At 61.9% G+C, this 56,801-nt stretch carries 52 protein-coding genes, 1 tRNA gene and 3 pseudogenes (1 of these 56 only partly in view); 33 read left to right on the top strand and 23 right to left on the bottom strand.

The annotated features are described in order from the left end of the window. Nucleotides 1–68: 68 nt before the first annotated feature. The 8 genes from K663_RS16080 to K663_RS16045 form a co-directional block, all read right to left on the bottom strand. Nucleotides 69–1,112 carry a zinc-dependent alcohol dehydrogenase family protein gene (locus K663_RS16080; protein WP_062119798.1) on the bottom strand — a complete coding sequence of 348 codons (1,044 nt, stop codon included), beginning with the start codon at nucleotides 1,110–1,112 and terminating at the stop codon, nucleotides 69–71. A 100-nt stretch (nucleotides 1,113–1,212) separates the two neighbouring features. Further along, entirely contained in the window at nucleotides 1,213–2,064 is an 852-nt protein-coding gene (locus K663_RS16075; protein WP_062119795.1) for a fumarylacetoacetate hydrolase family protein, read from the bottom strand. A 92-nt stretch (nucleotides 2,065–2,156) separates the two neighbouring features. After that, a complete protein-coding gene (locus K663_RS16070; RefSeq protein ID WP_062119792.1) occupies nucleotides 2,157–2,984 on the bottom strand; it encodes an SDR family NAD(P)-dependent oxidoreductase in 828 nt (275 codons plus the stop codon). Nucleotides 2,985–3,033: 49 nt separating this feature from the next. Further along, entirely contained in the window at nucleotides 3,034–5,004 is a 1,971-nt protein-coding gene (locus K663_RS16065; RefSeq protein ID WP_235589464.1) for an acetoacetate--CoA ligase, read from the bottom strand. Nucleotides 5,005–5,067: 63 nt separating this feature from the next. After that, the gene (locus K663_RS16060; protein WP_062119786.1) at nucleotides 5,068–5,511 is read right to left on the bottom strand and encodes a nuclear transport factor 2 family protein; all 444 of its coding nucleotides are present in this window, start codon (nucleotides 5,509–5,511) and stop codon (nucleotides 5,068–5,070) included. After that, a complete protein-coding gene (locus tag K663_RS16055) occupies nucleotides 5,508–7,238 on the bottom strand; it encodes an FAD-dependent monooxygenase (RefSeq protein ID WP_145902298.1) in 1,731 nt (576 codons plus the stop codon). Before K663_RS16055 ends, K663_RS16060 begins: the two co-directional genes overlap by 4 nt. 160 nt (nucleotides 7,239–7,398) lie before the next feature. After that, complete coding sequence (locus K663_RS16050; RefSeq protein WP_158511199.1) at nucleotides 7,399–8,376, bottom strand: flavin reductase family protein; 978 nt, start codon at nucleotides 8,374–8,376, stop codon at nucleotides 7,399–7,401. Nucleotides 8,377–8,504: 128 nt separating this feature from the next. Then, entirely contained in the window at nucleotides 8,505–9,755 is a 1,251-nt protein-coding gene (locus K663_RS16045) for a phytanoyl-CoA dioxygenase family protein (RefSeq protein ID WP_062119780.1), read from the bottom strand. Nucleotides 9,756–9,929: 174 nt separating this feature from the next. Here K663_RS16045 and K663_RS16040 point away from each other — a divergent pair, with 174 nt between their 5' ends. Further along, nucleotides 9,930–10,919 carry a fumarylacetoacetate hydrolase family protein gene (locus K663_RS16040; protein ID WP_062119777.1) on the top strand — a complete coding sequence of 330 codons (990 nt, stop codon included), beginning with the start codon at nucleotides 9,930–9,932 and terminating at the stop codon, nucleotides 10,917–10,919. A 13-nt stretch (nucleotides 10,920–10,932) separates the two neighbouring features. Beyond that, a complete protein-coding gene (locus K663_RS16035) occupies nucleotides 10,933–11,709 on the top strand; it encodes an SDR family oxidoreductase (protein WP_062119774.1) in 777 nt (258 codons plus the stop codon). A gap of 118 nt (nucleotides 11,710–11,827) precedes the next feature. Here K663_RS16035 and K663_RS16030 read toward each other — a convergent pair whose 3' ends face one another. Continuing rightward, nucleotides 11,828–12,277, bottom strand: coding sequence for an EthD domain-containing protein (locus K663_RS16030; RefSeq protein ID WP_083535931.1), 450 nt, complete (start codon nucleotides 12,275–12,277; stop codon nucleotides 11,828–11,830). Nucleotides 12,278–12,469: 192 nt separating this feature from the next. On the opposite strand from K663_RS16030, the gene K663_RS16025 reads away from it, so the two are divergent. From K663_RS16025 to K663_RS16005, 5 genes are all read left to right on the top strand, one after another. Beyond that, complete coding sequence (locus K663_RS16025) at nucleotides 12,470–13,639, top strand: amidohydrolase family protein (protein WP_062119767.1); 1,170 nt, start codon at nucleotides 12,470–12,472, stop codon at nucleotides 13,637–13,639. Between the two features lie 35 nt (nucleotides 13,640–13,674). After that, nucleotides 13,675–14,445: an SDR family NAD(P)-dependent oxidoreductase gene (locus K663_RS16020; RefSeq protein ID WP_062119763.1), complete on the top strand. Its 771-nt coding sequence runs from the start codon at nucleotides 13,675–13,677 to the stop codon at nucleotides 14,443–14,445. A 69-nt stretch (nucleotides 14,446–14,514) separates the two neighbouring features. Then, complete coding sequence (locus K663_RS16015; protein WP_158511198.1) at nucleotides 14,515–14,904, top strand: EthD domain-containing protein; 390 nt, start codon at nucleotides 14,515–14,517, stop codon at nucleotides 14,902–14,904. 34 nt (nucleotides 14,905–14,938) lie between these two features. Further along, nucleotides 14,939–15,709, top strand: a complete 771-nt coding sequence (locus tag K663_RS16010) for an SDR family NAD(P)-dependent oxidoreductase (RefSeq protein ID WP_062119757.1) — start codon at nucleotides 14,939–14,941, stop codon at nucleotides 15,707–15,709. 312 nt (nucleotides 15,710–16,021) lie between these two features. Then, nucleotides 16,022–18,277: a TonB-dependent receptor gene (locus tag K663_RS16005; RefSeq protein WP_062119754.1), complete on the top strand. Its 2,256-nt coding sequence runs from the start codon at nucleotides 16,022–16,024 to the stop codon at nucleotides 18,275–18,277. Between the two features lie 158 nt (nucleotides 18,278–18,435). Here K663_RS16005 and K663_RS16000 read toward each other — a convergent pair. Continuing rightward, nucleotides 18,436–19,454, bottom strand: a pseudogene (locus K663_RS16000) (IS3 family transposase); the annotation flags it as partial. Between the two features lie 107 nt (nucleotides 19,455–19,561). Between K663_RS16000 and tnpA the strand changes: the two are divergent. From tnpA to K663_RS15975, 4 genes are all read left to right on the top strand, one after another. Then, nucleotides 19,562–19,924, top strand: a complete 363-nt coding sequence (gene tnpA / locus K663_RS15990; protein ID WP_024018734.1) for an IS66-like element accessory protein TnpA — start codon at nucleotides 19,562–19,564, stop codon at nucleotides 19,922–19,924. Continuing rightward, nucleotides 19,921–20,277: an IS66 family insertion sequence element accessory protein TnpB gene (gene tnpB / locus K663_RS15985; protein WP_443018934.1), complete on the top strand. Its 357-nt coding sequence runs from the start codon at nucleotides 19,921–19,923 to the stop codon at nucleotides 20,275–20,277. The genes tnpA and tnpB overlap by 4 nt, the downstream gene beginning before the upstream one ends. Nucleotides 20,278–20,344: 67 nt before the next feature. Then, nucleotides 20,345–21,940: an IS66 family transposase gene (gene tnpC, locus K663_RS23025; RefSeq protein WP_083535902.1), complete on the top strand. Its 1,596-nt coding sequence runs from the start codon at nucleotides 20,345–20,347 to the stop codon at nucleotides 21,938–21,940. Further along, a complete protein-coding gene (locus tag K663_RS15975) occupies nucleotides 21,937–22,530 on the top strand; it encodes a plasmid pRiA4b ORF-3 family protein (protein ID WP_235589446.1) in 594 nt (197 codons plus the stop codon). Before tnpC ends, K663_RS15975 begins: the two co-directional genes overlap by 4 nt. Nucleotides 22,531–22,566: 36 nt before the next feature. Here the strand turns inward: K663_RS15975 and K663_RS15970 are convergent. Beyond that, nucleotides 22,567–22,680, bottom strand: a pseudogene (locus K663_RS15970) (transposase); the annotation flags it as partial. A gap of 313 nt (nucleotides 22,681–22,993) precedes the next feature. On the opposite strand from K663_RS15970, the pseudogene K663_RS15965 reads away from it, so the two are divergent. From K663_RS15965 to K663_RS15900, 14 genes and pseudogenes are all read left to right on the top strand, one after another. Continuing rightward, nucleotides 22,994–23,370 (top strand): annotated as a pseudogene (locus tag K663_RS15965) (transposase); the annotation flags it as partial. Between the two features lie 328 nt (nucleotides 23,371–23,698). Next, the gene (locus K663_RS15960; protein WP_062119748.1) at nucleotides 23,699–25,741 is read left to right on the top strand and encodes a conjugal transfer protein TraG; all 2,043 of its coding nucleotides are present in this window, start codon (nucleotides 23,699–23,701) and stop codon (nucleotides 25,739–25,741) included. A gap of 2 nt (nucleotides 25,742–25,743) precedes the next feature. Beyond that, nucleotides 25,744–26,145 (top strand): hypothetical protein, encoded by a 402-nt coding sequence (locus K663_RS15955; RefSeq protein WP_062119745.1) that lies wholly within the window; start codon nucleotides 25,744–25,746, stop codon nucleotides 26,143–26,145. Then, a complete protein-coding gene (gene trbB, locus K663_RS15950) occupies nucleotides 26,142–27,128 on the top strand; it encodes a P-type conjugative transfer ATPase TrbB (RefSeq protein ID WP_083535929.1) in 987 nt (328 codons plus the stop codon). The genes K663_RS15955 and trbB overlap by 4 nt, the downstream gene beginning before the upstream one ends. A 74-nt stretch (nucleotides 27,129–27,202) precedes the next feature. After that, nucleotides 27,203–27,472: a TrbC/VirB2 family protein gene (locus K663_RS15945; RefSeq protein ID WP_235589576.1), complete on the top strand. Its 270-nt coding sequence runs from the start codon at nucleotides 27,203–27,205 to the stop codon at nucleotides 27,470–27,472. Then, complete coding sequence (locus K663_RS15940; RefSeq protein WP_443018973.1) at nucleotides 27,472–27,741, top strand: VirB3 family type IV secretion system protein; 270 nt, start codon at nucleotides 27,472–27,474, stop codon at nucleotides 27,739–27,741. Before K663_RS15945 ends, K663_RS15940 begins: the two co-directional genes overlap by 1 nt. Next, the gene (gene trbE / locus K663_RS15935; protein ID WP_062119735.1) at nucleotides 27,735–30,191 is read left to right on the top strand and encodes a conjugal transfer protein TrbE; all 2,457 of its coding nucleotides are present in this window, start codon (nucleotides 27,735–27,737) and stop codon (nucleotides 30,189–30,191) included. Before K663_RS15940 ends, trbE begins: the two co-directional genes overlap by 7 nt. After that, the gene (gene trbJ, locus K663_RS15930) at nucleotides 30,191–30,946 is read left to right on the top strand and encodes a P-type conjugative transfer protein TrbJ (protein ID WP_062119733.1); all 756 of its coding nucleotides are present in this window, start codon (nucleotides 30,191–30,193) and stop codon (nucleotides 30,944–30,946) included. Before trbE ends, trbJ begins: the two co-directional genes overlap by 1 nt. Nucleotides 30,947–31,111: 165 nt before the next feature. Then, nucleotides 31,112–32,437, top strand: coding sequence for a P-type conjugative transfer protein TrbL (gene trbL / locus K663_RS15925; RefSeq protein ID WP_062119730.1), 1,326 nt, complete (start codon nucleotides 31,112–31,114; stop codon nucleotides 32,435–32,437). A gap of 3 nt (nucleotides 32,438–32,440) precedes the next feature. After that, nucleotides 32,441–33,262 (top strand): conjugal transfer protein TrbF, encoded by an 822-nt coding sequence (gene trbF / locus K663_RS15920; RefSeq protein WP_062119727.1) that lies wholly within the window; start codon nucleotides 32,441–32,443, stop codon nucleotides 33,260–33,262. Beyond that, nucleotides 33,259–34,095: a P-type conjugative transfer protein TrbG gene (gene trbG / locus K663_RS15915; protein WP_062119724.1), complete on the top strand. Its 837-nt coding sequence runs from the start codon at nucleotides 33,259–33,261 to the stop codon at nucleotides 34,093–34,095. Before trbF ends, trbG begins: the two co-directional genes overlap by 4 nt. Further along, on the top strand, nucleotides 34,092–35,279 hold the full coding sequence (locus tag K663_RS15910) for a TrbI/VirB10 family protein (protein ID WP_062119721.1): 1,188 nt from the start codon (nucleotides 34,092–34,094) through the stop codon (nucleotides 35,277–35,279). The genes trbG and K663_RS15910 overlap by 4 nt, the downstream gene beginning before the upstream one ends. Before the next feature lies 1 nt (nucleotide 35,280). Then, on the top strand, nucleotides 35,281–35,511 hold the full coding sequence (locus K663_RS15905) for a DUF2274 domain-containing protein (RefSeq protein ID WP_062119717.1): 231 nt from the start codon (nucleotides 35,281–35,283) through the stop codon (nucleotides 35,509–35,511). Then, a complete protein-coding gene (locus K663_RS15900) occupies nucleotides 35,508–35,741 on the top strand; it encodes a helix-turn-helix domain-containing protein (RefSeq protein WP_062119714.1) in 234 nt (77 codons plus the stop codon). Before K663_RS15905 ends, K663_RS15900 begins: the two co-directional genes overlap by 4 nt. 61 nt (nucleotides 35,742–35,802) lie before the next feature. Here K663_RS15900 and K663_RS15895 read toward each other — a convergent pair whose 3' ends face one another. Further along, nucleotides 35,803–37,032 carry a tyrosine-type recombinase/integrase gene (locus tag K663_RS15895; protein ID WP_062119711.1) on the bottom strand — a complete coding sequence of 410 codons (1,230 nt, stop codon included), beginning with the start codon at nucleotides 37,030–37,032 and terminating at the stop codon, nucleotides 35,803–35,805. 176 nt (nucleotides 37,033–37,208) lie between these two features. Continuing rightward, nucleotides 37,209–37,295 (bottom strand) — tRNA-Leu (locus K663_RS15890). Nucleotides 37,296–37,438: 143 nt separating this feature from the next. Here K663_RS15890 and K663_RS15885 point away from each other — a divergent pair. Both K663_RS15885 and K663_RS15880 read left to right on the top strand, forming a co-directional pair. Beyond that, nucleotides 37,439–38,194 (top strand): alpha/beta fold hydrolase, encoded by a 756-nt coding sequence (locus K663_RS15885; RefSeq protein ID WP_062119708.1) that lies wholly within the window; start codon nucleotides 37,439–37,441, stop codon nucleotides 38,192–38,194. Further along, a complete protein-coding gene (locus K663_RS15880) occupies nucleotides 38,194–39,081 on the top strand; it encodes a tetratricopeptide repeat protein (protein WP_062119705.1) in 888 nt (295 codons plus the stop codon). Before K663_RS15885 ends, K663_RS15880 begins: the two co-directional genes overlap by 1 nt. Nucleotides 39,082–39,088: 7 nt before the next feature. Here K663_RS15880 and K663_RS15875 read toward each other — a convergent pair whose 3' ends face one another. After that, entirely contained in the window at nucleotides 39,089–39,793 is a 705-nt protein-coding gene (locus K663_RS15875; protein ID WP_062119702.1) for an SIMPL domain-containing protein, read from the bottom strand. Nucleotides 39,794–39,896: 103 nt separating this feature from the next. On the opposite strand from K663_RS15875, the gene K663_RS15870 reads away from it, so the two are divergent. The 3 genes from K663_RS15870 to K663_RS15860 are packed head-to-tail and all read left to right on the top strand — an operon-like array spanning nucleotide 39,897 to nucleotide 41,511. Then, nucleotides 39,897–40,331, top strand: a complete 435-nt coding sequence (locus tag K663_RS15870; protein ID WP_062119698.1) for a VOC family protein — start codon at nucleotides 39,897–39,899, stop codon at nucleotides 40,329–40,331. A gap of 5 nt (nucleotides 40,332–40,336) precedes the next feature. Further along, nucleotides 40,337–41,059, top strand: a complete 723-nt coding sequence (gene gloB, locus K663_RS15865; protein WP_062119696.1) for a hydroxyacylglutathione hydrolase — start codon at nucleotides 40,337–40,339, stop codon at nucleotides 41,057–41,059. Between the two features lie 50 nt (nucleotides 41,060–41,109). Continuing rightward, nucleotides 41,110–41,511: a hypothetical protein gene (locus tag K663_RS15860; protein WP_062119688.1), complete on the top strand. Its 402-nt coding sequence runs from the start codon at nucleotides 41,110–41,112 to the stop codon at nucleotides 41,509–41,511. A 4-nt stretch (nucleotides 41,512–41,515) separates the two neighbouring features. On the opposite strand, the gene K663_RS15855 is transcribed toward K663_RS15860, so the two are convergent. The 3 genes from K663_RS15855 to ruvA all read right to left on the bottom strand — a co-directional run bounded on the left by K663_RS15855 (nucleotide 41,516) and on the right by ruvA (nucleotide 45,056). Further along, nucleotides 41,516–43,258 carry an AMP-dependent synthetase/ligase gene (locus tag K663_RS15855; protein WP_062121084.1) on the bottom strand — a complete coding sequence of 581 codons (1,743 nt, stop codon included), beginning with the start codon at nucleotides 43,256–43,258 and terminating at the stop codon, nucleotides 41,516–41,518. A gap of 129 nt (nucleotides 43,259–43,387) precedes the next feature. Next, on the bottom strand, nucleotides 43,388–44,407 hold the full coding sequence (gene ruvB, locus K663_RS15850; protein ID WP_062119685.1) for a Holliday junction branch migration DNA helicase RuvB: 1,020 nt from the start codon (nucleotides 44,405–44,407) through the stop codon (nucleotides 43,388–43,390). Between the two features lie 40 nt (nucleotides 44,408–44,447). Further along, a complete protein-coding gene (ruvA, locus tag K663_RS15845; protein WP_062119682.1) occupies nucleotides 44,448–45,056 on the bottom strand; it encodes a Holliday junction branch migration protein RuvA in 609 nt (202 codons plus the stop codon). Between the two features lie 142 nt (nucleotides 45,057–45,198). Between ruvA and K663_RS15840 the strand changes: the two genes are divergently transcribed. Then, entirely contained in the window at nucleotides 45,199–46,497 is a 1,299-nt protein-coding gene (locus K663_RS15840; protein ID WP_062119679.1) for a methyltransferase family protein, read from the top strand. A 3-nt stretch (nucleotides 46,498–46,500) separates the two neighbouring features. On the opposite strand, the gene K663_RS15835 is transcribed toward K663_RS15840, so the two are convergent. Next, complete coding sequence (locus tag K663_RS15835; RefSeq protein WP_062119676.1) at nucleotides 46,501–47,874, bottom strand: glutamate--cysteine ligase; 1,374 nt, start codon at nucleotides 47,872–47,874, stop codon at nucleotides 46,501–46,503. A 97-nt stretch (nucleotides 47,875–47,971) separates the two neighbouring features. Then, the gene (locus K663_RS15830) at nucleotides 47,972–48,718 is read right to left on the bottom strand and encodes a 16S rRNA (uracil(1498)-N(3))-methyltransferase (RefSeq protein WP_062121081.1); all 747 of its coding nucleotides are present in this window, start codon (nucleotides 48,716–48,718) and stop codon (nucleotides 47,972–47,974) included. Between the two features lie 95 nt (nucleotides 48,719–48,813). On the opposite strand from K663_RS15830, the gene ubiA reads away from it, so the two are divergent. After that, a complete protein-coding gene (ubiA, locus tag K663_RS15825) occupies nucleotides 48,814–49,716 on the top strand; it encodes a 4-hydroxybenzoate octaprenyltransferase (protein WP_062119673.1) in 903 nt (300 codons plus the stop codon). Continuing rightward, nucleotides 49,713–51,161 carry a phospholipase D-like domain-containing protein gene (locus K663_RS15820; RefSeq protein WP_062119670.1) on the top strand — a complete coding sequence of 483 codons (1,449 nt, stop codon included), beginning with the start codon at nucleotides 49,713–49,715 and terminating at the stop codon, nucleotides 51,159–51,161. The genes ubiA and K663_RS15820 overlap by 4 nt, the downstream gene beginning before the upstream one ends. Nucleotides 51,162–51,197: 36 nt before the next feature. Here the strand turns inward: K663_RS15820 and smc are convergent, their stop codons facing one another. The 4 genes from smc to K663_RS15800 all read right to left on the bottom strand — a co-directional run. Then, a complete protein-coding gene (gene smc / locus K663_RS15815) occupies nucleotides 51,198–54,638 on the bottom strand; it encodes a chromosome segregation protein SMC (RefSeq protein ID WP_062119667.1) in 3,441 nt (1,146 codons plus the stop codon). Between the two features lie 95 nt (nucleotides 54,639–54,733). Continuing rightward, entirely contained in the window at nucleotides 54,734–55,468 is a 735-nt protein-coding gene (locus tag K663_RS15810) for a thioredoxin domain-containing protein (RefSeq protein WP_062119665.1), read from the bottom strand. 47 nt (nucleotides 55,469–55,515) lie between these two features. Further along, the gene (locus K663_RS15805) at nucleotides 55,516–56,187 is read right to left on the bottom strand and encodes a thioredoxin domain-containing protein (protein WP_062119664.1); all 672 of its coding nucleotides are present in this window, start codon (nucleotides 56,185–56,187) and stop codon (nucleotides 55,516–55,518) included. 79 nt (nucleotides 56,188–56,266) lie between these two features. Continuing rightward, nucleotides 56,267–56,801, bottom strand: the 3' portion of a protein-coding gene (locus K663_RS15800; protein ID WP_062119663.1) for a DUF721 domain-containing protein. Its footprint extends 8 nt past the window's final position; only the last 535 of its 543 coding nucleotides appear in the window; its start codon lies beyond the right edge, outside the window; the stop codon is at nucleotides 56,267–56,269.

Here is a 56,801-nt window from a genome sequence, read left to right as displayed (position 1 = left end):
TGTGGTTATGGTTATTTTCGCCCGCGCCGTGGATCAGGACGTGCGCAGGAAGTACTTTTGTTCCCGCCTCAACCGTCCGTTACAGCATCGGATTGCGGCGCTATGGTCAGGGCGATCTTTCCAAAGTGACTGCCCGTCGCGAGCGCATCGAGCGCCATATTGGCATCGGCAATGTCATAGCTCCGATCGACCACCGGACGGAGTTCATGATCCGTTACGAACTGCACGAACTGCTGGAGGGTCGCGACGGATTCGACCTCGACGGTATGGAGGTGCAGCGTCCTTCCCCGAAGAGCCATTCCATCAAGCTGTCCGCCAAAGCCGGTCAAGACACCGACAAGCGAAATATTTCCGCCAAGCGCCATAGATTGTAGCGACTGCAGCATCGTCGCCTCGCCGGCGACCTCGATAAGGTGATCGACCCCAAGGCCCCCTGTGATCTCTCGGACCGTCGAGGACCAATCGGGGGTCCTCTTGTAGTTGATCAACGCGTCCGCCCCCATCGCTTTCGCACGGTCCAGTTTTTCATCGCTGGACGAGATGAGGATCGCGTGCAGGCCGAGGATTTTCGCGATCTGCAATGCGAAGATTGAGACTCCTCCGGTGCCCTGCACAAGAATAGTCTGACCGGCCCGAGCCTGCCCGTACAGAACAAGCGCGGCCCAGGCGGTAACGCCGGCGCAGGGCAAGGTGGCCGCTTCGACATCCGAAAGATGCTGCGGTACGGGAACCACGGATTGTGCCGGGATCACAATCGTTTCGGCCAAAACGCCGTCGATTGATCCTCCAAGATTGCGGCCAACCGTCTTCGCCGTGGGTTTACCCTCCAGCCAGTCCGGAAAGAACGACGGCACAACCCGTTGTCCCATCAGCGCAGGATCGACACCTGCTCCCACGGCGTTGACCACACCGACGCCATCAGAGAGCGCTATACGACCTCTGGCATCACCGAAGAACGGGCCAACCGGATGGTTCCGTACGATCAGATCACGGAAATTCAGGCTCGCAGCCCGCATCGACAGGCGAACTTCACCGGGTCCGGGTTCCGGTTGCGGCCTGTCGACAAGGCAGTATCGGTTCTCATTGTCTGGATCGATTATGATCGCACGCATGGTAAACCTCGCTTGGCGACAATGGGCGTGCCGCTAAAATTATGGAGAGTGGTCAGTCGGAGGCTTGTGAATGCCCGGCGTGTTTACGGCCAATGCCTGCTCACACTTCGGGCTGAATCGAATTTTCGATGTGTCCTAGATGATCGATCTCGACCCTCACCCGGTCTCCGGCCTTCAAAAAACAGGGCGGGGTCATCGCGCCGCCGACACCGCCCGGCGTGCCGGTATAGATTATGTCGCCCGGCTCGAGTGTCATCACCTGGCTGAGTTCCGCCACTTGTGCCGCGCAGTCGAAAATGAGGTGCTTCGTGTTCGAGTTTTGTCGCAGCTCGCCATTTACGAAGCTGCGTATGCCGAGGTTCGCCGGATCGACCTCGTCCGCGGTGACGATCCACGGTCCGAACGGCGCATGCGTGTCGAACGACTTGCCGAGAATGAACTGCGAGGTCCGCAATTGCCAGTCGCGCACGCTGACGTCGTTGCCGACCGCATAGCCGAAAATTACCGTTGCTGCCTGTTCCTGCGATACATGGCGACAACGCCTGCCGATCACGAAAACCAGTTCCGCCTCGTAATCCAGGGCGCTTGAGACTTTCGGCAGTTCTACGTCGTCAAATGGGCCGTTTACCGCAGTCGAGGCCTTGGAAAACCAGGTCTGGTGCGTCGGCAATTCCATGCCAGCTTCGGCGATATGGTCAGCATAGTTGAGGCCGATGCCAAAGATCTTTCCGGGGCGCGCGATCGGGGCGGTCAGCCGAACGTCCGAAAGATGGTAGTCGGCCACGCCACGAAGCGGATCGCAGGCCACGCGATATTCGTCCCAGCGCTCGATCAGCTGTTCCATCCGGTCGTCCAGGCCAGCAATACGCGATGAAAGGTCGGTGATGGCGTCTCCTTCATACAGGCCGAGCCTCGGCGCCGTGCCATCTATTGAAAAACGGAGGAGCTTCATCAGTTCATCTCCGCCGAAATTGCCCGTTCGAGCCAGTTATCAATTCCGCTTTCAACCTTGTCCGACATCCTACCCACTCCTCGATTCAGATCTTACAGGGTCCACCCACCGCCAGCGACGATCACCTCTCCAGTGATGTAGCTGGCCTCCGGAAGGCAGAGTAGATACACAGCGCCAGCCGCTTCCTCCGGCGAACCTGCACGTCCCAGCGGAATGCCGCGTTCCATCGCTTCCAGTATTTCCGGACTGACCCCGGCCTTGATATCTCTGCCCTTGATGGAGATCGTCGAACCTTGCGCCTCACCCGCCGTCATGCGCGTCGTGATCGCGCCAAAGGCGACGGCATTCACGGTTATGTTGTAGCGCCCCCATTCCTTCATGAGCGTTTTGGTAAGGCCGACGATGCCTGCCTTGCCCGCGGCGTAGCCGATCTGACCCGGATTGCCGCCCAGGCCAGCCACCGAGGAAATGTTGATGACCCGTCTGGACGTGGCACGCCCCGACTCCGCAATCTCGCTCTTGGCTAGGTTTGCCAGTATCGGCTGAGCGGCTCTGAGTATGCGAAACGGCGCCGTAAGGTGCACATCGAGCATTGCAGCCCATTGGTCATCGCCGGTTTTTTGGATGACGCTATCCCAGGCATAGCCCGCGTTATTGACGATGATGTCGATCGTGCCGAATGCATCCATCGCGGCGCCTATGAAACCGTCGCCGAAATCGGGATCGGTGACATCGCCGACATGGATCGCCATTTTCGAGCCTAGCGCGGTGATCTCGTCGGCTGTCTGCTGCGCAACGTCCGGGTCCAAATCGTTGACGACGACGTGCGCGCCTGCGCCCGCAAGCTTGAGCGCAATGGCCTTTCCGATACCACGCCCGGATCCCGATATCAGCGCAACCTTGTTTTGAAGAGGCTTCAACTGTTTGATCTTTCTTCGCTGGTGCGGCTGCGTAGAGCGGGTGCGATGGTCACGCCGCCGATTCCGTCTGGCTTTGCAGAAAGCGCGCCCGTATCTCCGGCCGGTCGGCAAATGCCGCGTACCAGTCCAGCGCGCGCGGATCGGCCATCGCGTCTGCGGTGGCGACTTTGCCGATGGGGGCGCCCATCAGCAGCTTGCGCAGCGGCACTTCCATTTTCTTGCCGGTCAAGGTGTAGGGCACCTTGGGAACCTGCAGGACCACGTCCGGCACATGTCGCGGGCTCGCCTGCTCCTTCAGCCGACGCTTGATGTCGTCGATGAGAGGTTCATCGAGCGTGTCCCCATCGTGTAGCTCGACAAACAACGGCATGAAAAAGCCGCCGTCCGCCGTTTCGCAACAGATGATCACACTGTCGACGATGCAGTCGATTCCGACCAACGCGCCATAGATTTCCGATGTCCCGATCCTGACGCCGAACCTATTCAGCGTTGCATCGGCGCGACCATAAACGTAGCAACCACCATCCGACGTGATTTTCACGAAATCGCCATGACGCCATATGTTCGGATAGGTACTGAAATAAGTGTCGTAATATCGGGCATTTCCTTCATCGCCCCAGAAGAAGAGGGGCTGCGAAGGAAATGGCTTGGTGACGACCAGTTCACCGACCTGACCGACCAGCGGCTTTCCGGCGTCGTCCCAGGCTTCCACCGCGATGCCCAGCAGTCTGCCCTGCATCTCAGCGGCGCGAACGGCCCTGCTTGGCACCGACCCGAGCAGGCCGCCGCACAGATCGGTGCCGCCGGACGTGTTGATGATCCACATGTCGGGCTTCACATTGGCGTAGAGCCATTCGAACGTGGCCGGTGTCGATGGCGCTCCGCCCAGGACGATCTTGTCGAGACGCGAAAGATCGTGATCTTCAGCCGGGCGCATCTTCGCGTCGTCCATCATCTTCACAAGAGTCGGGCTGGCGCCGAACGTCGTTGCGCCGGACTGTTCCGCAATTTCCCACAGCTTGTTCAGATTTGGCCAGGTCGGGCTTCCATCATACAGGATGGCGGCAGCGCCCGCGAGCAGCGCGCTCATCACTGCGTTCCACATCATCCAGCCGGTCGTCGTGTAGAAAAACATCGACTGGCCCGGCTTCAGATCGAAATGAAGGCGCATCTGTTTGGATTGGTCGAGCACCATTCCGACGTGACTGTGCACGATCGCCTTGGGCAAACCCGTAGTGCCGGATGAAAAGAGAACCCAGAGCGGATGATCGCAGGCAACACGCTCAAACCTGAAATCGCCGCGCGCCGGTCCTTGCTTTGCGATCATCTCTTCCCAGAGGAGAGTTTCGATCCCGATGTCGTCGGGAACATCCTGTCCGAGATAGGGTAACCAGACGATCCGTTCGAGGCTGGGAAGCTGCCCGGCAATTTCGGCGATCTCGGTGCGGCGATCGAATTTCCTGCCTGCGAAGCTGTAGCCATCTGCGGCAAAAAGAAGCTTGGGCTCGATCTGCGCGAAGCGATCGACGACCGTCTTGACCCCGAACTCGGGCGCGGCCGACGACCAGATCGCCCCGATCGCGGTGACCGCAAGCATTGCGATCGCGGTTTCCGGCACATTGGGCATGTAAGACCCCACCCGGTCGCCAGGCTCGATGCCGTAAGCCCTCAGCTGCGTTGCAAGTGCCCGCACCGCATCGCCAAGTTCGGTCCAGGACGTGACACTGTAAGGGCGAATCTCGCTGCTGTGGTGCAGTGCGACCTCATCCGGCTTCGCTTCGACCTCGTACCGCAAAACATGCTCGGCATAATTGATCTTCGCGCCAGCGAACCAGCGGGTGGAAATCATATCCGGGCCGCTCATCACCGCATCATAGGGTTCATCGCTCAGGATCTCGAAATAGTCCCACAGCGCGGCCCAGAACGCGGCAGGATCATCGACCGACCAGCGCCAGAGTGCTTCATAGCCGTCGAACTTCAGCCCTTTTTGCCGTTCCAGATATCGCATTAAGTGCTGCATGCGGCTCGCCTCGATCATGGCGGGCGACGGTGTCCAGCAAATATCCCCTTCCGCGATCATCCGTCACTGCCTCACGATCATGGTGGGCTTCGCGACCCGGTGGGCGATCCGCCAGCCATTCGGCGTAAGACGAAACACATCGTGAAATTCGGCGAGACCGGCCACACCCGGAACCTCATTGGGACCTTCGTCACTCCCCTCGCCATGAAAGATCGTGACATAGGTAATCGCCGTGGCTTCATCAGCACCAACCCGTTCAAAGAACGGGTGACTGCACAGATGGCGGGTCGCGATGGTGGCGGGGCGACTGTCGAGAAAAGCGCGCAATGCTTCGCTTCCCTTTGCCTCCACGCCCGGACGCTCGAACAGACAATCTTCGGTAAACAGCGCGACCATTTCATCATATCGACGGCGATCGACCAGCACCGCATAGGCGACGACCAACCGGTTGCATTCCGCTTCAATGGCTTGCCGTTCGGCGGGCGACAGAAGAGAGACGGCGCTCATTGTGCCACCGCCCGTCGTCCGGCGTCCTGCACGTCCGAAGCGAGCCGACCAGTCGCAGTTTCGAGCACCGCTCGTGCCGGCACCGCCGAATTTCCACGCCAGGCGACATGCTGATCCGGCCGGATCAGGAGCAGCTTGCGTTCCAGCACTGCAAGTGCTGGCTCATCCGCCAGACGGACCACCAGAAGCGGTATGTCGAGCGCCTGCGCCGTGGACGCGAAATCCCCTTCGTCCGCCTCGCCGATCACGAGCAGCGTGAGTTCCGGCCCCAACCGATCGATCAGGAAGCTACCATCACCGAGCACGACGTGCGGCAGTCGAGCACCTGGGAAGGTCGTCGGCACGCATGTCAGCCTTTTGAAAGGTGGAGGCTGACCTTCCTCACCGATAACGACAGGTGAGCCTACATATCGATAGCCGTGCTCAATCCCCCAGCTTTCATTTTCCGCGTTGCCTAGCGCAGCAATCTGTCGGGCCAGTTCGGCGCGAACGGCTTCACCCTCCGGACCGGTTTCGTCGAAATGGCCGGATTGCATGGCGGCCATGTAGGCATCCGCAATCTGCATGCGGACGGCAAAATGCCCCTCGGAACCGAGCCGATTTTGTTCGGCGATCAGCTTGCGCTCCCATTCGTAGCTATCAAGCAGCGCAAAGCCAGCCCAGCCATTGACGATCGCCGCCAGTTTCCAGCCAAGGTCGATCGCGTCGCCAACCCCGGTGTTCATTCCATAGCCGCCGGAAGGGATCACCTGGTGCGCTGCGTCGCCCGCCAGCACCACACGGCCTTCGATATAGCGCTCGGCGATGACGAGATTGGGTGTCCAGGGGTTGGCGACCAGTATCTCGAAATCGAAATCCCGGCCCACGAATTGACGCAGCATCGCCGCGGCATCGATGCTGTCATCGTTCGTGCCCGGAGGCAGCGGGATGTGGACGGTCCATGTGCCGATATCGTCTTGCGCCACCATGCTCCCGATGCCGGTCTGAAGATGCCACGCCACACCCCAGGGATTCAGAATATCCCGATCGGGCGACCGGAAGTGGATCATCATCATTCGCGCGATATTTTCGAGACCCGAGACATCGATGCCCGCTTTTACAAACTGCGCGGTCATCAAGTCCGTCACCCTGTCCACACCGTCCAGCCCAATGCCCAGCTTGCGCCGCACACGGCTCCCGCCGCCATCGCAGCCTGCCAGGAACAGGCTGCGAAGTTGCCGGGTCTCACCCGTCTCCTCGTTGACGATCGTCGAGGTCACGCCGTCGCCATCCTGGCATAGACTATCGAATCGCCAACCGAAAAGAGCCTCCACCATCGGATTGACGTCGATCTCCTCACGAAGCACGGGTTCGAGAACGATCTGGGAGATGCGGACGCCCGACTCCGCCGTGCCGGCGCCATCATTGGCACGATGCATCGCCGCGCTTTTTGCCGCTGCCGACGGGTATTGAAAATTGTGCAGCAGATGGCCGCTGGGCGACGTTGCCCACATGATGTCAAATGCGTTGTCCTGCGGTATGGCGGCCGCGCGCAACTTGTCGCTGATCCCTAACCGGCGGTAGAGTTCCATGCTCCGCCCATTGGTCAGGTCCATCTTGGGATGCCGCGTGGTGCTTGGATTTCGCTCGACGAGGATCGAACGGACCTGGTGTCGCGCCAGTTCGAGGGCAAGCGTCATGCCCACCGGCCCGCCCCCCGCGATCAATACAGGTACGTCCAGATTCATCGATCCATCTCCCGTTGCTCGACCCCGATTCGATTTACGGCTGGTCGGTTTCCAAGGCACGCTATGCTTTACTTGTCATTTGGTCAACAAAGCTCGCGTGGAAATCTCAGTTCCAGCGGACAGGCCGTGGCGCCTTGCAGGCGCAAGCGCGCTTGATCCGCTAGCGCAATTTCCGCACTATGGCGCGCGCGTGAAGAACCCCCATGATCGCATTGCCGGCGGTCAATCCCCGGTGCATCACCTTGGCCAGCTTCTGTTTGTCCAAAACGTGATGAAGCTGCGACAACAGCGCGATTTCATGCCGGGCGACTTGTTCCGTCAGTTCGGCGTACAGGCGCAGGGTAAGTATGCCATCCTCGCCTAGCGCGTCCAATGCACTGGATGCCCGGAAGTCTCCAATCAGCGACAAGACCTCAGCATCCAGCAAATCGACACAGTGTGCGCCGTTCACTTCGCGAAGCTCCACAATTTCAAGGTTTTGAGCGATCCGCAGATCCTCATCGAATGAATCGCTTCGCTCACGCAATTCCGACAGAGTGACGATCGGCAGCTTGTCGGGTGTCCAGTCGGCTTCGGAAAGGGCATCGCGAAACGCCATCTCCGAGATGCCTGCGGACGCGAAGCCGCCATAGCCGCCATGGGCATATAGCAACGGCTTGCAGGCGGCACCCGCCGCGTGGACCGATTGGACATCTCCGAATACGATGTCGTGAGTCGCCACCGAAACGATGTTTGAGACTTTGCAGTCGAAGCTCGCAAGGGCGGTGGCCAGAATTGGTGCGCCGGTCGAACCGGCCTCCCATCGGCCAGCCTTGAACTTATCCTCGGCGAGCACGGCGCCCGCGAAGGCGTTGGCCACGTCATGGTCGCGGTAGCTCAACACGTTTATGGCGAAGGCACCCGATGATTTTATGGCGTTGAGCGACGTGTTGTTGCGATTGATGCAACATAGTACCGTGGGCGGAGTAGGGGATACCGAGCACACGGCGGTTGCCGTCATGCCGAAGCGCGCCCCTTCTGCATTGGCAGTTGTGATCACATTGACGCCTGCGGCCAGGCAACGCATCCCCAGCTTGAACGCCTCGGCTTGCTCGATCGTCAATGCGTCCACTTCGGTCGCAGGGGCTTCGGCTGTCACTTGCGTGTCTCCTATGTTTTCCGGCCGGCAGCCTGACATTCGAAAGCGTGCTCGGCGCAGGCATTGGCGATGGATGCGTAAACACCTATCCATCGCCATGCGGAGAGGTTCGAATTACTTCCGACGATCTAGCCGCCGCGAGGCTTCATCTCGGTAACGAGCGTCGAGGGATCGTAGCCGTTCAATTCGCCCTCGATCTGGTCTTCCCGTCCGCCGTGCGTGCTTGTGCAGCGGTATCCGAACATCACCTTGAGTTGGTCGTCAAAGGACGCTGCTACGTCAGGGTGTATCGAAGTCCAGGGATTGACCTGCGGGCGCATCCACGCCCGGTAGAACAGCGTGATCGCGACGTGCCGCAATTTGTCCGTGCGGTTGGCGCCGGTTCCGTGCCACAGACGCGTGTCGAAGATCATCGCGCTTCCGGCTGGGCCTTCCGCTGCGACGGTTCCGTCGCTAACGAAAATATTGTCCGGTCCGACATGCACTTCATGGCTTCCAGGAAAGACGCGGGTGCCGCCATTGGCTTCGGTCACGTCGTCAAGGAACCAGAGGATATTCATTCCGACCGGAAACTGGCCGACGGCCGGCTGCACGCCTGTCTGGTCGTAATGAAGTTGCTGTGGTTCGTTGCCGGGGCCGGCGATGACGGATAGATAGTTGGACACGGTGTAATAATCGCCGAGTGCGGGCCGCATGAAATAATCGACGATGGGAAGCTTGAGCATATCGAGGAATGGCTGGCCCTTGTTGGCCAAGTTCCAGACACGTTGCGTCGGCCCGCGCGCATGGCCGGCCTTGCCTTCCCACCAGGCCACGCCGGCTTCCTCTTCAGCTGCCGCCTGATCGACAAGACGCTGACGGACGGTCGCCAACTGATCGGGGGACAATACATCCTTGATCAGGCAGTATCCGAATTTTTTCAGGTCTTCCCGTCCTTTCGCCCAATCGCCAGTAAGCTTCGGAAACTCAGGAGAGCCATCCATGTAGGTCTGGCTGCGAACGCCTGCCAACCGGTCGCAGAACTGCGTGACGGTCGGAACGTCGCCTCCGACCTTGAGGATACTGAACAGCATCGCGCTGCGCGGATCCAGCTGGCTTTCCATCACGCGCACCAAATCATCGGGATGCGCGACCAAGCGACCGGCAGACGGACGCGCTTCCACCAAGGACCCTGAACGACAATCCACATAGATCGACTTGTCACTACCGAAATCGAGATGAATGACGCCGTCCAGTTCCTTCAATCGATCGAGGCGGGGGCGAAGAATCGCCACTGCCCGAGCTACGTCTTCCGAGCTGGCCTCGCGTATTTCGGAGACCGTAGGGAGGTCGACCGCCCGCAGATCATTCGCCTGGTCGGCAATAAGTTCGGAATCCATAGCCGCCTCTCCATTATTCTACCGTTTTATGAGCGTGGCGCGACGTAAACGTCGCGCTCGACAAACCACGCCGCTCACTGGCTAGCCATAATACTTTGCAATTGACAAGGAAAAGTCAAGGGCCAATACAACGATGAACCGAGGGGAACCCGCCCCGAACGAGAGGATCCGCCGATGAAGCTTGTGCAATTCCAGCACGGCGAGACCGAAAGCGGCGGCGCGCTCCTGCCTTCAGGCGACATTCTCAATCTTTCGGATGCCGCCGGGCGGATCGGAATCGCGGCGCCATGCTCATCCCTGTCTGATATCATCAGCGGAGGCGAGAAAGCGCTCGATGCTGTGCGGCAACTGATTGAGATAGTGCCGGAGGAATCGGTCGTTCCTGTCAGGTCGGTCAGATTGCTTGCGCCAATCAAACCACCGCGGCTTCGCGATACACTGATGTTCATCGAGCATATGGAGAACGGGCTCGACAAGTGGGCACGGAATGCGGCGGCATCGGATGCTGACCCCGAAGCGGCCTATTCTGCACTCAAAGCATCGGGAAAATACAGCCTCCATCCCGTTTTTCGTGAGAAGATCATCTATTACAATGCCGATCATCTGGCCATTTCCGGACCGGACGATAATATTTTTTGGCCCTATGCCTCCGACTATGCGGACTTCGAGTTGGAATGGGCGATCGTAATCGGTCAGGCAGAACGATGCATGACGAGAGACAACGCGAAATCGGCGATTTTCGGATACACGATCTACAACGACTGGTCCGCCCGCGATCTGCAACTGAGCTTCATGCAGGCTAATCTCGGGCCAGCAGAGGGCAAGGATTTCGCCGGCAGTAACGGTCTGGGGCCGTGCATCGTCACGCCCGATGAGTTTGAAAACCCTTACGACCTGAAGATGACCGCGCGGGTAAATGGCGAGGTCTGGTCGGAGGGCTCGACGGGGTCCATGCACCACAGGTTCGAGGATGCGATCGTCCAGTTCAGCAGATTCGAGGATCTCGTGCCTGGCGAGGTGATCGGCTCGGGCACGGTGCTTCGCGGTTGCGGCTATGAACTCAACCGGCGGCTTGCGGACGGGGATGTGGTCGAGCTCGAAATCGAGGGCATCGGCATACTGCGCAACACGGTGCGGATAAAAAGCGCTCCAATTGGACGATAAGAGGGAGCAGGAAATGCAGGAACTATTTGATCTTTCGGGCAAACAGGCGCTTGTCACGGGCGGCGCACAAGGCCTTGGCCGGATGATTGCCGAGGGGCTTCTTTCAGCAGGCGCTGCAGTCGCGATAACCTCACGCAAAGCCGAGGTGGCGCAAGCGAGCGCCGCGGAAATGGCCGCGCTGGGACAATGCACAGCCTATGCTGCAGACCTCTCCACGCCGGCCGCAGCGGTGGACCTCGTTCGCAGATTTGCCGACGACACGGGCCAATGCGATATTCTGGTCAACAATGCGGGAAAGACCTGGGGCGGGCCGATCGAAACATTTCCCGACAAGGCCTGGCCTGACGTCATGGCCGTCAATGTCCAGACGCCCTTCACGATGGTCCGTGAACTCCTTCCCCTGTTGCGCGCCGGCGCAAAGCCGGACGATCCTGCGCGCATCATCAATATCGGATCGGTAGCAGGCGCTAAGGTCGAACGGATCGGCGCCTACAGCTATTCGTCCAGCAAAGCTGCGATCCATATGCTGACACGGGATCTCGCCGCCGAACTGGCAGCTAGCCATATCACGGTAAACGCTGTGATACCCGGCTATTTCCCTACCAAGATGACGTCACATCTTCGAGATGGCGATGATGTAGACCCCGCCATGCTGGCCCGGATCCCGCTTGGGCGCCTGGGTCGACCTTCGGATATCGCGGCGCTCATCGTCTTTCTTGCTTCGACCGGGGGCAGCTATGTCACGGGTTCGGAGATTGCAGTCGATGGGGGACTCCTCGGCTGCGGCTAAGCGGCCAGTCGCCAGCCTCACCGGCTTCATTGCCACCTTGCGTCGGCAAGGGCATTCAGGCGCGATGCCGCATGAACTGACCGCGTCGCCCTCATGTAAGAGTGACCTCCGCCATGTCTCAAGGAGCTTCGCCGCCGCCGCGGCGCTCGTCTACGACAACGTAGCGGATATCGGTTAAATCCAGGAATTTCGCCATGTCTTCGCCAACGAGCTGGGCGACCTGTGGATCGGAGAGACCGCGCCGATTTGCTTCAAAGCCCGCTTGATCCTCGAACCATACCTCCGTCACGACATCGAAGTCGATGGCGCCCACATTCATGGCACTGTCGTGGTCGATATAGTTCCGCCTGTAATCGACCATCGGCGGCAGCTTTTCTTGAGCGACGAGATCGTTGGTAAGCGCGATATGCTCCTCCTCGTAAATCGACATCAGTTCTTCACGCGAAAGGCCCGCTTTTCGCCGGGCAAAGATCATGATCTTGAACATGGATTGTTCCGCTAGTTGTTCAGACACTCTGACGAAGTCTTGAATGGTCGAGTTCCAAAATCGCGGCAGGTGCGCCGCCATTCTCGCGCCAGCTCAGGCTGAGTACCGGATACGCCGGAACGCCGTCGCGAGTCAAAATACTTTTCATTTGACAAGGACTAAGGCTCCAAGTTACCACCGTGGAAGAATCGCAGTCTGTCAGTGAAGGCCCCGACGATGGTCATGCAGGGATGCGCGACAGCAGCTGAACACATAAAATGAGAGGAGAAGAAGATGCTGACCGAGGATATCCGCAGGAAGCACTCGCCCGGCGAGGGACTGGGACTGATCCGTGACCGCGTGGCCCAGCGTCCGAACTCGGTTTTGCCGGCTGGCACGGTCGTCGTGTCGTCGGACAATCATTTTCCGCTGAACGAAGACATCTGGTACGATCGGTTCCCGGAGCATCTGAAAGATGCGGCGCCGCGCATTTGGTGGGATGCGGAGGCTGGCATCTATCAGCTGGGCGCGAACTTCAAGCCGATGTTCCCCCCTTCGGCGTATGATCTGATCCGCAGCATGGAGGAACTTCCCGGCTGCAAGAGCCTTGATGCGCGCATGCATGACCTGGATGCCGAAGGTGTGCACAAGGAAATCGTCTATCCTCAGGTTCTTCCCATTTTCTTCCACTATCCCGACTTCGAGATTCGGGCGCTTCTCTTCGATATTTACAATGAATACATAGCGGATCTTCAGAAAAAGCAGCCTGATCGGTTCTTTCCCGTTGCCATTCCGGCATTTTGGGATCCGGAACTGGCTGCGGCATCGGTACGGAAGATTGCATCGCTCGGTCTCAAGACATTTCTGCTTCCGATGAACCCGGGCAAGAAGCCGGACGGAAAGAATGTCGTTTACAATAGCGCTGAATATGATGTGCTATGGGCGGCTATTGAGGAAACCGGCCTCCCCATTTCCTTTCATATCGGAGAGAAGTTCGATTATGAAGGCATAAACGGGGAAGGACCCCGGCTGATGAACGATATCGGCCCGAGCCTTTTCCGAAAGAACTTCGGACAATTTGTGTTCGGCCTCATCTTTGACAAGTTCCCCGGACTGAAAGTAGTCTTCTCAGAGGCCGGCATAAACTGGGTGCCTGGGGCCATTCAAGACGCCGAGATGATCTATAACTCGCATGGCCTCATGTTCGAGTCTCTACCGAAGCATCGCCCCAGCTGGTATTGGCATAACCATTGCTACGCAACGTTCATGTCGGACTATGCCGGCCTGAAGCTGCTGGATATTATTGGCGCTGACCGAGTGATGTGGAGCGTCGACTATCCTCACAACGAGGGAACCTTTGGTTACACGCAGGATGTCGTCCGTGACATCCTTGATGTGGCCTCTCCCGACGAGGCCAAGCTGATCCTCGGCGGAACGGCGAACGAAGTTTATCGACTGGGTTGATCGAGAGACTTACTTCAAAGCAGGTCAGGATTGGCATGGACAAGCTGAGTGGAATGGTCGCCATCGTGACCGGTGGTGCGAGCGGCATCGGCGCGGCAACGGTACAGGAAATGGCGCGTCAGGGCGCGCAAGTGCTCCTCACTGACATCAATGCTCCGACAGACGAATTAGTGCGTTCATGCGGCGATCGCATCGCGTATCAGCATCATGACGTGACGAACGAAACGGATTGGAAATCCGTTATCGATTTCGCGGAACAGCGATTTGGGCCGGTGACGGCCCTCGTCAACAATGCCGGAATCATCGCGCCGGGGAACAACGAAGGCCCGATCGAGGATATCGACATTCTCGACTTCAGACGCGTTCTTGATGTCAATCAGGTCGGCACGTTTCTGGGGATCAAGCATGTCGTTCCATCGATGCGTCGTGCCGGGAAAGGAGCGATCGTCAACATCTCGTCCGCTGGCGGGTTGGTCGGCACGCCGTTCACTACCGCCTATAGCGCAACCAAGTGGGCGGTGGTCGGCCTCACGAAATGCGCGGCGCTGGAACTTGGCCGATATGGAATCCGAGTGAATTCGGTTCATCCCGGCGCGATCTGGACACCGATCCATCACCTTGGGCAACCAGCCGAGATGGCCGAACACACCCGATCGGTACTCGAAAAAGTCGTTCAGGTCCTGCCTCTTCCAAGACTTGCCGATCCCGTGGAAGTGGCGCGCATGATTGCCTTCGTGGCGAGCGATGACGCTAGCTATTCAACGGGCAGCCAGTTCGTCGTCGATGGCGGTCTTGTGTCTATGTGAACGCCCCTTTGCTATTCAAATTCAATGTCGAAACCAAAGGCGCCGCGATCGCGGCGGGGAGAGGCGAACATGTTCCGTATGCTGATATTCGCCAGGATGGCGCCCGGATTGTCGCGGGACGAATTCATAGCGGCTTATGAAGGCGGACATATCACCCTGGTGAATGAACTCGTGAAAGCGGGAGTTCATGCGCCCATGGAAACCTACAGGCGGCAGTATCTTTCCCGCAGCAATGCAATGAGCAGCCCGAACGATGACCTTAATTTCGATGTCGTCGTCGATTGCGCTTTCGCGGCCGAGGATGACTTCCGCCGGACCATGGAGAATATCCAGAGCGACCCGAAACTGGCAGCGCGCCTGCAAGAGGATTTCGAGCGCTTTCTCGACCCGTCCACCCTGCGGTACATGGCTGTCGATGTTCATTCGGGCGGCGGTGAAGCCGCAGGCGTGTCGCGATAGCCCCTTCCAGCATCCTGTATAGAAGGACGGTCTCATGTCCCAATTCGAGGGCAAAGTATTTCTGGTCACTGGCGCGGGTTCGGGCATCGGAGCAGCGACCGCTGCGCGACTGGCGAGCGAAGGCGGACAAGTGGTCGCCGCCGATATCAATGAGGCGAGCCTTAACGATGTCGCAGCGTCGATCCAGCGTGCAGGCGGCTTGTGCAACGCGATCCAATTCGATCTCGCTGACGAAGAAAGCATCGTCGCCCTTATCCGCGGAGCAATCCAGTGGGCAGGACGGCTGGATGCGGTAATCAATGTGGCCAGCGATGTTTCCGGAACCACAATGGCGGCCGATGTAGAGATCGGTGCTTTCGATCCCGGTCTCTGGAGTCGCGTACTGCAGGTCAATCTTATCGGCACCGGCTTGATTATCAGGGAGAGCATTTCGCATCTGGTGGCAGCGGGGGGCGGCAGCATCGTGAACATCTCTTCGGCCGCTGCATGGCTCGGGGAAGACCAGCGCCCCGCCTACGCCGCATCGAAAATAGGGCTTCATTCGACAACGCGTCACGTTGCACGCGCTTGGGGGGCTAAAGGAATACGGTGCAACGTCATCGCGCCAGGCATGGTACTGACCGAAACCGGAAGCAAACTTATGCCGCAAGAGTATCGCGACATGATGCTGGAGCGCATTTGTCTTCCTACCTTGGGTGCTCCAGAGGATATAGCGGCGGCAGCGGCATTCCTTGTTTCCGATGAAGCACGTTGGATCACAGGACAAATATTGTCCGTCGATGGCGGTCTGACTTTCCGCGAGTGACTAGATAGGCGGCGTGTTGAGACGGCCACAGTCTGCGCGCGCGCTTCCCGATCCAGACCCTTTTCTTATCAACAGTTATCAGTTTCACACCAAGACTCCGCTGTCCACGGCATGCTTTATCTAAGTATCTGATATAACAGGACATATGGAAGTTTTCCGCAGTCTATTTGCATGGCGATTTAACGCCTTGCCAAGCGACAAGCGGAAGATTACTGTTCATATGACAAAATACAACCATGGAGGGGTGTTATGACTCAAGTATACCGATTCCGGCGCGTGCAACTCGCTGCCGCTTTGGCAGGATGCAGCTTGATGGTGCTCGAAGCGCCGGCGCTCGCGCAGGAAGCGGAAGGCGGCGGTGACGCCTCGCAGTCCGGACTTCAGGACATTGTCGTCACTGCGCAGCGCAGATCGGAAAACTTGCAGGACGTACCGGTGGCGGTCACCGCTGTCACTGCGGCCGCCTTGGAAAATACCGGGACGGTCTCACTCAAGTCGCTTGCTATCATTGCGCCAAACGTTAATGTCACAGACAGCATCGGTTTCGTGAACAGCTACGTTCGCGGTGTTGGCAGCACGAACGTCTCGCCCGGAAATTATGCGAGCACGGCTGTTTATGTTGATGGGCTTTACACCGCGCGCCTCAACTCGGCGAACTTCGATCTCGATAATATCGAGGCCGTCCAGGTTCTCGCCGGGCCGCAGGGCACACTTTACGGTAGAAACGCTACGGCGGGAGCCATCCTAGTCACAACCACAACGCCTAGGGTGGGGTCGCCGCTTTCGGGGAAGTTTCAACTTGGCTATGGCAAGTATAACGATTTTTCCGCGAGCGGCGTGATCGAAGGCGGGCTTAGCGATACTCTCGCATTTAGTCTCGCTGGCTCCCGACGCAAGCGCGACGGCTTTCTCGACAATCAGAATCCCGCAGGATTCCATCAGGAAGATGGTGACGACCGCGATACATATGCCTTGGGCGGGAAGCTGGTATGGAAGCCGAGCGACCGCTTCAATCTTGTGCTGGCGGCGAACTACACACATGAGATGGATCGCGCTGGATCGCCCTATGTTGCGGCGGACTTGAGCAGCCCCAGTCCGGTTCCGGGTTTGAACAACAACCAAGCGGCACTTTTCGGTACACTGCTTAGTCTCGGCCTTCCGCAGGCCAACGCGTTTGCGGCTGCGTCTTCGGCGACCTTTCCCAGAGGATTCCATCAGTCTGTGGACGGCCTAGCAAACGCTTTTGAAAGGGGGGTGTTGAGCGGGCCATTCAAGCGCGGCCAGTTCGCTTATGTGGAGGATCTCCGCCTTTCCGCTACGGCAGTCTATTCCACTGACATTTTCGATATCACGTCCGTGACCGGATATACCGACACAAAGGTGAACGCGACGTCGAACTTCATTGGCGAAAATCCCGGATCGACCGGCTTGCCGTCATCTCTCGGTGCCAGCATTACCGGCCCGTCGAAAACATACCAACAGCAGTTGCGGATCAGTTCGAACTCCGGGTCGATCAAGTGGATCGTCGGTGGAGAATTTTTCCGGGAGGATGGCGATGTGCAACTGGCTGCGGACCTGCCTGTTGGCGTCTCAGCATTGGTTGTCGACAACCGTTTCCGCGACACCGCATATGCTGCATATGCTCAGGCCACTGTGCCGCTCACGGAGCAGTTGAGCCTGACGGCAGGTGGTCGGTATTCCACCGAGCGGTACACGATCTACGACGAAATCGACACCGCAACCACCGGCATTCCTAACCAGGGAACCAATTCCCTAAAGTCGAGCAAGTTTACATATACGGCTCGCCTTGAGTTCCGGCCAAATGACGATCTTCTATTGTATGCGGGAACCAGCTCCGGCTTCAAAAGCGGCATCCTGAATGCGGTGTCACCGAGTGGCGGCGGCGTTGGTCCGGAGTCATTGAAATCCTATGAACTGGGATGGAAGAGCGAATTGTTCAACCGCAATCTCCGCGTGAATGGCGCAGTATTCTATTACGACTATTCAAATATCCAGACACTTCTCATCGACGCCGGCACCGGTGGAGCGTATCTGGCAGGTGGATTGAACGGTCGGGTCTATGGTGCTGAAGCAACGGTCGAGGCTCGTATCTCCGATAATCTGCGGATCAACTCCTCTGTCAGTATTCTCGATGCGAAATATACGAACAACACCGTTGTCGCGGGGACTGGCGCGTTGCTGATCGCTGATGGGCGTCAGCTCGCAGGTTCTTCCAAATTCTCTCTGAATGGCGGGGCGACGTACACCTTGCCGCTGCCCGACGATTCGAGCGTCGTAGTCAATGTGAACGCCGCATATAATAGCGGCTTTTGGTTCGAAGCCACGAATACCATCGGGACCGGTGGTGGCAGCGCCAAGAGCTTCACCGTAGCAAATGCGAGAGTGACTTATAATCTTCCCGGTGGTCACTTTAGCGTTGCGGCATGGGGTTCCAACATTTTTGGTGAGAAATACTATCGGGCAGGTGTGCTATCGGCTCTGGTCGCTCGGACGCTGAATCCGGGTGCTCCTGCTCAGTTCGGCGGGACGCTGGCATACAAGTTCTGAACTTCTTGGGAGCCGGCTGTTTTGTTGATGCAAAGCAGCTGGCACTCGGAGGCTTTGTGTCGTCGTTCGATAAATGCTTATCATTTCCGTGTACTCATAGTTTTATCCGGCGAAGCGATTGCCGGTGGTTTGTGACGTGCTCCCCTTTTCTCCTCCACTCATAAGTAGAGTCCGGGGTTGATAGGGTGCCCCTCGGGGCGATGTGGCGCAACCCGCCTGGCAGCATCGGCGGGCGTCAGCCCGCCTATCCCGCTGTGCGGCCGCACATGGTTGTAGTCGTCGCGCCAGGCACTCAGCACCGAGCGGGCGTGCGAGAGCGACGCGAACAGCGTCTCGTTGAGGCATTCATCGCGCAAGCGACCGTTGAAGCTCTCGACGTAGCCGTTCTGCTGCGGCTTGCCGGGCGCGATGTAATGCCACTCGATTGGCCGATCCTGTGTCCATTTCAGGATCGCCAAGCTGGTTAGCTCTGTTCCGTTGTCGCTCACGATCATCAGTGGCTTGCCGCGAACGGCGATGATCGCGTCCAGCTCGCGCGCGACCCGAGCGCCCGACAGTGATGTGTCCGCCACCAGCGCCAGGCATTCCCGCGTGAAGTCGTCGACCACCGCGAGGATGCGGATGCGACGGCTGCAGATCAGCGTGTCGCTCACGAAGTCCAGGCTCCACCGCTGGTTCGGTCCCTGCGGCAGCGCCATCGGCGCCCGCGTTCCCATCGCTCGCTTGCGACCGCGTCGGCGCCTGACGCGCAAGTTCTCCTCGCGATACAGCCGCAGCAGCTTCTTGTGGTTCATGACCAGCCCCTCCCGGGCCAGCATGATCCCCAGCCGGCGGTAGCCGAAGCGACGACGCTCGGCCGCGATCTCGCGTAATCGCGACCGAAGGTCGCCATCATCAGATCGCCGATGCGCATAGCGCATCGACGTCCGATCCACCGCCAGGATGGTACAGGCCCGACGCTCGCTGATGCTGAAGAGCCCGCGAACGTGCTCGACCGCCTTGCGCTGAACGGCAGGCCTCACCAGTTTTTTGCCGCAACCTCTTTCAGCACCGCATTGTCGAGCATCGCGTCCGCCAGCAGCCGCTTAAGCCGGGCGTTCTCCTCCTCGAGCACCTTCAGCTTGCGCGCCTGCGACACGTCCATGCCGCCGTACTTCGCCTTCCACGCGTAGAAGGTCGGTAAGCGCCGACGGAACGTGGCCTTGTCGGCATCACCGAAATAGGAAAGCTCGCAGCCTTTAAGGAGGCGGGAGCATGGACAACGAGCAGTCAAACGAGCCTCGTATGAGCAGTCGCGGGGACGGCGGAGTGCTTGTACAGGTGGAGCGGCGTCGGAACTGGAGCGACGAGGAGAAGCTGGCGATCCTAAAGGAGACGACGGTGCCGGGCGTTGTCATATCGGCCGTAGCGCGGCGGCATGGGATAGGCACGGGTCAGCTCTACACCTGGCGCAAGCAACTGCTCCGGGGAGCGATGGCAGGCTTCGTACCTGTCGAACTGGCAGCATCATCGCCGTCGGCCAAAGCCCGAGAAGCTGGACGGATCGAGGTTCGCGGACGGTGCGGCCTGACGGTGTCGGTGGATGGCGAAGTTGATCGGGCCGCCCTGAAACAGGTGCTCGATGTCCTGCGGGAGCTGGATCATTGAGCCTGGCGTTCCCGCCTTCGACGAAGGTCTACCTGTCGCTGGCGCCGTGCGACATGCGCAAGGGCTTTGACGGGCTCTCGGCGCAGGTGCGCAATATCCTTCAGCTGGATCCATTCTCCGGCGCGGTCTTCCTGTTCCGCGGAAAAAGGGGCGACAGGCTGAAGGCCTTGGTCTGGGACGGCTCAGGGCTATGCCTGTATGCGAAGCGTCTTGAGCGCGGAAAGTTTGTTTGGCCACGTGCCCATGAGGGTGCGCTGCGGCTGTCGGCCGCCCAGCTTGCGATGTTGCTCGAAGGCCTGAACTGGAAGCAGGCGATCGTCCACGACGAGGTCATCACGCCGAGCCTCGCATAGTGAAAATGATCAGTAAAACCGACATTTTATGTAGGTTTTACTGTGGGCTTCCGCTATTATCTGCGGCATGCGGTTCGCCCTTGATCGCCTTCCCACTGACCCGGTCCTCCTGCAGAAAATGCTGCTGGAGATGGCCGATGTCATGGCGCAGGAACGGGCCGAACTGACGGCAACGAGAGCAACCGTCAAAGCCCAGACCTTGCGGATCGAAAAGCTCGAGCATCGCGTCGCGCGGCTGCTGCGCGTCCAGTTCGGTCGTAGCTCCGAGAAAATGGATATCGCCCAGCTGCGGCTGATGTTCGAGGAGGTCGAGGTACCAGAACCCGCCAACGATGAGGTGGCGGCACCGCCTGTGGCGAAATCGGCCCGCAAATCCGGCGGCCGTGTTCCGCTTCCCGCACACTTTCCGCGTCAGACGGTTGATCATCAGCCCAGCCCGTGCAGTGCCGGTTGTAACGGGCCGTCAGCACAGATCGACGAGGCTGTCACTGAGGTCCTCGACTATGTCCCGGCGCGCTTCCGGGTCATTCGCCACGTGCGACCAAGACTAGTGTGCCGGTCCTGCGAACAGATCCGCCAGGCCCCCGCTGTCGATCTGCCGCTCCCCAAGGTGATGGCGAGCAGCGCCTTGCTGGCCCATCTCGTCGTCAATCGCTTTGTCGATCATCAACCCTGGCATCGGCAGTCAGTGATCTTCCGCCGCGTGGGACTCCACATCGATCGGGACGTGATGAGCCGCTGGGCCCGAAAACTGGCATGGCTGCTGGCGCCGCTGGGTGAGCGGCTGTTCGCCTATATCCGGGAAGCCGCCAAGATCCACGGTGACGACACGCCGGTCACGCTGCTGGGCAATGGCGATGGCAGCCGGACCGGGCACTTCTGGGTATATCTGCGTGATGATCGCTCAAGCGGTGACATGAGCCCGCCTGCCGTGGTCTTCCGCTTCAGCGCCGATCGCGGCGGAGCGCATCCGGCGGAACATCTCGCCGACTATCGGGGGTATCTACAGGCAGACGGCTTTGCCGGGTACAACGCACTTTACCGTGACCCCAAGACCAAGGCGCCCAGGGATATCGTCGAAGTGGGATGCTGGAGCCACGCGCGCCGGAAATTTACGGACATCTTGGACAAGAGCCCGTCACCGATCGCGGCAGAGGCGGTCGTGCGGATCGCCGAGCTCTTCGCCATCGAGCGCGACATCAAGGGCGCGCCACCCGATGAGCGACGACGCATCCGCCAGATCAAGGCCGTGCCGAAGCTGGAGGCGCTGCGCGTCTGGCTCGAAACCCAGAACCGAGGCCTGTCGTCTGACAGCAATCTGGCGCGTGCGTGTCGCTATCCGCTGAACCGCTGGCAGGCCATGATCCGTTACTGCGATAATGGTCGGCTCGAGATCAGCAACAATCTGGTGGAAAACGCGCTGCGCGGTGTCGCGCTCGGGCGCCGGAACTGGATGTTCGTCGGCTCCATGAAGGGGGGAGAAGCCGCCGCGCTCTTCTACGCCCTGGCGGGCACATGCCGGCTCAACGGCGTCGAGCCCGAGGCATGGTTCACTGACGTCATCGAGCGCATCGGTGATCACCCGATCAATCGGATCGATGACTTCTTGCCGTGGAACTGGCAGGCATCAAGGCTGACCAACGATCTGGAGAAGGCTGCGTGAGCAACGGCACTGTCGTGCGGATGAAGATTACGCTGGACGATGTCACGCCGGCCGTCAGCCGAACGCTGGAGGTGCCGCTCAATATCCGGCTCGACCGTCTGCACACCGTCATCCAGACCGCCTTCTCCTGGACGGACTCTCACCTGTGGGAAATGAGCTTCGGGCAGACCGGCTTTGGCATCCCTGATCCTGAATATGGCTTCGACGGGCCGCTCGACGCCCGTAAGGCCACTCTCGCCCAGGTCCTGGCGGATACGAGGCGCAAGACCTTCCGATATCTCTATGACTTTGGCGATGCCTGGGAGCATAGCGTCAAGATCGAGCGCATCAGCACGGCCAGCCCGCACCTGACATATCCGCTCATCCTCGATGCAGTAGGTATGCGGCCGCCAGAGGACTGTGGCGGCCCATGGGGTTACGCCGAAAAGCTCGAAGCGCTCGGCGACCCACATCATGAATATTACGAAGAGGCGCTAGATACCCTCGGCGACGACCATGATCCCAACGCCCAGCCCGACATCCCCCTGATCGAGGCAAGGCTGGAAGCGCTCGCGAAAAAATGGGCGCCACGGACACGCCGGAAAGCCTGAAAGGCCGCGTCAACGCCGCCTTCCGTCGGCGCTTACGAAGGTCGGGCTACTGATCCCGTGCTTGCGGCACACATCGGCGGTCTTCATCCCCGCCTCCTGCTCCCGCAGGATCGCAATGATCTGCTCCTCGGTGAACCTGCTCTTCTTCACGTCCGTCTCCTCACGAAGGCGGACTCTACCTCAAACTGGAGGAGTTTCAGGGGAGCACGTCATTTGCTCCCGCCAGCCTCAGGCGGTCCGGAATCGGCGCTCGTCATTTTTTCTGGGCTTTGGCCTGACGGCGATCATGGTGCCTTCAATCTCCCGCCTGATAGCGGCTTCGAATTGAGCCACCGGGCAGGGATTGCAATTGTGGCGCTGGGTTCGGGCCTGCTGGCATCGGCCCTTTTCGTTTCGTTCCCATCGTGCAGAGGGATTTCAAGAATAGCCGAGTTAGGTGGCTGTTCCTCAAAATGACGATCACCTGGTTGCCGGGCTGCGCGTGACCGGCATGGTCGCGCCCATGGTGCTCGAAGGCCCTATCAATGGCAACCTGTTCGAGGCTTATGTCAACAAGGTTCTGGCGCCCGACCTCAAGCCCGGCGACGTGGTAATCATCGACAACCTGTCCAGCCACAAGCGCGTCACCGTCCGCACGCTGATCGAAGCGGCTGGTGCCTGCCGCCCTACCACCAGGCCTCAATCCCATAGAAAGGGCCTTCGCCCGCCTAGGCGATGATCCGCAAGGCATACGAGCGCACTGTCTCCGGTCTTTGGTCGATCATCGGCAAGTCGGTCGATCTCTTTCAGCCTCAAGAGTGCGCAAACTACTTCAGCGCCTGTGGTAATGATCCGGATTAAACAGAAAGCGCTCTAAGCGATGGCTGTCGAAGCTGAACAATTCCGCAGCGTTTAACCGCTATGACAAGCTGGGGCCAAATCCCTCGCTACGGTCCAGCGCGCGTCCCCCAAGTTCAACAGTGCGCCCGTTAGGAGCGACGAGAGCGTGGCGTTTTGCGATGATGCTTGACTGGACACTTTCGACGGCTAGCGTCCCGCATCCTGCGTGCCGTCTCGACATGCACTTGATAGGTGTCTTGAGGCACCAGAGAGTGTCTGACGCGCAAGCCCTAAATCTGGGATTCTGATTCCGCCCGACAACATCTTGTTGACGTGGGTGGAGACCCGCATGACCCCGACAAAACTGCTCATCGGCCAAATCTTCGTGGTGCTGGCGATCATCATCGCAAGCGTGTGGATTGGCACGCAGTGGGCCGCAGCGAGCCTCGGCTACCAAGCGGAACTTGGCGCACCGTGGTTCTTTGCCTTCGGCCAGCCGGTTTACCATCCATGGTCACTGTTTCCCTGGTGGTATCACTTCGACGCCTACGCGCCGGTGGTCTTCGGTGAGGCAGGCGTCATCGCTGCTACCGGCGGATTTGTCGGCTGCGGAGCCGCGATCTTCGGTTCGGTGTGGCGCGCACGCCAATCCAACAACCTGACGACCTATGGCTCTGCTCGCTGGGCGACGCACAGGGACATCAAGGGTGCCGGGCTTCTCGAGCAGCGCGGCGTCGTGCTCGGCAAGATCGGTCGCGATGACTTGCGCCACGACGGTCCCGAGCATGTCATGGCGTTCGCGCCGACCCGGTCGGGCAAGGGCGTCGGCCTGGTCATTCCCACCCTGCTGTCCTGGACGGGCTCGACCGTCGTCCACGACATCAAGGGCGAGAACTGGCAGCTGACGGCTGGCTGGCGCGCGCGATTCTCGTACTGCCTGCTGTTCAATCCGACGGACGCCCGCTCGGCCCGATACAACCCGCTGGTCGAAGTGCGGCGCGGCGTCAACGAAGTCCGGGACGTCCAGAATATCGCCGACATCCTCGTCGATCCCGAGGGAGCACTCGAACGTCGCAACCATTGGGAAAAGACCAGCCATTCGCTGCTGGTCGGCGCGATCCTCCATGTCCTCTATGCCGAGGAAGAAAAGACGCTTGCCCGCGTAGCGACCTTCTTGTCCGACCCGCAGCGCAGCTTCGCTGCGACGCTCCGCCGAATGATGACGACCAATCACTTGGGCACCGAGGACGCGCCACTGGTCCATCCCGTCGTGGCCTCGGCTGCACGCGAACTACTGAACAAGAGCGAGAACGAACGCTCCGGCGTGCTGTCGACCGCCATGTCGTTCCTCGGGCTCTACCGCGACCCGACCGTGGCAGCGGTCACCGCCGCATCCGACTGGCGCATCGTCGATCTCGTCGAGGCTGCTCATCCGGTCTCGCTCTACCTCGTCGTGCCGCCATCCGACATCAGCCGCACCAAGCCGCTGGTTCGCCTCATCCTCAACCAGATCGGCCGCCGTCTGACCGAGGAACTGCACGGCGTCGGCACGGACGGCGAGGCAGTAAAGGGCCGCCACCGCCTGCTGATGATGCTCGACGAGTTCCCGGCGCTGGGCCGGCTCGACTTCTTCGAGACCAGCCTTGCCTTCCTCGCGGGCTATGGCGTGCGCGTCTTCCTGATCGCGCAGAGCCTTAACCAGATCGAGAAGGCCTATGGCGAGCACAACGCCATTCTCGACAACTGCCATGTCCGCATCGCGTTCGCGACCAACGACGAGCGAACTGCCAAGCGCATTTCAGATGCGCTCGGGACAGCGACCGAGCAGCGCGCAATGCGCAACTATGCGGGCCACCGGCTCGCACCTTGGCTCGCGCATGTCATGGTCAGTCGGCAGGAGACCGCGCGTGCGCTCCTGACGCCCGGCGAGGTGATGCAACTCGCGCCCACGGACGGGCTGGTCCTGATCTCGGGGCATCCCCCGATCCGCGCGAAGAAGCTGCGCTACTATGAGGATCGCCGGTTCAATGAGCGCCTGCTGCCGGCACCGACATTGGATAACGATGGCTACCGCGATCTCCCGGCCGCGCGCTCGGATGACTGGGCGGGACAGGTGCGCGGCGCAGACATGCGCCTCTCCGCCGGCAACGATGCCGATGAGGGAGCGGATGCGGGCGGTCTTGAGCAGGCACGGCATCCTGCGCACGAGGTCGAACTGGCAGTCGTCGTCGATGCCGAGATCGCTGACCCCCTCGGCCTCGGCGAGGACGATGGAGACCAGGCCGCCGAGCGGCGCGCCATGGGCCGGGTCCAGGCGCTCGGCGCCGCGCGCACGGTCTATGGCCTCGACGCCGCGTCCGGTCGCCCCGACGACCTGCAGCTGGGGTTCTGACCATGGAGAAGGTCCGCCACCAGCTGTTCCTGCCCAAGACATTGTCCGATCGGCTGGAGGCGCTCGCTGCCAAGCCCGGCGCCAGCAAGTCGGCGATCCTCGTCGATGCAGTCACCGCCTGGCTCAATCGCCGGGGTACTTCGGAGCTGGAGGATCGGTTCGCGATCCGCCTCGACCGACTGACGCAAGCAATCGGCCGGGTTGACCGCGACGCCTATGTGATCCTTGAGACGCTGGCGCTGTTCATTCGGTTCGAACTCGCGATCCAGACGCCGCTCGCCGAGAACGACCAAGCGGGCCGAGCGCTCGGCGCCAAGAGGTTCGAAGCCTTCGTGACGCAAGTCGGAAGGCAGGTCTCTACCGGGCGGCGCACGCTAACTGCCTCGTCGGTGGATGGCGAATGAGCGCCGGGCTTTCCGCTGAACGCCGTCGTCGGATGCTGATTACGGCCCTTGGCAGCGACATCGCCGCCGCGATGCGCGACCCGCTGGTCATCGAGATCATGGTCAACCCTGACGGCGCGCTGCGGCTCGATCGTCTTGGCGAAGGCCGCACCGATACCGAGGTTCGCATCGGACCCGAACAGGTCGAGCGGATAATTCGGCTCGTCGCGAGCCATGCCCGGGCCGAAGTCCATGCCGAGCACCCGATCATTTCGGCCGAGCTGCCGCCGCACATCGAGGGCCGCGCTGGCGAGCGCTTCGAAGGCGTATTGCCGCCGGTTTCGTCCGCGCCCTGCTTCTCGATCCGCAAGCCTGCGCAGAAGCTGCACACGCTCGACGACTACATCGCCGATGGGCTCATGTCGGAGGTTCAGGTCGACGCGCTGCGCGCCGCCGTCACCCAGCGCTATAACATCCTTGTCGCCGGCGGCACCAGCTCGGGCAAGACTACCCTCGCCAACGCGCTGCTCGCCGAGATGGCATGGGTCGACAGTCGCGTGATCCTCATCGAGGACACGCGCGAGTTGCAATGCCCGCTGCCAGATACGGTGGCGCTGCGCACCCGCCCACCGCACGTGTCGATGACCGAGCTGGTGCGATCGACCATGCGCCTGCGTCCCGATCGCATCGTCGTCGGCGAGGTCCGCGGCCCGGAAGCGCTCGACATGCTGAAGGCGTGGAACACCGGCCATCCCGGCGGGATCGCGACCGTGCATGCCAACAGCGCGATCGCGTCGCTCTACCGCATCGAACAGTTGGTCCAGGAAGCGGTCGTCACCGTGCCGCGCCAGCTGATCGCCGAGGCTATCGACATCATCGTCTTCATCTCCGGGCGCGGCATCGATCGCCGTGTCTCGACCATCGCGCGCGTCGCCGGCCTCGATCCCGACACCGGCGCCTATTCGCTCGCCGATCTTCCCAAGCCCAACCCGAAGGAGACCTGACCATGACTCGTGCCCTAAATCCGCGCCCCGTAGCCAACCGCCACTTGCTTGTCGGCGGCGCGATTAGCCTCGCGATGACAATCGCCACCCAGGTCCAGGCAGCCGGCTCCGGCATGCCGTGGGAAGAGCCGCTGCAGCAGGTGCTGGAATCGGTGCAGGGTCCGGTCGCCAAGATCGTGGCGGTGATCATCATCATCGTGACTGGTCTGACCCTCGCGTTCGGCGAGAGTGCGGGCGGGTTCCGACGGCTGATCCAGATCGTCTTCGGCCTCTCCATCGCCTTTGCCGCGTCGTCCTTCTTCCTGTCCTTTTTCAGCTTCGGCGGCGGGGCGCTGATCTCGTGATGGCAAGCGGTCAGCATATCGATGGCTACGAAGTGCCGATCCACGGCTCGCTGGGTTCGCCGCTTCTGCTCGGCGGCGCACCGCGGGGCCTAGCGATCGTGAACGGAACGCTGGCCGCAGCGGTCGGCCTCGGCCTCCAGCAATGGCTAGCCGGGGCGCTGCTCTGGGCAGTCGGACATAGCGTCGCCGTGATGGCCGCCCGCCGCGACCCAAGCTTTGCGCCGGTCCTCCTCCGCCACATCCGCCAGAAGGGATATTTCGCATGCTGAACTTGCGCGAGTATCGCGCGTCCGCAGAGCGCCTTGCCGATCACCTGCCGTGGGCGGTGCTGGTCGCCCCCGGCGTCGTGCTCAACAAGGACGGCAGCTTTCTCCGCGTGCTTGCCTTCCGCGGTCCGGACCTCGAATCCGCGACCGAGGCCGAACTGGTCGCCGCCTGCGCGCGGGCGAACAACGCGCTCAAGCGGCTCGGCAGCGGATGGGCGCTGTTCTTCGATGCGGAGCGACGCGAAGCGCAGGCCTATCCCGACAGCGCGTTTCCCGATGCGGCAAGCTGGCTCGTCGATGGCGAGCGGCAGGCGGCGTTCGAGGCCGCAGGCACGCATTTCGAAAGTCGCTATCACCTGACACTGACTTGGCTGCCGCCCGCAGATACCACCGATCGCGCGGGCCGGAGCCTTGTGGAACGGCCCGACGGCGAGCGGGCGCGCGACTGGCGCGGCGCGCTGGAGAGCTTCGTTGCCGAGACCGACCGCTTGGCTGACCTGCTCTCCGGATTCATGCCCGAGGTACGCCCGCTCGACGATAGCGAGACCCTGACATTCCTGCACGGCGCGATCTCCGACCGCCGGCACATGGTCGCCGCGCCAGTGACGCCGATGTATCTCGACGGGGTGCTCGCCGACACGCCGCTGGTAGGCGGGCTCGAACCACGCCTTGGCGACCTGCATGTCCGTACGCTGACGATCCTCGGTTTCCCGAGCCTCAGCCGTCCCGGCATTCTCGATGCGCTCAATCACCAGGACTTTGGCTATCGCTGGGTCACGCGCTTCATCGCGCTCGACAAGACGCTGGCGACCAAGACGCTCACCTCTCTGCGGCGCCAGTGGTTCAACAAGCGCAAGTCGCTCACCGCGATCCTCCGCGAGGTGCTCTATAATTCACCCGCGCAGTTGCTCGACAGCGATGCGGACAACAAGGTGGCCGATGCCGACGAGGCGCTCCAGGTACTCGGCGGCGACCATGTCGCCTTCGGCTACCTGACTGCGACGATCACGGTCACGGACCGGAGCCGGGCGGCGGTCGAGGACAAGGTTCGCGCTGTCGAGAGGATCGTCAACGGGCTCGGCTTCACCTGCGTCCGCGAGACCGTCAACGCGGTTGAAGCCTGGCTCTCGTCGCTGCCGGGCCATGTCTATGCCAATGTCCGGCAGCCTCTGGTGCATACGCTCAACCTTGCACACCTGATGCCGCTGTCGTCAGTGTGGGCCGGGCCGGTGCGCAACAGCCATCTCGACGGCCCGCCGCTGTTGGTCGCGAAGACCGCCGGATCGACGCCGTTCAGGCTCTCTACCCATATCGGAGATGTCGGTCACATGATGGTCGTCGGGCCGACGGGTGCTGGCAAGTCGGTACTGCTGAGCCTCATCGCACTTCAATTCCGTCGTTACCCGCGCGCGCAAGTCTACATCTTCGACAAGGGCAATAGCGCGCGGGCCGCGGTGCTGGCGATGGGCGGCGTACACCACGCGCTAGGATCGGTCGAGGCGGACGGCGAGACGCTGGCATTCCAGCCACTCGCCAGTATCGACGATGCCAGCGAGCGGAGCTGGGCAGCCGATTGGATCGCAGCGCTGCTTGCGAACGAGAGCGTGTCGGTCACGCCGGATGTAAAGGACGCGCTCTGGACCGCGCTCGGTAGCCTTGCTTCCGCGCCGCGCGAGGAGCGGACCCTGACCGGGCTCGCGCTGCTGCTCCAGTCGAACGCGCTGCGCATCGCGCTCCAGCCCTATACACTCGAAGGGCCGCATGGCCGGCTGCTTGATGCCGCCGAACAGAATCTCGCGCTTGCCGACGTCCAGTGCTTCGAGACCGACGCGCTTATGGGCCAGGCCGGCGTGGTCGCGCCGGTGCTGACCTATTTGTTTCATCGGCTGGAGGAGCGGTTCGATGGCCGCCCAACCTTGCTGATCCTCGACGAGGCTTGGATCTTCCTCGACCATCCGCTTTTCGCCGCGCGCATCCGCGAATGGCTTAAAGTGCTGCGCAAGAAGAACGTGGCGGTCGTGTTCGCGACGCAAAGCCTCGCAGACATTGCGGGCTCGCCGATCGCGCCTGCCATCATCGAAAGCTGCCCGCAGCGGATCCTGCTACCCAACGATCGTGCGATCGAGCCGCAGGGCCACGACATCTATGCCCGCTTCGGCCTCAACGACCGTCAGATCGAGTTGATCGCGCGGGCCACGCCCAAGCGCCACTATTACCTCCAGTCCGCACGCGGCAACCGGCTGTTCGAACTGGGCCTTGGCCCGATCGCGCAGGCTTTGTGCGGCTCTTCGGATCCCGCAGCGCAAGCCCGGATCGATGCCTCACTTGCCGAGCATGGGCGCGATCGCTTCGCCGAAGCCTTCCTGCGCGATGCGGGCCTCGACTGGGCGGGCGATCTCGCCGCCGATTTCTCGTCTCCCGACACCCAAGCCCCCCAACAAGGAGAAAAGTAATGCGTATTCCCAATCGAAAGCATCTGGTCGCCGCCGTGCTCGGCCTCGGCGCGTGCGGCTCGCTCGGCATGGGCGCGATGACCATGACGGCGAGCCCGGCGCACGCCCAGTTTGGCGGCATCGTGTTCGATCCCAGCAACTATGCGCAGAACATCCTCACCGCCGCACGCACGCTGCAGACCGTTAACCAGCAGATCCAGCAACTCCAGAACGAAGCGCAGATGCTGGTCAACATGGGCAAGAACCTGACGCGCATCGACTTCCCGCAGCTCGATGCCCTCAAGCGAAAGCTCGCCGAGATCGACCGGCTGATGGGCCGCGCACAGGCTATCGACTTCCGTGTCGACCAGCTCGACGACAAGTTTCAGTCGCTGTTTCCGCAGGACTTCAGTTCGGCGCTGCGCACCGATGTGCGCGTGCGTGATGCTCGGGCGCGCCTCGACGCCAGCATGGGCGCGTTCCGCCAGACGATGACCGTGCAGGCTCAGGTGGTCGAGAACATCCGGTCGGACACCGAGGCCCTCGCTGACATCGTCGCGCGCAGCCAGGGTGCCGAAGGATCGCTCCAGGCGCAGCAGGCGACCAACCAGCTCCTCGCGCTCACCGCCAAGCAGCAGTTCCAGCTCCAGCACATGATGGCCGCGCAGTTCCGCAGCGAGGCCGTCGAGCAGACCCGCCGCGCGACGCAGGCAGCGGAGGCCCGCGCGGCGACGAAGAAGTTCCTCGGTTCCGGATCGGCCTACACGCCCGAATAGCCCCCTCGGGTTCAGGCACGATCCGGTCGCAAGCGACCGGCGGCGCGAAGGCGCGGCGCGTGACACGCCTTCGCCTCCCGCCATCGGTCGCCGTCGCGGGGCGCGGTTCCGCTCCCCCAACCGCGTCCCGCGACATTCCTCCACGCCAGCAGGAAGGCAGTCCTCTTGAACGACCTCAATGTCATCGACCGCTTCCTCCAGGCGTTCATCACCTACATCGACAGCGGGTTCGGGCTGCTTGGACCCGACGTCGGGTTCCTGACCGCAGCGCTGATCGGCATCGACATCACGCTTGCCGGCCTATTCTGGGCGATGGGCGGCGAGGACAATGTCATTGGCCGGTTCCTGCGAAAGATCCTGTATGTGGGCGCTTTCGCCTTCATCCTGAACAGCTTCTCGACGCTGGCCGACATTATCTTCCGGTCCTTCGCGCAAGCTGGCCTGACGGCGGGTGGCGGTACGCTCTCGGCCGATGACCTGCTCAAGCCCGGGCGGCTTGCGGGGACGGGGTTTTCGGCGGCCTGGCCATTGCTCGAACAGGCCAGCGAGATGGTCGGGTTCACGACCTTCTTCGACAACTTCCTGACGATCATGGTCCTGCTGTTCGCCTGGGCGCTGGTGATCGTCGCATTCTTCATCCTCGCGGTGCAGATGTTCGTCTGCATCCTCGAGTTCAAGCTGACCTCGCTGGCGGGCTTCATCCTCGTGCCTTTTGCGCTCTGGAACCGAACCAGTTTCCTCGCTGAGCGCGTGCTGGGGAATGTCGTTTCTTCGGGCATCAAAGTAATGGTGCTCGCCGTCATCGTCGGCATCGGCTCCAACTTCTTCACCGAGTTCACGGACGCGCTGCAAGGCCAAGAGCCGGATATCGGCCAGGCCATGAGCCTCGTGCTCGCGAGCCTTTCCCTGTTCGGCTTGGGCATATTCGGGCCGGCGATCGCCTCGGGTCTGGTGTCTGGCGCGCCCCAACTTGGCGCCGGTGCAGCGCTCGGCACCGCCGTCGGCGCCGCCGGCGTGACGATGCTGGCCGGCGGTGCTGCCGTGGGTGGAGCCCGGGCGGCAGGCGGTGCTGCCTTGGGCGCGGTGCGCTCGGGCACGGCAATGGGATCCGCTGCATCGACTGCCTACCAGCTAGGACGCGAGACGGCCGCGACCCCTTCGGTCGGCGCGGGCCTTGGTGGTGTCGCGCGGGCAGCCGGAAATGCCGCGCGTTTGCGCGTGGGCGGTGCGCTGGGTCTCAGTGGAGCCTCAGCCAGCGGCCGCCAGGCGGCTTGGGATGCCCTCAATCAAAACTCGACCCAAGGTTCTTCGGCGTCACCTGCAAGTGGACCAGGCGGCGGCGGGGAGACCGGTGGGACGCCCGCATGGGCGCGCGCGATGCGTGACCAGCAGACCAGCCGCCATCGCCGCCAACTCGCGATCCACACGCTCCAGCAGGGCGATCGTGGCGGGGCGTCCGCCACCCCCGACATCAAGGAAAGGAATGATTGAGCCATGTTCTTCAAGCGAAGTGCGCAGCGTTACGGGCACACGCCACCTCCCGAGACGCCCTACCAGCGCGCCGGCCAACTATGGGACGAGCGGATTGGCTCGGCACGGGTGCAGGCGCGAAACTGGCGGCTGATGGCATTCGGTTGTCTCGCGCTGACCGCCGGCACCTCGGCGGGTCTCGCCTGGCAGTCGCTGCAAAGCCGGGTGACGCCCTACGTGGTGGAGGTCGATCGGCTTGGCGAGGCTCGCGCCGTTCAGGCGGCCGATGTCGAGTATCGGCCGACTGACGCGCAGGTCGCATGGCACCTTTCGCACTTCGTCACGAACATCCGCTCGGTGTCGCTCGACCCGGTCCTGATGCGCCGCGACTGGCTCGAAGCCTATGATTTCGCGACCAAGCGGGGCGCACAGTTTCTCGGCGAATATGCTCGATCGGCGGCGCCTTTCGCCAATGTCGGAGAGCGCACCGTATCGGTACAGGTGACCAGCGTTGTCCGCGCGTCCGACAAGTCGTTCCAGGTGAAGTGGACGGAGACGGCATTCGAGCGCGGGTCCGAGGCGGGCCGCAGTCGCTGGACAGCGATTCTCACGACAGTTTCGCGCCCACCATCATCGGCCGACGTCCTGCGAAAAAACCCGCTCGGCATCTACGTCGATGCGATCGACTGGAGCCGCGAACTCGACACCGCGCTGCCTTCGTCTTCAGCGGCAAGGCCCGCACCGCAGTCCACCCCGAACTTGCCCATGGGATCGCCGCTCGATCCCGACCTCGGTGCCCCGATGGCGATGCCCGGCTCGCCCAATCCCCAGGAGAAGAATCCATGAAGCTCGTCCTTCTGCCGGCGATCGCCGGAATGATCCTCGGTTGCCCGGCTCTGGCGCAGGAGCGCTCCGCAGCACCACTCAAGGCGGTCCGGTCGGCGACGCGCAACGCCACGATCGAGCCGGTCGCCACCGGCTTCATCAGCGGGGCGCAGGTCTACCCCTTCAGCGAGGGCACGATCTTCCAGGTCTATGCCGCGCCGGGGCTGGTCACCGACATAATGCTCCAGCCCGGCGAAAATCTCGTCGCGGTCGCTAGCGGTGATACCGCCCGTTGGGTGATCGGCGACACGACCAGTGGCTCGGGTGACGGCAAGCAGACGCATGTGCTGGTAAAGCCATTCTCGGCGGAACTGCTCACAAACCTCGTCATCACCACCGACCGCCGCGCCTATCACGTCAGGCTGGTAAGCACCTCGGCGACCGCGCTGTCCTCGATGCGGTGGACCTATCCGCAGGACGAGTTACTGGCGGTTCGCCGCCAGGCGGAAGCCGCCCGGGTCGCGGCTCCAGTGGCCTCGGGCATCTCAATCGAGCAACTGCACTTCACCTATGCGATCAGCGGCGATCGTCCTGCATGGCGTCCGCTCCGCGTATTCGACGATGGAATGAAGACCTATGTCGAATTTCCTGCGTCGCTCGCGACCGGCGAGGCGCCGCCACTGTTCGTCCTGGGCGCGGACGGAAGGGCGGAGTTGGTCAACTATCGGCAGCGCGACCGCTTTTACGTCGTTGATCGGATCTTCGATGCCGCGGAGCTTCGCCTCGGCCTCAAGAAGAGCCAGGTCGTGCGCATCGTGCGCGCGTCGCATCCTGCCAAGCGGAGGGGCGCATGACCGACACGCTCGCCACGGACCCGCCGGCTTCGCCTCCGACGAAGCTCGATCCCGAAACGCTGAGCATTCGCTCGCGACCGGCGCGCGCGATTCGATTTCGTCGTGGCGCGATCATTGGCGCTGCCGCTCTCGGCTCGGCCAGCCTCATGGGGATCGCGTGGATGGCGCTGAAGCCGCAGGTGTTCCGGCAGGTCGCCCAGGACGGCGAGTTGTCGCAGCCTATGGCAAAGCCAGCTTCGGACGCGCTTTCCGGACTACCAACAAGCTACGACGATGCACCCAAGCTTGGCCCGCCATTGCCCGGCGATCTCGGTAGACCGATTCTTCGCGCGCAGGAGCGGACTGGAGCGGCAATCGTATCTACGCCGGTTGATACCGCTGAGGCGGCACGGCAGCAGCGGCTTGCCGACCTGAAGGCAGCGCGGGAATCAGGCCTGATCGCGCAGACCACCAGCGGCCGCAGCGCGGTAGCGCCGGTGACATCCGGCAATGGGGCCGCGACGCTGGACGCCCAGCCCGTAAATCCAGCCGCGCCCGTAACCCGCAAGGAGCAGTTCGCGTCGAGCCGGGACGTTAATGGCGATCTCAATTCGGGAGCGCTGGTGGCCCCGATGTCACCGAACAGCTTGCTTGCCGGCAGCGTGATCGCTGCAAGCCTCATCACCGGGCTCAACTCCGATTTGCCCGGCATGGTCACGGCGCAGGTCACGCAGAACGTGTTCGATACGGTCACGGGCAATATCCTGCTCGTACCGCAGGGAGCCCGTCTAATCGGCAAGTATGACTCCTTTGTCGCCTTTGGACAGCGTCGAGCGTTGGTCATCTGGCAGCGGCTGATCCTGCCCGATGGCAGCTCGGTGCGTCTCGACAACATGCCGGCGACAGACGCAGCGGGTTATGCCGGCCTCGCCGACAAGGTGGATTTCCATACTTGGACGCTGCTCAAAGGCGTCGCCATCGCCACGATGCTCGGCGTTGGAACGGAGTTGTCGATCTCCGGTGAGAGCGATCTCGTGCAAGCGATCCGAGAATCCGCCCAGTCGAACACCGCGAGGGCCGGTGACCAAATCACGCAGCGCAACCTCGGTATTCAGCCGACGATCACGATCCGTCCCGGCGCGCCCGTCCGCGTGCTGGTGACCCGCGACCTCATCCTCGCGCCCTGGCGTGTAACGGAGAGTTGAAATGGCCGATCTCAAACTAGGCAAGCTGCCCGACCGGACACCGGTGAAGCTGACAATTACGATCACTCCAGACCTTCAGTCATCGCTGCAGGCCTATGCCTCCGTCTATGCCGCTACCTATGGTGTTGAAGAGCCCGTCATTGATCTGATCCCTGCGATGTTGACGACATTCCTCGATGGCGACCGCGCGTTCAATCAGACACGAGCCGCAGCAGGGAGGACGGCGAAATGAGCGAGCCGCCAGCCAGCGACCGTCGTTTGGCACCGATAACCGTCCGCGTGGCAACAGTTGCGCGGATCACCAGCCTCAGCCGCTCGCGCATCTATGAGTTGATCCAGTCCGGCGACATCGAGACGGTGAAGGTCGGTCGGGCAATGCTCGTCAAATATCGCAGCGTGTTGGCGCTTCTCGGCGAAGACACGACGCCGGTGGACCCCTATCTGCCGCCGACCCAGCGCTGAAGCGCCACCTACAAAACCTTGCAGGGCGCGATCGTCGATCGCGCCCCGCTGTCGTTCCGCGCTAGCGTGCGCTGCGACCGGCGCCGAAGTCAGGACGCAGAATCTTGCCAGCGTCGCGCAACTCATCGAGATGATCCGACCAATGTTGCATCATCCGGACGCGCTCATCCCAGTATTCGCCTCGGGTGTAGGCACGTCGCACGGCGCTGGCATCGAGATGGGCGAGTTGCTTCTCGATCGCGTCGGGGTTCCAGATCCCCATTTCGTTGAGCAGCGTCGCTGCCATTGCGCGAAAGCCGTGCGCGGTCATCTCCTGCTGGCTGTAACCAAGTCGGCGGAGCGCCTGATTGACGGCGTTCTCGGACATCGGCCGCTTAGGATTTCCCATGCATGGGAAAAGATAGTCGCGGTGGCCGGTGTGATCGCGCAATTCCTCGATCAGCGCGAGAACCTGACGGGAAAGCGGGACACGATGCGGTCGACGCATTTTCATGCGCTCGGCCGAAAGATACCAGACCGCCTTGTCGCAGTCGAACTCGCTCCACTGCGCCTGCCTCAACTCGCCGGGGCGGACAAATAGATGCGGAGATAGCTTGAGCGCCATCAGCGTTACCAACTGGCCTTCATAACCGTCGATCGCCCGCAGCAACGCGCCGACCTGGATCGGATTGGTGATGGCAGCCAGGTGCTTGACCCTTGGCGTGGCGATAGCGCCGCGAAGATCGGCCGCGACATCCTTCTGGCAGCGCACGGTCGCGACACCATAGCGAAAGACCCGGCTGAGAACGCTGCGCATCCGACGGGCGCTTTCGTAACGCCCATCTGATTCGACCTTGCGAAGCACGGACAGCACTTCCTGTGGGGTCACGTCAGCGATCGGCAGATTGCCGATGATCGGATAGGCCATGCCGAGAAGCCACCGGATCTTGCTGAGCGTGATTTCAGCGCGACCCTCACGCTCGCATTTCTGAACCCACTCCTCGGCAACGTCCTTGAAGGTGTTTGCGGCCGCGACCTTGGCTGCAATACGCGCCCGCTTCTTCTCCACCGCAGGATCGAGGCCGGACGCAAGCTGGCGGCGAGCCTCATCCCGCCGGTCCCGAGCATCGGCAAGGCCGACGTCGGGCCACATACCAAGGTGGAGGGTCTTCTGCTTACCGAGATGGCGAAAGCTAAGCTTCCAAAGTTTCGAGCCGTTGGGGTGGACCGTAAGAAACAGCCCCTGGCCGTCGGAGAGGTTGAATGGCTTCGCGGCAGGCTTCGCAGCGCTGATCCTGAGGTGAGACAACATATCGATTTCCCAGCTAAGCCGGGTCGATCCACCACCAACAAAAACACCAACAAATGTTGGTGTTATGGCTGGATTCCGGTGGATATCGCCGGACGGTTAGTCGGCGATTTTCGGTCGAAAAATGCTGTAAAACCAGCCGCTTGCTGGACGCTCCCGGATCATTCCGGAAGCGTTTCTGGTGCCCAGAAGAGGACTCGAACCTCCACGACCTTGCGATCGCCAGCACCTGAAGCTGGTGCGTCTACCAATTCCGCCATCTGGGCACGGGGTAGGACGGCGCGATTAGCTGCTGGTCCTCACCCTGTCAATCGCGCGCCTGCCATTATTTTGCTTCCTTTCTGGTTTTCTGCGCTCCAGCTTCTATTGGCGCGAAGCAGACGCATTCTTCTTTTAGTGGAGACAGCCCATGGACCCATGCCAAGCCGCGCCGATCGCGTTCCTCGCCCGCCCTGACGGGGTCCGGCTCGCCTACCGGTATCGGGTAGGCGCTGGGCCAACCATCGTTTTTCTTCCCGGCTATATGTCTGATATGGAAGGCGGTAAGGCGGTCGCGCTGGACGCGTGGGCGGCGAAGACCGGGCGGGCTATTCTGCGGCTCGACTATTCCGGTAATGGCATCAGCGAAGGCAGCTTTTCCGACGGTACGCTCGCAAGCTGGCGCGATGATGCGTTATTGCTGATCGATTCGCTGACGCATGGGCCGCTGTTGCTCGTGGGATCGTCAATGGGGGGCTGGATTGCATTGCTCATCGCGCTTGCCCGGCCCGAGCGGGTGGCCGGACTGGTCGGCATCGCTGCCGCTCCAGATTTCACCGAATGGGGATTCAGTGATGCGGACAAGGCGTTGCTTTCGACGGAGGGTCGAATCATCGAGCCAACACCCTATGGCGACGAACCGCTGGTGACGACGCTGGCCTTTTGGCAGTCCGGGCAGGCGCTGCGGCTGCTTGGAGCAGAGATCGCGATCGATTGCCCCGTACGCCTGCTTCAAGGGCAGGAAGATCGCGACGTGCCCTGGCAGACAGCGGTACGGCTGGCACAGCGGCTGCGTTCATATGATGTGCAGACGCTGCTGATTAAGGACGGCGACCATCGCCTGTCGCGCGATGAAGACATCGCGCTGCTCATCCGCACGCTCGGCAGCCTTTTGGATACTCTCTGATGGTCTTATTCTTCCCCTTGCTGCTTATGATGCCGCAAAGCTATGATCCTGAGATCGAGGCGATCATGAACCGTCCGAAGAAGGAAAGAGGAGCGCCTGCTGCACCGCGTGCTCCAGCATCAACACAGGACTCCGCAGCGGCAGAGGCTCGCATCCCGGTACCGGACAAATTTGCAAAGCCTTTTCAGGCCTGCCTCGATCAGGCGATGGAATCTCCTGATCAGGCTGTCGCTTTCGCTCAGAAATGGCGGTTGGAGGGTGGAAGTTTCTATGCTCGCCATTGCATGGGCTTTGCCTATGCGCGGGCAGAGCGTTGGGCTCCTGCCATTGTCGCCTTCGAACAGGCGGCTGACGAGGCTGAACGCGCTGGCGAGATGGCGCAGGGGGCGCGTTTGTGGGCGCAGGCTGGCAATGCCGCCCTTGCGTCGGGCGATGCAGTCAAGGCGCGGACCAGCTTTGACGCTGCGCTGGCGCGAGGGCTACCCGACGGCATCGAAAAGGGTGAGACACAACTGGATCAGGCTCGCGCGCTGGTCGCATTGGGGGAACTAAAGGCAGCCCGCGATTCCCTCGACGCCGCCTTGATACAGGTGCCGCAAGACCCGCTCGCCTGGCTGCTTTCGGCGACGCTGGCTCGCCGCTCGGGAGAGTTGAAACTGGCTCAGGCGCATATCGCCCGGGCGGTGCAGTTGTCGCCCGATGATGCCTCCGTTGCATTGGAGGAAGGTAATGTCGCCGTGCTGACCGATCACCCCGACATCGCCCATTCGGCATGGAAGCGGGCGGTGAAGCTGGCGCCCCAGTCCGCTGCGGGCGGGGCTGCTGCCGACAATCTCGCCCGTTTGCCTGTAGCAGCGCCGATGGCGGGAACATCTGGCCGCAATTGACCGGGCGTTAATTCAGATAAAAATCGACGGTCGTGACGACCCGGACCTTCTTGTAAGGCGTATCGCTCGACCCGTCTGCTTCGCCGTCGCGCGGCTCGATCGAAAAATAGCCTTGCGTCGCGCTTTTTATACCGCCGACACTCGCGCCGCTGTCCCGCGCGAATTGCTCCGCCGCTGCCCTAGCATCCCTCGTTGCGGTCGCCACCATTGGCGGTTTGATGGCATTCAGCTTGGTGAAGCTGTAGCGCATGCCCGACCCTTCCTGCAGCGTTACGCCGCGCCGGACCAGGTCGAACTGCTGCGCGACCGCTCGCTGTGCGCGTGCGATGTCGGTCGTGCGCAGTAGCATCCGCTGAGTAACGGTGATCGTGTTCACGCCATTGTTGATATATTGATTGACCCCCGCGCCGGTGGGCGTCAGCGCTTCTGGCTTGAAGCCGAGACCCGCAAAATAGGCTTTCAATTCCTTCGTATTGTTGTCGATCTCCGCTCGTACGGCGGGCAGGTCGAAACCTGTAGCCGCATAGCTGATCGACCAGGTGGCGAGGTCCGCAGTGACATTGCGTTCCGCCAGGCCGCGCACGGTGACAGAGCGGTCGGCAGCCTTGGCGCGCTTCAGCCCATCACCCAGCAAATAGCCGCCGCTCACCACACCCAGCGCCAGCAATCCGGCACAGCCCAATAGCACCTTGTCGCGATACTCAAGAGCCATCTCACTCTCCTCTTTCCATCAAGCCTGCGCCATCCTATCTTGATAAATACACCTGCATTTTTAGAGATGAACCGTTGCTTGATGGCGGCGAACGGAGCGAAGCGTGACCAAATATCTCCACACCATGATCCGCGTGACCGACGTCGATCGCACCGTCTCCTTCTTCAATCTGCTCGGGCTTCAGGAGCAAAAACGCGTCGATAGTGAAAGCGGTCGCTTCACCCTGGTTTTTCTCGCGGCGCCGGGCGACGAGGAGGCACAGGTCGAACTCACTTATAACTGGCCGCCGGAAGATGGCGCCCCGGCCGAAACTTACGGGGAGGGCCGCAATTTCGGCCATCTCGCCTACCGCGTCGATAATATCTACGACGTCTGCCAGAGGCTGATGGATGCGGGCATCACCATCAATCGGCCGCCACGGGATGGCCATATGGCCTTCGTCCGGACGCCGGACAATATTTCGATCGAACTGCTGCAGGACGGATATCTGGCTCCGGCAGAACCGTGGGCATCCATGCCCAATACCGGCGTCTGGTAAGCGCCATGCTGCAGGTTGTTCGCGTTCCAGTCCTGGCCGACAATTATGTCTGGCTGCTGCACGATGAATTCAGCAGTGAGACCGTTGTGATCGATCCCGCCGTGGCCGAGCCTGTGCTGGATGCGGCGGCCGCGCACGGCTGGACGATCAGCCAGATCTGGAACACCCATTGGCATGGCGACCATGTAGGCGGGAATGCAGGAATCAAGGCGGTGACTGGCTGCCGCATCACCGGACCAAGAGCGGAAGCCGCGAAGATCGGGACGCTGGACCTGCAGGTGGGGGAGGGCGATCAGGTCCACATTGGCGACCATGTCGCGACCGTCATGGAAGTTCCGGCCCATACCGCAGGGCACATTGCTTATTATCTGCCGGGTGACGGCCTCATCTTTGTAGGTGACACGCTCTTCGCCATGGGTTGTGGTCGGCTGTTCGAAGGAACGGCGGATCAGATGTTCGCCAATATGGCCCGGTTTGCGGCGCTCCCGGATAATACGATCGTTTATTGCGCCCATGAATATACGCAGGGCAACGGTCTTTTTGCTCTGACCATCGAGCCCGATAACGAGGCGCTGGTCGCACGGATGACGCAGGTGAATGTGGCGCGCGCGCGCGGCGAAGCAACCGTGCCGACCACCATAGGGCAGGAGCGCGCGACCAATGTTTTTATGCGCGCGGCTGATGTGGGCGAATTGGCGCGTCGCCGCGCTGCCAAGGATGCAGCCTGACGTCTGCGGCGTTATTTCATCGTTGCGGGGATGAAAGCTGGAGAAGTGCCATGCGGAAATGCATATTTCTCGCCCCCCTGATTTTGCCGGCGTGCGCTGGTGGCAATGAGCCTTCCCGTCTCACAGAAAAGGAGGCAGCCCGGCTGGAAGCAGCGCTGGAAGGCAAGGTTGTGGGTGAGCCCGTAAGCTGCGTCAACCGCTATCCCCAAGCCAGCCTTACCGCGATCAACGAGTCTGTCCTGCTTTACAGGGTCAGCGGCCGACTGGTGTATCGCAATGATCTGATCGGAAGCTGTACGGGCCTCGGCCGGGGCGACACGCTGGTGATCATGGCTACCGGCTCGCAATATTGCCGGGGTGACATCGCCAGAAGCGCTGACCTTGTGACAGGTTCTATCACCGGCGGCTGTGCGCTGGGTTCCTTCACGCCCTACCGTAGCCCCGGCCGATGAGCGGTCAGCCCTTGTAGAGTGCGTCCAGACGGTCCTGATAACGCGCACGAATGACATGGCGCCGGATCTTCATCGAAGGTGTCATCTCGCCATTTTCGATGGTGAAAGGCTCTTCGCTGAGGAGAAAGCGACGCACCCGTTCGGTGATTGAAAGTTCAGCGTTTACTCGATCGACTGCAGCCCTCAATGCCGCGATATAAGCCGCATCGCTGGCCAAATTATCGGTGTTCTGGCCCCACGCCGCCGCCCACTCGCGGGTCCATTCCGCGTCGGGAACCAGCAGACCCACCAGATGCGGCCGCCGATCGCCATAGACCATCGCCTGCCCGATCTCAGGCTGTAGCGTCAGCATGCCTTCGACTTTCTGGGGAGAGACATTATCGCCCTTGTCGTTGACGATCAGGTCTTTCTTGCGGTCGGTTATACGGATCCGCCCTTTGGCATCGATCTCGCCAATGTCGCCCGTGTGCAGCCAGCCGTCCTTCAGCGCCTTTTCGGTTTCTGTGCTGTTGCGCCAATAGCCGTGCATCACCAACTCACCGCGCACCAATATCTCGCCATCTTGGGCGATCTTTACCTCGACCCCCTCCAATGGCGGGCCGACCGTGTCCATGGCGATGCCTGCGCTTGGCCGGTTGCAACTGACCACCGGTCCAGCCTCCGTCTGGCCATAGCCCTGCAACAGCGTCAGTCCCATGGCGTCGAAGAACAGGCCAACATCGGGGTTGAGCGGTGCGCCGCCTGATACCAGCGCCTTCATCCGGCCGCCGAAGCGTTGCGCGATCTTGGGTTTAAGCGTCCGGCCGAGTAGCAGCTTCATCGGCAGGTCGGCAATCGATCCCTCACCCTTCTGCTCTTTGGCCGCGATCCGCAGCGCTTGGGAAAGCAACCAGGCGGGGAATTTCCCCTGTTTTTCGATCGACTTGATGATGCGGGCGCGCAAGACCTCGAACAGCCGGGGTACGACCACCATGATGGTGGGCCGCGCTTCCTCGATATTGCTGGCGAGCTTTTCCAAACCTTCCGCATAATAGATCTGCCCGGCCAGCATGATTGGCAGGAATTGGCCGCCGCTGTGCTCATAGGCGTGGGACAGCGGCAGGAAAGACAGGAAAACCTCGTCATCCCACCCGAAATCCTCCGCCACCAGTTTTCCTGCGCCCTCGATATTGCACAGGATAGCGCCATGATGTTGCATCACCCCCCGCGGCGCGCCGCCGGTGCCGCTGGTGTATATGATGCATGCCAGGTCATCGCGCCCCGCCGTCTGCTCCGCCGCACAGGCGTCCGGGTCGGCGATGTGCGACGAGATCAGGTCGGCCCACAGATGGCAGGACACATTGCCCTGCGCACTTCTCAGCGGTTCCATGCCGACCACGAAGCTTGCCTGCGATCGAAGCACGGCTGGCATCAGCGCCTGGGCCAGCTTCGCAGTCGATACGATCACCGCCCGCGCGCCACTGTCGGTCAGGATATGCTGGTGATCGCGTGTCGTATTGGTGGTGTAGGTCGGCACGGTGACGCATCCCGCCGCCATGATGGCAAGATCGGCGATGCAGAATTCCGGCCGGTTCTCGCTGACCAGCATCACCGGATCGCCGGGCTTGAGTCCCTGTGCGCGCAGCGCTGCGGCAAGGCTTGCGACCTGCTGCGCAGTCTCGGTCCAACTGAGCGGCAGCCAGCTGTCAGCGGCTTTGCGCCACAGGAAGGGTAAGTCGCCCATTTCCTTCGCTCGTGCGAAGAACATGGTCACCAGATTGGGATATCGTTCGATCGCCCGCAAGCCGCGCAACTCCTAAATCCCGGGGCGCGTCACTCGCGCGCATCCGTATCTCGACGCGCTATAACCGTGCCGGGCAGTAACGGTCACGCATTTTCAGTCGAATAGCCCGTCCTGGAGCCCGGCCGGCGGATTGAGTCCGAGATGTTTCCACCCTGGTCCATTGAGGCAGCGCCCTCGCGCGGTGCGGGCTATAAGGCCGAGCTGGATCAGATAGGGCTCTATCACCTCCTCGACCGTATCGCGCGGTTCGGACAGGCCTGCTGCCAATGTTTCCACGCCCACGGGACCACCACGATAGATGTCGGCGATCATCATCAGATATCGGCGGTCCATGAGGTCGAGGCCAAGATGATCGACCTCCAACCGGCTCAGCGCGGAATCGGCGGCCTTGGCATCCACTGCTTCCACGCCCGCGACATTGGCGAAATCGCGCACCCGTCGCAGCAGCCGCCCGGCAATACGCGGCGTGCCCCGTGACCGACGAGCGATCTCGATCGCGCCGTCGGAGGTGATGCCGAGGTTCAGTAGACGCGCCGCACGCCGCACTACCAGCTCAAGTTCCTCGACCGTATAGAATTGCAGCCGTACCGGAATGCCGAAACGGTCGCGCAGCGGCGTTGTCAGCAAACCCTGTCGCGTCGTCGCCCCCACCAGCGTGAAGCGCGGCAGGTCTATTCGGACCGACCGCGCCGAAGGCCCCTCGCCGATCATCAAGTCGAGCGCCCGATCTTCCATCGCGGGATATAGCACTTCCTCCACAGCAGGATTGAGCCGATGGATTTCGTCCACGAACAGCACGTCGCCCTCGTCCAGGTTGGTGAGGAGCGCCGCCAGGTCGCCCGACTTGGCGATTACCGGTCCCGATGTGGCGCGGAATCCCACGCCCATTTCCTTTGCCACGATCTGCGCCAGCGTTGTCTTGCCAAGGCCGGGCGGGCCGAAGAACAACACATGGTCCAGCGCATCCCCGCGCTGCCTTGCCGCTTCGATAAACACGCGCAGATTCTCACGCGCCGCCTGCTGCCCGATAAACTCGGTCAGCGATTTGGGCCGCAGCGCCGCATCCACATCTTCGACGCGCCGGGTAGAGGCGACCAGCCGATCCTCGCTCATGCGTGCCTGTCCATGTCACTGACCTCATGCCGAACGCCTGTCACTTCGCCGCCTTCCTGAGCGCCAGCCGCACCAGAGCATCCAGCGTCGCGCTCTCGCCCAGTTCTTCTTCCGCCTGCGCCACTGCGCTGCTCGCTTCGGCAGGTTTGAAGCCCAGATTGTGCAGCGCTGAAATCGCGTCCGCGCCGAGTCCTCCTGCGGCGACCAGGCTCATGCCTCCGACTGGTAGGGCGCCTGCCCCCGGCGCTGCGCCGATCTTGTCCTTCAGCTCGTTAACGATCCGCAGTGCAAGCTTGGGGCCTACGCCATTGGCCCGCGCCACCATCGCCTTGTCACCGGTAGCGACGGCACGATGCAATTCCGCGGGTTCCAGCGCCGATAGTATCGCCAGCGCCACGCGCGATCCCACGCCCTGCACGCCGATCAACAGGCGGAACCAGTCCCTCTCCTCGCCACGCGCGAAACCGACAAGACGGATCGAATCCTCGGACACCAGCATTTCGGTGTACACCGTTACCGCTTCGCCTACCGGCCCGAGCGCCGACAAGGTTCGGGATGACGCCCCGACCAGATAGCCGACGCCGCCCACATCGATGATGGCGTGGTCGATACCGGTGCTGTCCAGCCGCCCTTTGAGTTTTGCGATCATGCCCCGCGCCCTTTGGTCATGGTCTGTTCTTTACAGCCTCTTGGGCTGCGCGCCAGTCAAAAGCGTTCGCCACGGGACACTCTGCAATTCAAAGATGATTAGCCTTCACCGCTTGCTTACCTTTTCCCGACATAAGCGTCGAATGCCCAGCCAGGCCGATCCCTGTCCCCGTTCCGCCGTAAGTCATGGTGTAGGTCTCTCCGGTCTGGCGGGGCTTGGCCTGTGGACGCTCGTCGCACGACATTTCGGCATGAATGGGCCTAATGCGGGCCTGACGGCGGTCCTGGCCTGCGGGCTGCCAATGGTCCTGTGGTCGCTGTTGGTGGACAAGGTACACCGCAACCCGTCCACCGGCATAGACTGGCAAGGCCCGCCCCGCGCGTGGCGCGCCATCCTGGACATTAGCCTGGTGAAGATCGCTGGTCTTTGGGCGACATGGCTGGGCATCGCGATCTTCTATTGTCTCGCGCGCTGGTATTGGACCGGCAATTATCGCTTTTCGATGAACCTGTTCATCGATGCAGCGCCATGGCTCGTTGCGCTCTCCATTCCATATGTTGTCTGGTTAGACCGGCGGCTTATCGATCCGAAGGATGCCACCTACGCCTTCGGCCAATGGGTGATCGGAGGAGCGGCGGGCAGGCCGGATCTGACACAAGTCGCTGATCACGCGCGCGCGTGGGCGGTGAAGGGCTTTTTCCTTGCCTTCATGCTGTCGATTGTGCCGGGAAACTTCGCCAGCGTTGTCGACTGGCGGTTCGACCACATCTTCGCCAACCCGGTGAATCTTGCCGCCTTTCTTATCGCCGCCATGTTCATGATCGATGTCTGCATGGCGACGGTCGGCTATCTATTGACTTGCAGGCCGCTGGATTCCCACATCCGCTCAGCAAATCCGGCGCTTGCGGGATGGCTTGCCGCGCTCATTTGCTATCCGCCCTTTGTGCTGATGGGCGGGGGCGGTCCGCTCGACTATCACGCGGGTGGCGCGGAATGGGATGTCTGGACGCAGGGACACACCTTGCTGCAATGGCTGCTCGGCGGTTGGCTGGTACTTTTGACCGCCGTCTATGCCTGGGCAACGGTGGTGTTCGGCATTCGCTTTTCCAACCTTACCCATCGCGGCATATTGACCCATGGTCCCTATCGCTGGACGCGGCACCCCGCCTATCTTTCCAAGAATCTCTTCTGGTGGTTTTCGGCGCTGCCTTTCCTCACGGTGTCGGGTAGCCTCACCGATATGGTCCGTAACTGCGCGATGCTGGCGGCGACCAACGCCGTCTATTATTGGCGCGCGCGGACGGAGGAGGCGCATCTGTCGTCCGATCCGCACTATCGCGCCTATAGCGAGTGGATGGACCGCAACGGTCCCGTGCCTCGCCTTGTTGCCTGGGCGAGGGGCCGGGGACGTGCGCTGCCGGTGCCCCAACCCGCCGAATAACGACTAATAGCTTTCCTCGGCATAGATCCGGGAAAGGTCGCCTGCCCATTCGCCATGATAGCGTTCGAGCAGATGCTCGGCATGGGTGCGCCCGGCGGCGACGATCTCGTCGAGTGGCGCAAGATAAGCGGTTTCGTTGTCGCCTGCGCCGTTCAGTCGCGCCCGAGCCTTCAGCCCGCTGCGGCTGATGTCGAGAACGTCCCCCGCAATATCCCGCAGCTTGCGGCCACCCGGCACCGGAGCGTCCAGGGCCTGGCCGGGCGCCGCGTCACGCAGCGCCTGCCGTTCTTCCATGCTCCAGTGCTTGACCAGGTCCCATGCCGCATCCAGTGCGCCCTGCTCGTAGAGCAGGCCGACCCAGAATGCCGGGAGGGCGGTGATCCGATCGGCGCGCCCGCCGTCGGCCCCGCGCATTTCCAGGAAGCTCTTTAGCCGTACTTCGGGAAAGGCGGTGGACAGATGATCCTCCCAATCCTTTTCCGTCGGCTTCTGACCTGGCAGGACGGACAGTTTTCCATTAAGGAAATCGCGGAAACTCAGGCCCGCAGCATCGATATAACGGCCGTCCCGGTACACGAAATACATGGGCACATCGAGCGCATAGTCGGCATAGCGCTCGTAACCGAAACCTTCCTCGAAGACGAAGGGCAGCATGCCCGTACGATGCGGATCGGTATCGGACCAGATATGGCTGCGATAGGACAGCATGCCGTTAGGCTTGCCCTCGGTGAAGGGCGAATTTGCGAACAGCGCCGTCGCCAGCGGTTGCAGCGCCAGCGAGACGCGGAACTTCTGCACCATGTCCGCTTCGCTGCCATAGTCGAGATTAGTCTGGATGGTGCAGGTCCGCAGCATCATGTCGAGGCCCATCGAGCCCACGCGCGGCATGTGGCGCAGCATGATGTCGTAGCGCCCCTTGGGCATGATCGGCAGCGCGTCCCGCCGCTTGTCCGGCCACATGCCCAGGCCCAGGAAACCCAGGCCCAACATGTCGCCGACATATTTCACCTGTTCCAGATGACGCTCGGTCTCCATGCAGGTCTGGTGCAGATTTTCGAGCGGCGCGCCCGACAGTTCCAGTTGTCCAGCAGGCTCCAGGCTGACTGTTCCATCGCGGCCCGACAGCGCAATGATATTTTCGCCTTCAAACACGGGATTCCAGCCATAACGCGTAAGGCCGATCAACAGCGTATGGATCCCGCCCTGTTCGTCATAGGATGGGGCGTGATGGTCGTTCTTGGCATACACGAATTTCTCATGCTCAGTGCCGATGCGCCAGCGTTCCTTGGGCTTTTCGCCTTTGGAAAAGGCCGCGATCAACTGCTCGCGGCTCTCGATTACGGGGTCTGCGCCCCCTGAGTCTGTCCTGGTGCTCATGCCCCGCCTTAGCCTGTCCCCCCAGCGCGTCAATAACAGCGCGCGGGGCACAAATAGGTTGCGCATAGGGCTGCGGCAATCCCATTTCGGAATGCAACTATTGCCAGTCACCGTTCAGAGCCATCCAGGCAGCGGTGGCGGCGATCGCTGCTGTCTCGGCTCGCAATATGCGTGGTCCCAGCGAAACGGGCACCGCCTTCGTCACGGCGCGGATCGCGTCCCGCTCGGCGGGATCAAAGCCTCCCTCCGGCCCGATCAGAAAGGCCGCTGCGCCCGGATGCGTTCGCAGCGCATCGACCAGCGGCTTGCCCCCTGTCTCATCAGCGAAGAACAGCCAGCGGTCGCCGGGCCAATCGCGCAACATGGCATCCAGCTTCACCATAGAGCAAAGGTCCGGCAGCGCCGTGCGCCCGCACTGTTCAGCCGCCTCGATCAAATGGGCGTGCAGCCGGTCGAGATTGAGCTTGTCCACCACGGCGCGCCGGGTCAGTACCGGTTGCAGTCTCGCCACGCCCAGTTCGCAAGCCTTTTCGGCGATCAGGTCGATCCTTCCCTTCTTGATCGGCGCGCAGCACAGCCAGAAATCCGGCGCATCCTCCAGTGGCTTCGTCTGGCTTACGCATTCCAGCACTAGATCGCGTTTCCGGATATCGCGGACTCGCGCCGCCCATTCGCCCGATCGCCCATCGAACAACAGCACGATATCGTCTGCCTTTATGCGCATGACGCTGATCAGATAATGAGCCGGATTGCCATCGACCGGTACGGCGACGCCTTCGCCCAGCTGCGTTTCGACATGCAGACGCGGGGCGCTTTGCGGCGGCCAGGCAGGGGTTGCGGTCATATGCATGCACTCCGTTTGGCTTGGCTTGTCGAAGCCCATTGTTTCTCTAAAGAGGAAGGAAAGCCCTTCGACAAGTCAGGGCGAACGGAGACAAGGTGAGCCAGACGATCGTCCCCGATACACAAGCTCGCGGTTTGCTGGCCAGTCTGCCGCCAAAGCCGCGCGCGCTGGCGCTGCTCGCCCGTTTTGACCGGCCCATCGGGTGGTGGCTGCTCTTCTGGCCCGGCGCCTGGGCGGTGGGGCTTGCTGGCGGGGCAGGGGAGCGTTGGCCGCTCATCCTCTGGCTGCTCCTTGGCAGCATCGCCATGCGCGGTGCGGGCTGCGTCTTCAATGACATTGTCGATCGCGACCTCGACCGGAAGGTGGCGCGCACGGCCGCCCGTCCGCTCGCCAGCGGCGCCATTTCCGTCAAGACTGCATGGGCCTGGCTCCTCCTGCTTTGCCTCGCGGGCCTCGTCGTGCTTTTACAGCTTCGCCTTTATGCCCAGATCGTGTCGCTCGGCAGCCTTGCGCTCGTTGCCGCCTATCCGTTCATGAAGCGGTTTACTGGTTGGCCGCAGGTCTGGCTCGGTCTGGTATTCTCCTGGGCGGCGCTTGTGGGCTGGAGCGAAGTAAGCGGCGCGCTCACTGCTCCGGGCCTGCTGCTCTACTGCGGCACTATCTTCTGGGTGGTTGGTTATGACACTATCTATGCGCTTCAAGATCGGGAGGATGATGCGTTGATCGGTATAGGATCAAGCGCCCTGTCGATGGGTCGGCATGTCCGCGGCGGGGTGATGCTATGTTATCTGGTCGCCCTGTCGTTCTGGGCAGTGGCTTTGTGGCAGGTCCGGCCTCAGTTGCTGGTTCTCGCCGCACTGCTGCCGATGGCGGTCCATCTTGTCTGGCAGGCTGCAACCCTCAAGGAGGATGGCCTCGACCCCCTGGTTAAATTCCGGTCCAACCGCTTTGCCGGGCTGCTGATGTTCCTCGGCTGTCTCGTGGTGGGGAGCGCATGAGCGCGCCGAACGAGGGACAGGACTGCTGGCGCATTGCCCGCGCGGCCAAGGCCAGCGTCATCATCGATGCCGATCCCTATTTCCGCCATGCCCGTGCGGCAATGCTGAAGGCGAAGCGGCGCATCATGTTGATCGGATGGGACTTTGACGCCGCCATCAGTCTAATTCGCGAGGATGAGGCGAAGGATGGCGCACCCGTTATCATCGGCGATTTCATCAGCTGGTTGGTCGAGCGTAATCCGGAGCTGGAGATTTTCCTGCTGCGCTGGGACGTCGGCGCCATGAAGTCGATGGTGCAGCCCACAAACCTCTTCACCACCGTCAAATGGATGGCGCACAAGCGCATTCATGTGAAGTTGGACAGTCATCATCCGCCTGCGGCATCGCATCATCAGAAAATCGTGGTGATCGACGATTGCTTCGCCTTCTGCGGCGGCATCGACATGACGGCCGACCGCTGGGACACGCGCCATCATCGAGACGGCGATCCCGGCCGCCATCATCCGGACGGCACGGCATACGGCCCCTGGCATGACGCGACCACCGCGTTGCAAGGGGATGTGGCGATGGCTCTGGGCCACCATGCTCGTGCCCGCTGGAAGGGGGCGGGCGGCGATGATCTGGGGCCGATTCTGGGCGAACATGACTGCTGGCCAGATGCGCTGGCCGTGCAGTTTGAACAGGTCGATGTCGCAATCTCGCGTTCCGCTCCGGAGATGGAGGACCAGGAACCACTGATCGAGATTGAAAAACTCTATCTGAGTCAGATCGCTTCCGCAAAGCACTGTATTTACGCGGAAAGCCAATATTTCGCGTCGCGCAGGATCGCGGAGGCCATTGCCGCGCGTCTGGGTGACCCGAATGGGCCGGACATCGTCATCATCAACCCTGAACAGGCCGATGGCTGGCTCGAACAACAGGCAATGGATACCGCTCGTGCCCGGCTGGTCGAGGCGCTGCGCGCGCGCGACACCTATGGCAAACTCCGACTTTACCACCCCTTTACGGTCCGTGGCGAACCCATCTATGTCCATGCCAAGATACTGATTGTCGATGACCGTGCCATCCGCGTCGGTTCTTCCAATATGAACAACCGGTCGATGCGGTTGGACACCGAATGCGATGTGACGATCGACACAAGCCTGCCCGCCAACAACGGTCATCAGAACCAGATTCGAACGATTCGAGACGATCTTATCGCCGAGCATCTCGACTTGCCTCGCGAGCGTGTCGCTGCGGTTATCGCCGAGCGGGGGCTAGTCGCTGGAATAGAGGAACTGCGCGACAAGCCAGGCCGCACCCTGCGTCCCTTTGTCACGCCCAACCTCAACGATGTGCAGGCATGGCTAGCCGAAAATGAAGTGCTTGACCCGGAAGGCCCGGCGGAAATGTTCGAGCCAACAACTACCAAGGGCCTTTTCCGGCGGATGAAGGCGCGTTCCTGAGGCGTGAGCCGCGAAACTGTTGCCGTTTCGGAGCCGCTATTCCGCCGCAAGCAGGGCCTCGGCCCCGCCTAGATTGACCGATACCAGCCGGCTCACGCCGCGTTCAACCATCGTGACGCCGAACAGCCGATGCATGCGCGCCATGGTCACGGCGTTATGGCTGACGATCAGGTATCGTGTATCGGTCTGCCCTACCATCACGTCCAGAAGGTCGCAGAAACGCTCGACATTGGCGTCGTCCAGCGGCGCGTCCACCTCGTCCAGAACGCAGATCGGCGCGGGGTTGGTCAGGAACAGCCCGAAGATCAGCGCCACGGCCGTCAACGCCTGCTCGCCGCCGGACAGCAGGGTTAGCGCGGCGAGCTTCTTCCCCGGCGGCTGGGCCATGATTTCCAGGCCCGCTTCCAGCGGATCGTCACTGTCGATCAACTCCAGATGCGCCTGCCCGCCATTGAACAGGGTCGTGAACAGCCGCCGGAAATGCCCGTCCACCGCCTCGAATGCGGCCAGCAGCCGCTGCCGCCCTTCGCGATTGAGGCTCCCGATCGACCCGCGCAGCCGGTTGATCGCCTGAGTCAGTTCCTCGCTTTCGGCGCGACTGGTGGCTTGCGTGGTCTCCAACTCCTCAAGCTCTTGCGCCGCGACCAGATTGACCGGCCCGATCCGCTCGCGCTCGGAAACCAACCGGTCGTGCTCCGCCTGCTCGCTCTGCGCGATCCGGATTTCCGCGCTCGCAAAGCCCAATTTTTCAGGCAGGACTGGTGGAGGGCATTCGAATCGCTCGCCCGACAGCCTGTTTGCCTCGACCCGCTTTTCGTCGGCCGCCTCGGCCCGCGCTGCGGCGGTGGCGCGCCGCTCGCGCGCCTGCGCCAAGGCCTCCCCGGCCTCGGCTGCCCGCTCCTCGGCGATCCGCAAAGCGCCTTCCGCCTCGCTCTCCGCCCGCCGCGCCGCCTCGGCCGCTTCAGCGAGGCCAGCGCCTTGTTCGGACAGCGCCGTGATTGCCGCAGCCAGGCCGTCGGGTTTCTCTGCCAATTGGGCCTGTTCCGCCGCGATGGCGTCCCCACGTTCCACCATGGCGGCGATTCGCTTCGCCGCTTCACCTGCTCGCGCCCGCCAGCCCTTCGCCTCCGTGTCTGCGGTAGCCATGCGCTCCCGGTCGCTTGCCAGCGCACGGTCTGCAAGCGCCTGGTCCGCCTGCAATTGGCTAACCGCCATCCGCGCCTTTTCGCTCGCCTGGCTTAGCGAGGCGACCAGTGCCCGCGTCTCGTGTCCATCCGGCAACACCGCACGCTCGGTCTGCGCTTTGTCATATTCGCTCGTCGCGCCATCCAGATTCGCCCGCGCTTCTGACAGCCGTTCCTCAATCGCCTCGCGCCGTCCTGAAAGCCGCTCCAGCGCCGTCGCAGCCTCATCTGCCGCCCGCAAGGCGGCCCGCAATCGCTGATCCGCACTGCCAAGCAGAGTCCTTGCGCGGACCAGGGCCTCCGTTGCCTCGCGCTCGCGCCGGGCAGCACTATCCTGCGCTGCAAGCGCCGTCGCGACGTCTTCGGCCGCCGCCGGTCGCGCCGCTGCAATTGCTTCCAGCCGGTTCAATCGGATCAGCCGCTCCGCCGCTGCCGCACCGCCTTCCGCCGCGACATAGCCGTCCCAGCGGCGCAGCTGGCCATCGCGGGTCACCAGTCGCTGCCCTACGGCCAGCGCCTGTCCCTCATCCTTTTCCACGATCGCAACCTGGCGCAATCGCCGCGCCAGTTCTGCAGGCGCCTGTACATGGTCCGCGAGGGCGGGGCAGCCCGCAGGCAAGGCCGGATCGTCCGCCAATGTCGCCGATCCGGTCCAGCGGCGCGTTCCCTGTGCGCCCACCGGCGCCTCCAGATCGTCACCCAAGGCCGCCGCCAACGCCCGTTCATAGCCCGGTTCCGCAGTCAGTTGGTCAAGCGCGCGTGTCCGCCCGGTTCCGCCTTCTACTGCGCGCTTGAGCGCCGCCGCCTCGCTGTCGAGCGCGGCTAATCCCGCGCGCGCGGAGGCCAGCGCCGTTTCGGCGGCTGCGCGCTCCTCGGACGCTATGCGCCGCGCCGCTTCCGCGGCAGCGATTGCCAACTCGGCGGCGTCCCGTTCTACGCTCGACTGGTCCTGTGCTGCCACTGCTTCGGCCCGTTTTGCCTCCAGTGGCGCGGCGTCGGGTAGTCCTTTCGCTTCGCCTTCCAGCTTGGCTACCTCGCGTTCCGCCCGTTCCAGTCGGGTCTGCGCGGCCACCAGCGCGGCCTCGGCAACGCGCAACTCTGCCTGTTCTCCCGCCTGCCGCGCCATCGCCTTGGCAAGGTCCAGCTCCGCGTCGCGCGCAGCATCTTCCGCGCGTGCGATGCGCCCGGCGAAGTCGGGCCGCATCATGTCGGTTTCAGCGATCCGTTTCTTGAGCGCCGCAATCTCATCGGTCAGCCGTGCAATCGCTTCAGCCGCGTCGTTGGCCAACGTGCCTTCGCGTGCGCGGTCTTCCTCCAGCCGTTCGGCCTGTTGCGCGAGATCATGCAGGCGGCGCACCACGCCATCACGCTCGGTCCGCAGCGCCGCGAGCCGGTGCCCTGCCTCATTCGCTGCGTCGCGAGCGACTTGCGCCGCCACACGTCGGGCGGCCAGTGCATCCACCGCCGCATTGGCATGGGCCGCCGCTGCCGACTGGGCTTCCTGTGCGGCACTCACCGCGCTCTCGGCGTCCGCCGCTTCCTTGCGCGCGGCATCCGCACTCGCCGCCGCCTCGCGCCAGCGGGCAAAGATCACGCGCCCCTCTGCTACCCGGATTTGCTCGGACAGCTTGATATATCGCTCGGCCGCTTTGGCCTGTCTCCGTAAGCTGTTCGCTCGCGCCTCCATGTCCGAGAGAATTTCATCCAGACGCACCAGATTGGCTTCGGCCGCGCGCAGCTTCTGCTCGGCATCCTTGCGCCGCACATGCAGGCCGGAAATGCCTGCCGCTTCTTCCAGCATGGCGCGCCGCTCCTGCGGCCGCGCGGCGATGACGGCCGCAATGCGTCCCTGGCTGACCAGCGCCGGGCTGTGCGGACCGGTGGCCGCGTCAGCGAAGATCAGGGCGACATCCTTGGCCCGTACGTCGCGGCCATTTGCCCTGTAGGCGCTACCTGCCCCGCGCTCGATCCGCCGCGTCACCTCCAACTCGCCGTCCGCGCCAACCTCGACCGCGTTGAACAGTTCGCCCTGTTCCTGGACTGTGAGCAGCGATACTTCAGCAAAGTCGCGCTGCGGTCGGGTTGATGTGCCTGCGAAGATCACATCCTCCATGCCGCCGCCGCGCATCGACTTGGCGCTGGATTCGCCCATCACCCAGCGGATAGCTTCAAGCAGGTTCGACTTGCCGCAGCCGTTGGGTCCGACAATGCCGGTCAGGCCTGGCTCGATCCGCAGTTCCGTCTGATCGACGAAACTTTTGAACCCTGACAGTTTGAGCCGCTTTATCTGCATGGGAACGGCACGTAAGGGGCGAGGCCGGGGCAGCATTGCGCCGCCCGTCCTTCAGCGGGATGCCTGATCCAGATTGTCCGCCCCCCTTGTTCCAATCAGATACCCGCTTCCTTCAACTTAGGTTGCAAGGCCGCCCAAGTAGCGACATCGTCGATCTTCACATCGTTGAGGATGAAGGTCGGCGTACCTTCGATCTTATACTGACTGCTGGCCGTTTCGACGCCCTTGGCCAGCTTCTCGGCAGCAGCCGTGTCGGCAAGGCATTGCTTCGCCTGATCCTCGGCGATGCCGCGTTGCTTGGCAAAATCGAGCAGGCCCACCGCTTCGGCGAGCAGGCCGAAACGCTGCGCCGGTGGTGCGCTCATCAACTGCTGATATTTGGCATCGCCCAGACCCTGCGCCTGTTCGAACATCGCGTTCTGGTTCGCGAAAAACTGATCACTGATCGGGTAGAAGACGTCTTTGCCGCCACAACGGGCCAGCAGTGCCGTTGAAATGTCGATAGGATCGCGCACGAAGTTGCGCAACTCGTAGCTCATCTTGCCGCTATCGACGATCTTGCGGATTTCCTCTGAAGCCTCGACCGCAAAATCGCGGCAATGGCTGCAAGTGTAGGACGCATATTCGACCAGCTTCAATTTCGCCTGGGGATTGCCCATCACGAATCCACCCTCAGGGGTCTGGGTGACTGTGGAGGACCAGCTTGTTCCCGCGGGCGCGGCAACAGCGGCGACCGGTTCGCCAGCGGTGGAATTGGTCGTGTCCTTTTGCCCGCAGGCGGAAAGGGTCAGCGACAGGGCGATCATGGCAAGTCCGGAAAAGGATTTCACTGCGGCAGGGCTCCGATTGTCGAGCTTCAGGATGATGGGGGTTTAGTTTACTGTGCGGCGGCGGGCAATGCATCGCGCAACGTCGCCCAGCTTGATCCGCCCGCTATCGAGCCATTGACCGTGAATGCTGGCGTGCCGCCAATCTTGACCTTGTTCCACGCCTCGTCCGTCATCGCCAATATCTGCTTCATCGCCCCCGGGTTCGCGATGCAGGCGTCCAGCTGCGTGGGTGTGAAGCCGCGCTTGCCCATCAGCGTGTAGAGGCCGGTATTGCGTCCGATATCGCGCAGTGCAGCGATCTGTTCGGACGGCTTGGTCGCGCCCCGATCATAGGCCTGCAATTGCGTCATCCAGGCTTCCTGATTGGCAAACAGCGCCTCATGATTGCCGAAGAAACGCGCGGTTCCACCACAGCGCGCCAGCAACGCAGCGGTCAGGTCATATTTGTCGCGTACCGCGTTGCGCACCTCGACGCTTACCTTGCCGCCCTTGACATAGTTGGCCTTCAGCGGGGCACTCGCCTCTCCCACGAAATGAGCGCAGTGGGAACAAGTGTAGCTGACATATTCGACCAGCTTGGTTGGAGCAGCCGGATTGCCCAGCACATGTCCGCCGATCGGCGAGAGTGCCACGCGGGTTATCCAGTTGGCGGCAGGCGCCGCAATCAGAACGCCAGGTAAGGCGACAAGGGCGAGGACGGCCAATCGAAATTTCGTCATGCGATAGTCCAATGAAGCACCGCCCCTGTGCGGCTGTTGAATTCGCGCCGGGCTCTATCCGAAAAGCGCCCGGCCAATTTTAACTGATCTTCGGCAAGCCACTGGAATTGGCAAGCCCCTGCGCCAGCGATTCAAGCACCGCACGCAGTTCCGGATCCCCGATATCCCGCAGCGAGTCACCCAGTTCGACCGGCATCGGCTTCAGGTTGCGCGGCGGAGGCCTGCGTTCGGGGGAGGAGCGATGCACCTGGCCCTGCTTCATCGTAACCTTGGCGACCGCAGCATAGCCGAAGAAGCGGTTCACCCGGTCGATAATATCGGGCAGCACATGTTGGACCATCGGGGCATGGCCGCTCATCACTGTCAGCTGCAATGTACCGCCAGCCTTCTTGCCGACAGGAAAGCGGATCGATTCGGGCGCCGATATGTCCGCATAATGCGGTCCGACGATCTCGGCCCAGCGGGTGACGATGCTGGACTGCACGAAGCCGAATTTGCGAAAAGCCGCTGCGCCGATCTGCGGCATCAGGTCAGCAATCTGCCTTGGACCGCCCACGCGCGGACGCTCCGCTGCCTCTCCATGGCGGCTTCTAAATTTGGGTGTCGCGGGGCGT

Origin of the sequence: Sphingobium sp. MI1205, assembly GCF_001563285.1 — a bacterium.
Classification (GTDB): domain Bacteria; phylum Pseudomonadota; class Alphaproteobacteria; order Sphingomonadales; family Sphingomonadaceae; genus Sphingobium.
The sequence above is the reverse complement of the archived record's forward strand: the minus strand, read 5'-3'. Positions and strand labels throughout refer to the sequence as shown.

Excerpts from the sequence above, each read along its gene's own strand:
- K663_RS16080 (WP_062119798.1), bottom strand. The coding sequence starts at position 1,112 with ATGCGTGCGATCATAATCGATCCAGACAATGAGAACCGATACTGCCTT.
- K663_RS16075 (WP_062119795.1), bottom strand. The coding sequence starts at position 2,064 with ATGAAGCTCCTCCGTTTTTCAATAGATGGCACGGCGCCGAGGCTCGGC.
- K663_RS16065 (WP_235589464.1), bottom strand. The coding sequence starts at position 5,004 with ATGCAGCACTTAATGCGATATCTGGAACGGCAAAAAGGGCTGAAGTTC.
- K663_RS16060 (WP_062119786.1), bottom strand. The coding sequence starts at position 5,511 with ATGAGCGCCGTCTCTCTTCTGTCGCCCGCCGAACGGCAAGCCATTGAA.
- K663_RS16055 (WP_145902298.1), bottom strand. The coding sequence starts at position 7,238 with ATGAATCTGGACGTACCTGTATTGATCGCGGGGGGCGGGCCGGTGGGC.
- K663_RS16045 (WP_062119780.1), bottom strand. The coding sequence starts at position 9,755 with ATGGATTCCGAACTTATTGCCGACCAGGCGAATGATCTGCGGGCGGTC.
- K663_RS16040 (WP_062119777.1), top strand. The coding sequence starts at position 9,930 with ATGAAGCTTGTGCAATTCCAGCACGGCGAGACCGAAAGCGGCGGCGCG.
- K663_RS16035 (WP_062119774.1), top strand. The coding sequence starts at position 10,933 with ATGCAGGAACTATTTGATCTTTCGGGCAAACAGGCGCTTGTCACGGGC.
- K663_RS16030 (WP_083535931.1), bottom strand. The coding sequence starts at position 12,277 with ATGGCGGCGCACCTGCCGCGATTTTGGAACTCGACCATTCAAGACTTC.
- K663_RS16025 (WP_062119767.1), top strand. The coding sequence starts at position 12,470 with ATGCTGACCGAGGATATCCGCAGGAAGCACTCGCCCGGCGAGGGACTG.
- K663_RS16020 (WP_062119763.1), top strand. The coding sequence starts at position 13,675 with ATGGACAAGCTGAGTGGAATGGTCGCCATCGTGACCGGTGGTGCGAGC.
- K663_RS16015 (WP_158511198.1), top strand. The coding sequence starts at position 14,515 with ATGTTCCGTATGCTGATATTCGCCAGGATGGCGCCCGGATTGTCGCGG.
- K663_RS16010 (WP_062119757.1), top strand. The coding sequence starts at position 14,939 with ATGTCCCAATTCGAGGGCAAAGTATTTCTGGTCACTGGCGCGGGTTCG.
- K663_RS16005 (WP_062119754.1), top strand. The coding sequence starts at position 16,022 with ATGGTGCTCGAAGCGCCGGCGCTCGCGCAGGAAGCGGAAGGCGGCGGT.
- tnpA (WP_024018734.1), top strand. The coding sequence starts at position 19,562 with ATGAGCAGTCGCGGGGACGGCGGAGTGCTTGTACAGGTGGAGCGGCGT.
- tnpC (WP_083535902.1), top strand. The coding sequence starts at position 20,345 with ATGCGGTTCGCCCTTGATCGCCTTCCCACTGACCCGGTCCTCCTGCAG.
- K663_RS15960 (WP_062119748.1), top strand. The coding sequence starts at position 23,699 with ATGACCCCGACAAAACTGCTCATCGGCCAAATCTTCGTGGTGCTGGCG.
- K663_RS15955 (WP_062119745.1), top strand. The coding sequence starts at position 25,744 with ATGGAGAAGGTCCGCCACCAGCTGTTCCTGCCCAAGACATTGTCCGAT.
- trbB (WP_083535929.1), top strand. The coding sequence starts at position 26,142 with ATGAGCGCCGGGCTTTCCGCTGAACGCCGTCGTCGGATGCTGATTACG.
- K663_RS15945 (WP_235589576.1), top strand. The coding sequence starts at position 27,203 with ATGACAATCGCCACCCAGGTCCAGGCAGCCGGCTCCGGCATGCCGTGG.
- K663_RS15940 (WP_443018973.1), top strand. The coding sequence starts at position 27,472 with ATGGCAAGCGGTCAGCATATCGATGGCTACGAAGTGCCGATCCACGGC.
- trbE (WP_062119735.1), top strand. The coding sequence starts at position 27,735 with ATGCTGAACTTGCGCGAGTATCGCGCGTCCGCAGAGCGCCTTGCCGAT.
- trbJ (WP_062119733.1), top strand. The coding sequence starts at position 30,191 with ATGCGTATTCCCAATCGAAAGCATCTGGTCGCCGCCGTGCTCGGCCTC.
- trbF (WP_062119727.1), top strand. The coding sequence starts at position 32,441 with ATGTTCTTCAAGCGAAGTGCGCAGCGTTACGGGCACACGCCACCTCCC.
- trbG (WP_062119724.1), top strand. The coding sequence starts at position 33,259 with ATGAAGCTCGTCCTTCTGCCGGCGATCGCCGGAATGATCCTCGGTTGC.
- K663_RS15910 (WP_062119721.1), top strand. The coding sequence starts at position 34,092 with ATGACCGACACGCTCGCCACGGACCCGCCGGCTTCGCCTCCGACGAAG.
- K663_RS15905 (WP_062119717.1), top strand. The coding sequence starts at position 35,281 with ATGGCCGATCTCAAACTAGGCAAGCTGCCCGACCGGACACCGGTGAAG.
- K663_RS15900 (WP_062119714.1), top strand. The coding sequence starts at position 35,508 with ATGAGCGAGCCGCCAGCCAGCGACCGTCGTTTGGCACCGATAACCGTC.
- K663_RS15895 (WP_062119711.1), bottom strand. The coding sequence starts at position 37,032 with ATGTTGTCTCACCTCAGGATCAGCGCTGCGAAGCCTGCCGCGAAGCCA.
- K663_RS15885 (WP_062119708.1), top strand. The coding sequence starts at position 37,439 with ATGGACCCATGCCAAGCCGCGCCGATCGCGTTCCTCGCCCGCCCTGAC.
- K663_RS15880 (WP_062119705.1), top strand. The coding sequence starts at position 38,194 with ATGGTCTTATTCTTCCCCTTGCTGCTTATGATGCCGCAAAGCTATGAT.
- K663_RS15875 (WP_062119702.1), bottom strand. The coding sequence starts at position 39,793 with ATGGCTCTTGAGTATCGCGACAAGGTGCTATTGGGCTGTGCCGGATTG.
- gloB (WP_062119696.1), top strand. The coding sequence starts at position 40,337 with ATGCTGCAGGTTGTTCGCGTTCCAGTCCTGGCCGACAATTATGTCTGG.
- K663_RS15860 (WP_062119688.1), top strand. The coding sequence starts at position 41,110 with ATGCGGAAATGCATATTTCTCGCCCCCCTGATTTTGCCGGCGTGCGCT.
- K663_RS15855 (WP_062121084.1), bottom strand. The coding sequence starts at position 43,258 with ATGTTCTTCGCACGAGCGAAGGAAATGGGCGACTTACCCTTCCTGTGG.
- ruvB (WP_062119685.1), bottom strand. The coding sequence starts at position 44,407 with ATGAGCGAGGATCGGCTGGTCGCCTCTACCCGGCGCGTCGAAGATGTG.
- ruvA (WP_062119682.1), bottom strand. The coding sequence starts at position 45,056 with ATGATCGCAAAACTCAAAGGGCGGCTGGACAGCACCGGTATCGACCAC.
- K663_RS15840 (WP_062119679.1), top strand. The coding sequence starts at position 45,199 with ATGCCCAGCCAGGCCGATCCCTGTCCCCGTTCCGCCGTAAGTCATGGT.
- K663_RS15835 (WP_062119676.1), bottom strand. The coding sequence starts at position 47,874 with ATGAGCACCAGGACAGACTCAGGGGGCGCAGACCCCGTAATCGAGAGC.
- K663_RS15830 (WP_062121081.1), bottom strand. The coding sequence starts at position 48,718 with ATGACCGCAACCCCTGCCTGGCCGCCGCAAAGCGCCCCGCGTCTGCAT.
- K663_RS15820 (WP_062119670.1), top strand. The coding sequence starts at position 49,713 with ATGAGCGCGCCGAACGAGGGACAGGACTGCTGGCGCATTGCCCGCGCG.
- smc (WP_062119667.1), bottom strand. The coding sequence starts at position 54,638 with ATGCAGATAAAGCGGCTCAAACTGTCAGGGTTCAAAAGTTTCGTCGAT.
- K663_RS15805 (WP_062119664.1), bottom strand. The coding sequence starts at position 56,187 with ATGACGAAATTTCGATTGGCCGTCCTCGCCCTTGTCGCCTTACCTGGC.